A 53,502-nucleotide genomic window follows, 5' to 3' on the forward strand; every position below is an offset into this window, starting at 1 on the left:
GTTGCCCTCGTGGCTTGCATGCGCAAGCTGCTGACCGTGCTCAATGCCATTGCAAGGCACCGCTCCAGCTGGGACTTGACTCTTCATCACGCTTGACTGCCAAGACGGTTGCTCAGTCCAGCGGCGGCAGGCGGATCCCGGCCAGCTTCCATTCCAGCCCGCTGCGGCGGAACTCGAACACGACCGGCTTGCCCTCCGCGCTCGGCACGGTCGCGGTGAACAGCGAGGGTGATTCCCAGCGTGTGCGCGCGTCGCGCAGCGGATCGAACGGGGCTTTGCGCGTGCCGCCGTCGGTCGGCGCCGCGCCTGCGTCCGCGCGCGGGCGCAGGGCGCTGCCGCGTAGGAGCATGGCGATCCCGGCCGGGGAGGCGAAGGCCTCCACCGCGGGGGCCGCGATCACCGCGGTCACTCCGCCGATCATCTGGGCATCCGCGCGCTCGCCCAGCCGCTGCGCCAGCCCGTCCACGATCCGCGCCTGCAGCTGCGGCTGCAGGCTCTCGCGCAGGCGCGCGAAGTCCACGTAGCGCCACAACTGGTCGTACTCGCCGGCCGCGACCACCCGGCGCAGGCCGTTGAGCGCTAGGTACGGGCCGGCGGCGAGGTAGCCGAACAGCGCCAGGACCAGCGCGGCGAGCGCGGCCAGCAGCCAGCGGCGGGCGGATCGGGACATGCGGGGCCTCCGGTGGGCGACGCCGCGATCCTGCGCCACGCCGGCCGCGGCGGCAAGCTCAGCCGAGGCCGGCGCGCAGCGCCTCGCCCCAGGCCTGCAACTCGTCCAGCAGCGCCAGCCGCGCCGGGTCGCCGGCATGTTCGGCGCGCAGGCGCGCGATCTCGGCCTGGTAGCCGACGTAGTCCAGTTCCGACAGGCCCGAATCCTGCAGCAGCCGGCGCCGGCGGTAGGCGTCCCAGTGCGCGCGCTCGCCGGCGGACAGCGTGTGCGGCCAGTTGCGCGCGCGGTAGCGCAGCAGCAGTTCCGGCAGGCGCGCGTCGCGGAACGGGAAGTGCGTCTGCCCGAGGCGCTCGGGCGGGGTGGCGCGCACCTGCGCCAGCAGGCGGCGGTCGCCGTCGCCGAGGAAACCGCGGTACAGGGCCTGGTCCACGTCGATCTCGCCGCTGTCGTCCTCGCGGCCGGCATACACCCGGCGCACCTTCTCGGCGACCTCGGCGGCGTGCGCGCGCAGCCGGTCGGCATGCCGCAGCGTCCGTTCCGGGTCGATGCCCAGGCGCGCGAAGTCCGGTGCGCGCAGCGCCGTCCACGGCACCAGCGCCGGCGACTTGTTCAGGTGCACGCATTTGAGCGGGATGCGCGCCACCCCGTCGGCCAGGTCGTCGCGGCGGGTGAACACCCGCGCCGCGATCGCCTCCGCCGGCAGCTCCAGCAGCGGCGTCGGGTCGGCGGCGAGGTCGCACACGATCACCTGCTGCTTCTCGTAGCGCGGATGGCGCGCCAGCGGCAGCACCGCCGCGGCGTAGTGGTGCTCGGGCCGGAAGCGCGAGGACACGTGCAGCACCGGCTGCGCCGCGGCCGGCTCCAGCAGCCGTCCGGCATAGGCCTTGTCGCGCAGGCGCAGGGCGTAGTCCCACAGCTTCGGCTGCGCCGCGCGGAAGCGCCGGGCCAGGCCGAGCAGCGCGCGCACGTCGCTGAGCGCCTCGTGCGCCATGCCCTCGCGCAGGCCGTTGTCCGCGGCCAGGTGCTCGAGCCGGAAGCTGGTGCCGGGCGCCTCCGGTTCGCGGCTGCGCCAGATCAGCCCGTCCGGGCGCAGCGCATGCATCAGGCGCAGGGCATCCAGCAGGTCCCAGCGCGAATTGCCGTTGCGCCATTCGCGCTCGTAGGGGTCGTGGAAGTTGCGGTACAGGCCGTAGCGGATGAACTCGTCGTCGAAGCGCAGCGAGTTGTAGCCGACGCTGCAGGTGCCCGGCTGGCCCATTTCCTCCGCGATCCGCGCGAACGCCTCGGCCTCGCCCACGCCCTCGCGCAGCGCGCGCTGCGGGCCGAGCAGGGTGGTCATCGCCGCCGCCGGGCTCGGCAGCAGGTCGTCCGCCGGGCGCACCAAGAAGTCGATCGGCGGCCCGATCGGCTGCAGCTCGAGATCGGTGCGGATCGCGGCGAACTGCGCGATCCGGCTGCGCCCGGGGTCGGTGCCGAAGGTCTCCAGGTCGTAGAACAGGAAGCTCGCGCTCATCCGCGCACCTCGGCCTCGGTCAGCGGCGGCAGGCGCGCCGCGATCTGCGCATCCAGCCACGCCCAGTCCACCTCGGCGAGGGTCGCGATGCCGCGGGTGGCCTGCTGCAGCAGGCCGCGCTGCAGCTCGCTGCGCGCCAGCGCCTGCGCGTACGGGATGCGCATGAAGCTGACCATCGCATAGTGCGGCGCGAAGCGCCCGGGATGGCGCTTCTGCAGCGCCAGCTCGAGCTGGCGCTGCAGCAGGTAGTCGGCGTCGTCCACCCGGTCGCGCATCTCGATGTAGTTCTCCAGCGCCATCTGCTGGATCGCCGCCGCGTTCGGCTTGCGCTCGGCCTCGAACGCGGCGAACGCCGCGGCGCAGTCGCCGGCGGCCGCGTGCATGTGCGCGGCCAGCGCCACGCAGTCCTCAAACGCGCAGTTCATGCCCTGGCCGTGGAACGGCACCATCGCGTGCGCGGCATCGCCCAGCAGCACCGCGCGCCCGTCCAGGTGCCAGCGCTCGAGGGTGAGGGTGCCCAGGCGCCCGACCGGATGCGCGTCGTAGTCCGCGCGCAGGCGCGGGATCAGCGGCAGCGCATCCGGGAACTGGGCGGCGAACAGCGCCTCGGCCGCGGCGCCGTCGGGCACGCTGGCGAACGAGGGCCAGGGGCCGGCGTGCGGCAGGAATAGGGTCACGGTGAAGGTGCGCTCGTCGTTGGGCAGGGCGATGCACATGTACTGCCCGCGCGGCCAGATGTGCAGCGCGTGCGGCTCGATCCGAAAGCCGCCGTCGGCGGCCGGCGGGATCTCCAGCTCCTTGTAGCCGTGGTCCAGCCAGTCGGTGTGCTCGCCCAGCGGCTGCACCCGGGCCATCTCGGCGCGCAGGGTGGAGCCGGCGCCATCGGCGCCGAGCAGGGCGTGGAACGGACGCGCCTGCGACCCGCTCCCGGTGCGGAAATGTGCGATCCGCGCCTCGAAGTCCACCCGTTCCAGCGCATGCCCGAAGTGCAGGCGCGCGCCGTGCGACTCGGCGAGGTCGAGCAGCGCGATGTTCAATTCGCCGCGGTTGATCGACCAGATCACCTCAGTGTCGTCGCGCCCGTAGCGCTGCAGGCCGGGCGTGCCGTGCAGCGGATGCACGAAGCGCCCGCGCATCATCACCGCCTGCTTCAGTACCGCGGCGTCCGCGCCGGCCAGGCGCAGCGCGTGCAGCCCGCGCTCGGCCAGCGCGAGGTTGATCGAGCGGCCGCCGGCGTAGCCGTGCACGCGCGGATCCGGGCGCTGCTCGTACACCTCCACCGCCCAGCCGCGGCGGGCGAGCAGGATCGCCAGCAGCGCGCCGGCCAGGCCGCCGCCGATCACCGTCGCCGCACGCGCTTCAGCTGGCATGCGCCCACTCCCTCACCGCGCGCGCGAAGCGCAGCACGTCGGCGAAGGTGTTGTACAGCGGCACCGGCGCGATCCGGATCACGTCCGGCTCGCGCCAGTCGCCGAGTACGCCGCGCGCGGCGAGGTGCTCGAACAGGGCGCGGCCGCGTGCACGCCCGCCGCGCACCCGCAACGACAGCTGGCAGCCGCGCTGCGCGGGGTCGCGCGGGGTCAGCACCTGCAGCGCGGGCCCGAGGTGGGCGTCGATCAGCGCCTGCAGGTAGCCGGTCAGGCGTTCGGACTTGGCGCGCAGGGCGTGCATGCCGGCGCGCTCGAACAGCGCCAGCGAGGCGCGCAGCGGCGCCAGCGCGAGGATCGGCGGATTCGACAGCTGCCAGCCGTCGGCGCCGGGCGTGGGCAGGAACTGCGGGCCCATCGCGAACCGGGTCGCAGGATCGTGCCCCCACCAGCCGGCGAAGCGCGGGCGGTTGGTGTGGGCGTGGCGTGCGTGCACGAACGCACCGGCCACTGCGCCGGGACCGGCGTTCATGTACTTGTAGTGGCACCACACCGCAAAGTCGGCGTCGGCATCGTGTAGTTGCAGCGGCAGGTTGCCCACCGCATGCGCGAGGTCGAAGCCGACCACCGCGCCCGCCGCATGCCCCAGCCGTGCGATTTCCTTGAGGTCGAACGCCTGCCCGGTGCGGTACTGCACGCCCGGCCACAGCACCAGCGCCAGGCGCGGGCCGTGGAGGGAGATGGCGCGCTCGATCGCCGCCAGCGAGACGGTGCCGTCCTCGGCGTCGGGCTCCACTTCGATCAGGTCGGTGGCCGGGTCGAAGCCGTGGAAGCGCACCTGCGATTCCAGCGCATAGCGGTCGGAGGGGAAGCTCCCGGCTTCCAGCAGGATCGCCGGGCGCTCGCGGGTGGGGCGGTAGAAACTCACCAGCAGCAGGTGCAGGTTCACGGTCAGCGAATTCATCGCCACCACTTCCGACGGCTGCGCGCCGACCACCCGCGCCAGGCCGTCGCGCACCAGCGCGTGGTAGTCCATCCACTGCGCCTCTCCGGTGAAGTGGCCTTCCACCGCTTCGGTGGCCCACTTCTCCAGCACCTGCTCGACGTGCGCGCGCGCGCCCTTCGGCTGCAGGCCGAGCGAATTGCCGACGAAATAGGCCAGCGGCATGCCGGCCTGTAGCGGCAGGTGGAATTCGTCGCGGAAGCCGCGCAGGGGATCGGCCGCGTCGAGGGCAGCGGCGTGGGCGTCGGAGAGCAGCTCGGTCATCGGATGCTCGCTTGCGTCATGCGAAGCGCGCGGCGGGCAGGCCCAGCCATTCCAGCGCGGTGCCGTGGTACAGGCGGGCGCGCGCATCCGCGTCCAGCGCGAGCGTGTCGATCAGCTCGCCCGGGTGCGGCTCCCCGAGCGGGAACGGGTAGTCGGTGCCGAGCATGACCTGGGTCGGCCCGCAGGTCTCCAGCAGGTAGCGCAGCGCGGCCGCGTCCGCCACCCAGGAATCGAAGTACAGGCGCGGCAGGTACTCGCGCGGGTTGCGGAAGTTGTCGGTGGCCACCAGGTCCGGACGCATGCGGAAGCCGTGCTCGATTCGCCCGAGCGTGTACGGGAAGCTGCCGCCGCCGTGCGCCAGGGCGATGCGCAGCTTCGGCAGGCGCTCCAGCACGCCGCCGAAGATCAGGCAGCAGGCGGCGCGCGCCTGCTCGGCCGGCATCCCCACCAGCCACGGCAGCCAGTACTTGGGCATCGACTCGCTGCCCATCATGTCCCACGGATGCACCAGGATCGCCGCGCCCAGGTCGCTGGCGGCCTGGAAGAATTCGAACAGCTCCGGCGCGTCGAGGTTCCAGTCGCCCACGTGCGAGCCGATCTGCACGCCCTGCAGGCCGAGCTCGTCCATGCAGCGCTCCAGCTCGCGCACCGCCAGCGGCGGCGACTGCAGCGGCACCGTGCCGATCCCGGCGTAGTGGCGCGGATGGGCGCGGCAGGTCGCGGCCAGGTGGTCGTTCAGCGCGCGGTGCAGCTCCAGCGCCTGGTGTCCGCGCGCCCAGTAGCTGAACATCACCGGCACCGTGGACAGCACCTGCACCTGCACCCCGAACGCGGCGTACTCGGCGATCCGCAGCGCCGGATCCCAGGTGTTGGGGCCGATCTCGCGGAAGAACCTGCCGTCCTTGTAGATGCGGTGGCGGCCGTCCTCGCCGTGGTGGATTACCGGGAAGCGGGCATCGCCGTACTTGGCCGCCAGATCCGGCCAGTCGCGCGGCAGGTAGTGGGCGTGGGTGTCGATCTTGAGCATGGTCAGGTGACCGCCCCTTCGCCGCCCTGCATCTCGTAGCGTTGCGGCCGCGGGTTGAGCGTGCCGCATTGCGTGCAGGTGCGCAGGGCGTCGTCGCGGTAGAAGCGCTCGAACACGCGGAAGAAATCCTGCTCGATGTCCACCAGATGGAAAAATTCCTCGTACAGCTTGTGGTTGCAGTTCACGCAGAACCACATCAGCGCGTCGTCCTCGTGCGGCAGGCGCTTGCGCTCGATCACCAGCCCGACCCCGCCTTGCATGCGCTGCGGGGAGTGCGGCACCCGCGGCGGCAGGTAGAACATCTGCCCGGCGCGGATCGGGATGTCGCGCAGCGTGCCGCGCTGGCCGTCGTAGTCCTCCTGCACCCGCAGCACCATCTCGCCCTCGAGCTGGTAGAACCACTCCGGGCCTTCCTCGTAGTGGTAGTCGGTGCGCGCATTGGGGCCGCCGACCACCATCACGATGTAGTCGCCGTCGACGATGCACTTGTTGCCCACCGGCGGCTTGAGCAGGTGGCGGTGGGCGTCGATCCAGGCCATCAGGTCGATCGGGCCGGGCAGGGGCATGGCCTCACTCCTTCAGCAGCGCGACGCACTTCAGTTCGATCGCGATCGGGGTGGGCAGGGCGCTGATCCCGACCGTGGTCCGGCAGGGGGCGCGCGCCGGGTCCGGGAAGTGCTCGGCCCACACCGCATTGTAGGCGGCGAAGTCGCGCGCCATGTCGGTCAGGTACACCGTCACGTCCACCAGGTCCTCCCAGCGCGCGCCGCTGGCCTGCAGCACCGCGCGCACGTTGGCGAACACGGCGCGGGTCTGCGCCTGGATGTCGTAGCCGACCAGGCACCCGGCGGCGTCGTAGCGGTTGCCGGGGACGGCGTCGGTCGCCGGGTCGCGCGGGCCGATCCCGGACAGGAACAGCAATCCGCCGGCGCGGCGCGCGTGCGGGTAGCGGCCGACCGCGCGCGGGGCGCCGGCGGCCTCGATCCCGTCGGGGGCGCTGCGGTCAGTGCTCATGCCTCGCCCCGCCGGTATTCGCGGCGGACCTGCGCGGTCCGGTCGGGGGTGGCATGTGGCAGCGATCCGGGACGGGGCATGTGCGGCTCACAGGTTCAGGCAGACATTGCGCGGCTCGGTGAAGAACCGCATGGCCTCCAGCCCGCCTTCGCGGCCAAGGCCGGAGGCACCGGTGCCGCCGAACGGCGTGCGCAGGTCGCGCAGCAGCCAGCCGTTGATCCACACGATGCCCACCTGCAGGTGGGCGCCGAAGCGGTGCGCGCGGGCCAGGTCGCGCGTCCACACGCTGGCGGACAGGCCGTAGTCGCAGGCGTTGGCCAGCGCCTGCGCCTCGTCGTCGCTGTCGAACGCCTGCAGCGTGGCCACCGGGCCGAAGATTTCCTCGCGGTTGCTGGCGCAGTCCGGCCCCAGGCCTTCGATCACGGTCGGCGCGATGAACCAGCCGGCGCGCGCCACCGCCGCGCCGCCGCACAGCACCCGGCCACCTTCGGCGCGCGCACGTTCGATCGCCGCCATCACTTTGTCGAAATGCGCCTGCGACACCATCGGCCCCAGCTGCGCGCCGTCCTCCAGCGGGCCGCCGATGCGCAGCGCACGGGCGCGGGCGACGAAGGCGTCGCGGAACTCGGGGTAGATCGCACGCTCGATGAGCAGCCGCGAGCCGCACAGGCAGATCTGCCCGCTGTTCTGGAACGCGCTGCGCACCAGGGTGTCGAGGTGGGCGCGCCAGTCGCTGTCGGCGAATACCAGCGTGGCGTTCTTGCCGCCCAGTTCCAGCGACACCTTCTTCAGCTGCGGCCCTGCAATGCCGGCGATGCGGCGGCCCACCGCGGTGCTGCCGGTGAACGACACCGCCTTCACCTGCGGGTGCGCCACCAGCGGTTCGCCGACGTCCGCGCCCAGGCCGTGCACGATGTTGAGCACGCCCGGCGGCAGGCCGGTCTCCAGCGCCAGCTCGCCGAGCAGGGTGGCGGTGGCGGGGGTGATTTCCGACGGCTTGGCGACCACCGCATTGCCGGCGGCCAGTGCCGGCGCGATCTTCCAGGTGAACAGGTACAGCGGCAGGTTCCACGGGCTGATGCAGCCCACCACGCCCAGCGGCAGGCGCAGGGTGTAGTTGAGGCCGGCCTCGCCGTGGTGGGACTCGCTGGCGAACTGGGTGGCGGCGTGCGCGAAGAAGCGCAGGTTGGCGATCGCGCGCGGGATCTCGACCTCGCGCGCCAGCGCCAGCGGTTTGCCGGCGTCGATCGCCTCGGCGCGGGCGAAGGCGTCCAGCCGTGCTTCCAGCGCGTCCGCCAGCCGTTCCAGATGGCGCGCGCGTTCGCTGTTGCGCAGTGCGGCCCAGCCGGGCGCGGCGGCGCAGGCGGCGGCCACCGCGGCCGCGACGCTGGCGGCGTCGCCGGCGGCCACATCCGCATACGGTCGTGCGGTGGCGGGATCGAACACCGGCATCCAGCGCGTGCTGGTCGCTTCGCCGCAGGCGGCGCCGATCACGTGTCCGAAGCGTGGCATCGCCCAAGCTTACCAGCGGGCAGGCTGGCAGCGCGGGCACAGGAACAGCGGCCGCGACTGGCTGGCGATGCGCGCGATCGGCGTGCCGCAGCGCTCGCAGGGCGCGCCTTCGCGCTGGAACACGCGGAAGCGGAAGGCCTCGCCTTCGCGCGCGAGGTAGTCGGCGCGCATGCGGCGGGTGGGTGCGATGCCGCGGGTGGCGTAGCTGCGGCGCGGGATCGCCAGCAGGGCCTCGGCCAGCCGCGTGGTCTGCGCGTCGTCCAGATCGCGCGGGCGCAGGCCGGGATGCAGGCCCGCGTCGAACAGGACCTCCGCGCGCAGGTAGTTGCCCATGCCGGCGAGGAAGCCCTGGTCCAGCAGCAGCGCGCCCAGCGCGCGGCCGCGGAACGCGGGCGACCGCAGGCGCGCGGCCACGGTGGCGGCTTCCAGCGTCGCCTCCAGCACGTCCGGACCGAGCCGCTGCAGGAATGGGTGCGTTTCGATCGCGTCGCTGCGCCAGAGTTCGACGTTGGAGGCGGAGTAGAGCAGGATCGACGCGCGCCGGGTCTCCAGCGCGACGCGCAGGCTGCGCGACGTGGCGGGGCGTTCGTCCGGGCCGGCCACGTGCCACACGCCGTAGAGCTGGTTGTGTGTGTACAGCGTCCAGCCGTTGTCGAACGCGGTCAGCAGCGCCTTGCCGCGCGGCGTGATCGACAGGATCCGGCTACCGGGCAGCAGGCGCTCGAAGCGCTTGAGCGCCGGGAACGCGAACTGCGCGCGCAGCAGCGGTTGGCCGGCCACGGCGGCGGCCAGGCGGTCGGCGGCGCGGCGGATCTCGGGGCCTTCGGGCATGCGTTCAGATCGACTGCATGCGGCCGCCGTCCACCGCGATCGACTGGCCGTTGATGTACGCGGCGGCAGGGCTGCACAGGAAGGCGATCAGGCCGGCCGGCTCGTGCGCTTCGGCGAAGCGGCCGGCGGGGACGCTGGCCAGCATCGCCTGCGCCACGTCGTCCTCGCGCTTGCCGGTGGCGGCGCTGCGCTCGGCCAGGATCTGCTCCAGCCGGCGGGTGCGGGTATAGCCCGGCAGCACGTTGTTCACGGTGATGCCGTCGCCGCCGAGCTCGCGCGAAAGCGTCTTGGCCCAGCCCGCCATCGCCCCGCGCACGGTATTGGACACCCCGAGGTTGGGGATCGGCTCGTAGACCGAGGTCGAGACCACGTTGACGATGCGGCCCCAGCGCGCCGCGCGCATGCCCGGCAGCAGCGCCTGCACCAGCGTCTGCGCGGCGATGAGGTGCTGCTGGAAGGCCGCGAGGTAGGCCGCGGCCGGCGCGGCGTGCGCCGGGCCGCCCGGCGGGCCGCCGCTGTTGTTGACCAGGATGTGCACCGGCGCGCGCGCGGCCAGCGCGTCCACCGCGGCGCGCAGGGCCTCGGCATCGGCCAGGTCGGCGGCCAGCAGGGCGTGCGCCTGCGCCGGCGTGCGCGGCAGGCTGGCGACGACCTCGCGCAGCGCCGCCTCGCGCCGGGCCAGCACGGTGACGCTGGCGCCGAGGGCGGCCAGTTCCAGCGCGGCGGCGCGGCCGATGCCTTCCGAGGCGCCGCAGACCAGCGCGTGGCGGCCGTGCAGCGCCAGGTCCATCAGCCGCGCTCCCGGCCGAAGGTCTGCACCATCGCCGCGCGCAGGGCCGCGTCGTCCGCGCCCTGCGGCGGCACCAGTTCCGCCAGCAGGAAGCCGCGCGCCTGCGCGTCCTCCGCGTCCAGCCCGTCGAACTCGACGAACTCGGCGTCCAGCAGCGCCGCGCGCGCGCTGTCCACGCTGTCGTAGGCCAGGGTGTTGCCGTCGCAGTCGAACACCTCGGCGGTGCCGGCCTCGCACTCGCGCAGGCGCGCCCATACCACGGTGCGGCCGAGGGTGGCCAGCCACCACTGCGCGTGCCCGGGTGCGCTCATGACAGGGCCTGCCCGAGGATCCACAGCACGCCGCCCAGCGCCAGCCCGCCGAGGATCACCAGCAGCGAGATCCGCGCCGGGGCGGCCAGCCCGGCGAGGCCGGGATCCGGGGTGGCGCGGTACTGCGCGCGCAGCAGCCAGGCCAGCGCCTTCGGCTTGAGGAAGGCACCATGCCCGAGCACCGCGGTGATCTGCGGATGACGGTCGCGGATGTGCACCAGCGCGAGCGGCCAGAAGATCACGAACGCGGTGGCCCCGGCGATCGCCACCGCGAACGCGGTCAGGGCCAGGAACAGGACCAGGTCGGCGTCCATGTGTTTTTCAGAACTCCGCATGCCCGGGCGCGCGCGGGTAGGCGATCGCGTCGCGGATGTTGGCCAGCCCGCACACGTACACCACCAGCCGCTCGAAGCCGAGGCCGAAGCCGGCGTGCGGCACCGTGCCGTAGCGGCGCAGGTCGCGGTACCAGCCGTAGTGCTCCGGGTCCAGCCCGAACTGGGCCATGCGCGCATCCAGCATGTCCAGGCGCTCCTCGCGCTGGCTGCCGCCGATGATCTCGCCGATCCCCGGCGCCAGCACGTCCATCGCCGCCACGGTCCTGCCGTCGTCGTTCAGGCGCATGTAGAACGCCTTGATCTGCTCGGGGTAGTTCATCACCACCACCGGGCGGCCGACGTGCTCCTCGGTCAGCCAGCGCTCGTGCTCGGTCTGCAGGTCCAGGCCCCATTCGACCGGGAACTCGAACTTCCTGCCCGACTTCTGCAGCAGGGCGATGGCATCGGTGTAGTCGATCCGCTCGAACGGCGCGTTGATGAAGGCCTCCAGCCGCCCGATCGCATCCTTCTGCACGCGCTCGGCGATGAAGGCCATGTCGTCGCCGCGCTCCTCCAGCACCGCGCGGAACAGGTACTTCAGGAACTCTTCGGCCAGGTTGGCGTCGTCGTCGAGGTCGGCGAACGCGATCTCCGGCTCGATCATCCAGAACTCGGCCAGGTGGCGGGTGGTGTTGCTGTTCTCGGCGCGGAAGGTCGGGCCGAAGGTGTAGACCTTGCTCAGCGCCAGGCAGAACGCTTCCACGTTGAGCTGGCCGGACACGGTCAGGAAGGTCTCCTTGCCGAAGAAGTCGCGCGAGAAATCCACCGCGCCGTCCTTGCCGCGCGGCAGGTTGGCCAGGTCCAGGGTGGAGACGCGGAACATCTGGCCGGCGCCCTCGGCGTCGCTGGTCGTGATGATCGGGGTGGAGATCCAGTAGAAGCCGCGCGCGTGGAAGAAGCGGTGCACCGCCTGCGCCAGGCAGTGGCGGATGCGGGTGACCGCGCCGAACAGGTTGGTGCGCGGGCGCAGGTGGGCGAACTCGCGCAGGTATTCCAGCGAGTGCGCCTTGGGTTGCATCGGGTAGGTCAGCGGGTCCTCGACCCAGCCGACGACCTCGATGCCCGAGGCCTGCACCTCGAACGCCTGGCCCTGGCCCTGCGACTTCACCAGGGTGCCAGTGCACACCACCGCGCAGCCGGTGGTCAGGTGCTTCACCTCGGATTCGTAGTTGGCCAGGCTGGCCGGCGCCACCACCTGGATCGGGGCGAAGCAGGAGCCGTCGCTGACGTTGACGAAGCTCAGCCCGGCCTTGGAGTCGCGGCGGGTGCGCACCCAGCCGCGCAGGGTGACCTGCCCGCCCTCGGGCACGTGTCCGGCCAGTGCCTGCGCCACCGACATCGTCGTCATCTTGAAATCCCGCCCATGCATGCCGAAATAGGCCGGCAAGTGTAACGGAGCTACAATCCGCGCATGGCCATCACCCTCACCGACGCCGCCCGCGAGCGCATCCGCGGTTACCTGCAGGCCGAGCCGGGCAGCGTCGGCCTGCGCTTCGGGGTCAGCCGTACCGGCTGCTCCGGCTGGGGCTACCGGATCGAGATGGCGCAGGCGCAGGCCCCGGACGACGTGGTGTTCGAGGACGGCGGGGTGCGGATCCTGGTCGATCCGGCCAGCCTGCCGCTGGTGGACGGCACCCGCATCGACTTCGTGCGCCAGGGCCTGAATGCGCATTTCGCCTTCCACAACCCGAACGCGGCCGCGGAGTGCGGCTGCGGCGAGAGCTTCACCACCGCCGCCGACCCGGTTTGACCCGGCCGGGGACGATTTGCATCGGCCCGGTCGGTTCTGCGAGAATGACTAGCTCCCATTCCGGGAGCCCCTTGCCCGAACGCGCCGCGCCCGCGGTGGCCGAGGGCTGACCGGCCGGCATCCCGCCGCCCGGCATCCACGAGGACAATCCCATGCGTCACTACGAAATCGTGTTCCTGGTCCATCCGGACCAGAGCGAGCAGGTCCCGGCCATGATCGAGCGCTACAAGGGCGCGATCGAGAACGGCGGCGGCAAGGTCCACCGCCTGGAGGACTGGGGCCGCCGCCAGCTGGCCTACCCGATCCAGAACCTGGTCAAGGCCCACTACGTGCTCATGAACATCGAGGCCCCGCAGGCGGTGCTCGACGAGCTGGTGGATGGCTTCCGCTTCAACGACGCGGTCCTGCGTCACCTGGTGATCCGCCGCGACGAGGCGGTCACCGAGCAGTCGCTGATCATGAAGAACAAGGACGAGAAGGGCGACAAGCCCGAGCGCCGCCGCCGCGACGACGAGAGCGACACCGCCGTCGGCAGCGCCGATACCGACGCCGCCGAAGCCGCCTGAAGGAGCCTGCCATGTCCAAGTTCTTCCGCCGCCGCAAGTTCTGCAAGTTCACCGCCGAGGGCGTGACCGAGATCGACTACAAGGACCTGGCCACCCTGCGCCAGTACCTGACCGAGACCGGCAAGATCGTGCCGAGCCGGATCACCGGCACCAAGTCGCGCTACCAGCGCCAGCTGGCGACCGCGGTCAAGCGCGCGCGCTACCTGGCCCTGATCCCGTACACCGACAACCACAACGTGTGAGCCGCGCCGCGTCCGGCCCCGCCTGCGCGGGCGCCGGCGCCGCATGCGCCCGGCATCCGTCCGTTTCGGACAGCACCGGTTGCAGGCCACGCCTGCTAACGAACAACGGAGTCCCACCATGGAACTGATCCTCCTGCAGAAGGTCGTCAACCTGGGCAACCTCGGCGACAAGGTCACCGTCAAGCCCGGCTACGGCCGCAACTACCTGGTCCCGCAGGGCAAGGCGGTGCCGGCCACCGCCGCCAACCTGGCCGAGTTCGAGGCCCGCCGCGCCGAGTACGAGGCCAAGGCGCAGGCCGCGCTGGACGCCGCCAGCGCGCGCCAGGCCAAGCTGGTCGACGCCAGCGTCACCGTCAGCGCGAACGCCTCGACCGAAGGCAAGCTGTACGGTTCGGTCGGCCCGCGCGAGATCGCCGAGGCGATCGGCAAGCAGCTCGGGGTGGCCGTCAACAAGTCGGAGGTGGTGATGGGCGAGGGTCCGATCCGCCACACCGGCGAATTCGAGGTCACCGTGCACCTGCACGCCGACGTCGAGGCCAAGGTCAAGGTGGTGGTGGTCGCCGAGGCGGCCTGATCCCACCGCATTGGCCATCACCGACGGGCGCCTGCGGGCGCCCGTCGCGTTTTTGGCGCGTCGCGCGTGCGTCGCAGCCGCTGCGACGCGGCTGCGGCAGGCTGTCCGGGCGCGAAGGGAACCCAGTGCAGGCCAGCAGCACCGCGCAGCAGGGTGCGTCCCGTGCACCCCTCGGGCTTATCCACAGGATGTCCCACGGCTTGTCTGCAACACCCACGTGCCGATGCCGCCTACCATGTCCGCCCAACGAGAACGACGAGCGGCCCGCCACGACGGGCCCACCCGGGGAGCCGGTCACGGATGAACGTACGAGCAGGCCTGCGCGCGGAGGCAGGACACGCCGCCCGCGCCGAACAGCGGATCGACACCCTGCGCATCCCGCCGCAGTCGATCGAGGCCGAGCAGGCGGTGCTGGGCGGGCTGATGCTCGACCCGAACGCGTTCGACCGCGTGGCCGACCTGCTCGGCGAGCGCGACTTCTACCGCCGCGACCACCAGCTGATCTTCCGCGCGATCCGCGAGCTGGCGGAGAAGGGGCGCCCGTTCGATGCGGTGACTCTGGGCGAGTGGTTCGATTCGCAGGGTTTGGCGGAGCAGGTCGCCGGCGGCAGTTACCTGGTGATGCTGGCCAGCAGCACGCCGAGCGCTGCCAACATCCGCGCCTATGCCGAGATCGTGCGCGACAAGGCAGTGATGCGCGAGCTGATCGAGGTCGGCACCCAGATCGTGAACGACGGCTTCCAGCCGGAGGGGCGCGATTCCGGCGAGTTGCTGGCCAAGGCCGAGCAGGACGTGTTCGCGATCGCCGAGAGCCGCGCGCGCGGTCGCCAGGACTTCACCCCGGTGCGGCAGGCGCTGCGCGACGCGTTCGAAGTGCTGCAGACCCGCGCCGAGGCGGGCGGCGGGGTGACCGGGCTGCCGACCGGCTATGCCGAGTTCGACCAGATGACCGCCGGCCTGCAGCCGACCGACCTCATCATCCTGGCCGCGCGCCCGTCGATGGGCAAGACCACCTTCGCCCTCAACATCGCCGAGTACGCCGCGCTCAAGTCGCGCAAGGCGGTGGCGGTGTTCTCGATGGAGATGTCCGCCGGCCAGCTCGCGCTGCGCCTGATCTCCTCGGTCGGGCGGATCAACGCCGCGCGCCTGCGCACCGGCCAGCTCGAGGACGAGGACTGGAGCCGGGTCAACAGCGCGATCGCGCTGATGCGCGACGCCAAGGTGTTCATCGACGACACCCCGGCGCTCTCGCCCGAGGTGCTGCGCGCCAAGGCGCGCCGGCTCAAGCGCGAGCACGACCTCGGCCTGATCGTGATCGACTACCTGCAGCTGATGCAGGTGCCCGGCAACAGCGAGAACCGCGCCACCGAGATCTCCGAGATCAGCCGCTCGCTGAAGGCGCTGGCCAAGGAGCTGAACGTGCCGGTGATCGCGCTGTCGCAGCTCAACCGCTCGCTGGAGACGCGCACCGACAAGCGCCCGGTGATGGCCGACCTGCGCGAGTCCGGCGCGATCGAGCAGGACGCGGACATGATCGTGTTCATCTACCGCGACGAGTACTACCACAAGGAGAACTCGCCGGACAAAGGCCTGGCCGAGATCATCATCGGCAAGCAGCGCAACGGCCCGACCGGCAGCTTCAAGCTCAAGTTCTTCGGCGAGTACACCCGCTTCGACAACCTCGCCCACGACGCCGTGGGCCGCTTCGAGTGAGCCGGGCCGGGCGCGCGCGCGGCGGGCAGGGGGCAGGGCGGCATGAGCGACCCGCTGATCGAGCGCCCGAGCCGGATCGTGGTCGACCTGGACGCGATCGCCGGCAACCTGCAGGCGATCCGCGCGCGCGTGCAGCGCCCGGTGATGGCGATCGTCAAGGCCAATGCCTATGGCCACGGGCTGGTTCCGGTCGCGCGCCAGCTGCAGGCGCACGGGGTGGAGCGGCTCGGGGTGGCGTTCGTGGAGGAGGGCATCGCCCTGCGCCGCGCCGGGATCACGCTACCGATCCTGGTGCTGGGCGGGATCTACGCACCGCAGGTCGGGCAGTACCTGCGCCACGACCTCGAGATCACGGTGTCCTCGCTGGACAAGCTGCGCCAGGTCGAGGCGGCGGCCGAGGCGCTCGGGCGCCGCGCGCGCATCCACCTCAAGATCGACACCGGGATGGAGCGGATCGGCGTGCACAGCTATTCGTGCGGCCCCTTCATCGAGGCCGCGCTGGCCTCCCCCTGGTGCGAGATCGTCGGCATCTACTCGCACCTGGCCTGCGCCGACGACCCGGCGGCGGGCATGACCGCGCTGCAGCTGGAGCGGTTCGCGGAGGCGTGCGCACACTTCCCACGGCTGGGCGCGCCGATGCCGCTGCGGCACCTGGCCAACTCCGGCGGCGTGCTGCACTTCCCGCAGACCTGGCTGGACCTGGTGCGCCCGGGACTGATCCTGTACGGCGTGTCCCCGGATCCGGCGGCGCGCATGGATCCGGCGCTGCGCCCGGCGCTGTCATTGCGCTCGCGCGTGGTCTATTTCAAGGTCGTGCGCGCCGGCCGCAGTGTGAGCTACGGTGCGACCTGGACCGCGCCGACCGACACCCGGGTGATCACGGTCCCGCTCGGCTACGGCGACGGCTATCCGCGCGCGCTGTCCAATCGCGGCCAGGTGCTGGTGCGCGGGGTGCGCCGGCCGGTCGTGGGGCGCATCTGCATGGACCAGTTCATGGTCGACCTCGGGCCGGACGGCACCGCCTACAACGAGGACGAAGTGGTGCTGATCGGCCGCCAGGGCACGCAGGCGATCACGGTGGAGGAACTGGCCGCGCAGGCCGGCACCATCCCCTACGAAATCCTGACCGGCCTCAACGAGCGCATCCCGCGCAGCTACCTCGGCGCGGGCTGAGCGCGGGCCGCGGCCGCGTTGACCGCCGCGCGCGCCGCATGCTTCACTCGCGGCGTACCCGGGGAGGACGCGATGGCTACCCAGCAGCCGCGCCGCAAGCGAGCCAGGCCGGCGCCCGCCGGCGCCCGGCGCGAGCCGATGTCGCGGGTGGATACCGCCTGGCTGCGGATGGAGCGGCCGACCAACCCGATGATGATCACCGGCGTGCTGATGTTCGCCGAGCCGATGTCGCTGGCGCGGCTCAAGCGGGTGGTGCGCCAGCGCTTCCTGGCCTACCGCCGGTTCCGGCAGAAGCCGGTGGAGGGCGCGACCGGCGCGCAGTGGGTGGACGATCCCACATTCGACCTCGACTGGCACGTGCGCCTGTCCGGGCTGCCCGGGCGCGCCACCCCGGCCGCGGAGAAGAAAGCGCTGGAGCGCTTCGTCAGCCAGCTCGCCTCGACCCCGCTGGATCCGGGCAAGCCGCTGTGGCAATTCCACCTGGTCGAGCGCTACCGCGGCGGCTCCGCGCTGGTGGCGCGCATCCACCACTGCTATGCCGACGGCATCGCGCTGGTGCAGGTGCTGCTGTCGCTGACCGACACCAGCCGCGCGGCCTCGGCCGCCAGCCGCCTCGACCGCGCCTGGCTCAAGCAGGAAGCCGCGCCGGTGGCGCGCCGGGTCGGCGCGGTCGATCGCTACCTGCGCCTGGGCGGGCGCATGCTCGGGCAGGGCATGGCGATGGTGCAGGACCCGGGCCTGGCCGCGCTGCTGGCGCGCGAGGGCGGCGAGATCGCGCGCGAGTTGGTGCATGCGCTGGCGCTGCCGGATGATCCGCCGACCCTGCTGCGCGGGCCGCTCGGGGTCAGCAAGCGAGTGGCCTGGGCCGAGCCGCTGCGGCTGGAGGAGGTCAAGGCGGTCGGGCGCGCCTGCGACTGCACCGTCAACGACGTGCTGATGGCGGCCGCGGCCGGCGCCCTGCGCGGCTACCTGCGCGAGCGCGGCGAGGCGGTGGACGGCCTCACCCTGCGCGCCACGGTGCCGGTCAACCTGCGTCCGCTCGAACACGCCAGGAAGCTCGGCAACCATTTCGGGCTGGTGTTCCTCGACCTGCCGGTCGGCGAGCCCAACCCCCTGCAACGGCTGCAGCAGGTCGCCGCGTGCATGCGCGCGCTCAAGCAGTCGCGCCAGGCGATCGTCGCCTACGGCCTGCTGGCGGCGCTCGGGATGGCGCCGCCGCCGGTGCAGGAGCTGGCGCTGGAGCTGTTCAGCCGCAAGGCCAGCGCGGTCGCCACCAACGTGCCCGGCCCGCAGCAGCCGCTGTACCTGGCCGGCTGCGAACTGCGCGAGCTGATGTTCTGGGTGCCGCAGACCGGCGGCATCGGGCTGGGCCTGTCGATCCTCAGCTACCGCGGCCAGGTGCACTTCGGGCTGGTCGCGGACGCGCGCCTGGTGCCCGACCCGGACGCGGTGGCGCGCCGTTTCGCCGCCGAATTCGAGACCCTGCTGTACCTCGCGCTGATGGCCGACTGGCGGCAGCCGCTGGATGCCGCCGCGGCCGCCGCGCTGCTCCCCGTGCCTGCGCCGCCACCGGCGGAGGCTGCGGCTGCCGCCGCGTTCACGCCGGTGCCACCGGTCGCTGCCTAGAGTCCCACCACCGCCCGGGTGCCCGGGTCATCCCTCAGGAGTCGCTCCCATGCCGCCGATCAAGACCGCCGTGCTCGCCGCCGTGCTCGCCGCCTTCACTGCCGGCTGCGCCAGCTACACCGGGCAGACCAACGCCCCCGACGATCCCAACCGGACCGCGCGCGGTGCCCTGATCGGCGCCGGCATCGGCGCGGCGGTCGGCCTGCTCAGCGGCGACAGCGCGGTGCAGCGGCGCCAGCGTGCGATGGTCGGCGCCGGCATCGGCGCGCTCGCCGGCGGCGCGATCGGCGCCTACCAGGACCGCCAGGAGGCCGAACTGCGGCGCGAGACCGCCGGCACCGGGGTCGCGGTCAGCCGCGAGGGCGACGTGATCAAGCTCAACCTGCCGGACGGGGTGACCTTCGGCTTCAACCAGGCCAACCTGCAGCCGCAGTTCTACCCGGCGCTCAACAACATCGCCGGCACCCTGCGCCAGTACAACCAGACCATCATCGAGATCAGCGGCCACACCGACAGCATCGGTTCGGACGCGTACAACCAGACGCTGTCCGAGCGCCGCGCGCAGGCGGTGGCCGACTACCTGGCCGCGCAGGGCGTGCAGCGCGAGCGCATGGAGGTGGTCGGGATGGGCAAGCGTTACCCGATCGCCAGCAACGACACCGAGCAGGGGCGGGCGATGAACCGCCGGGTCGAGATCCGCATCCTGCCGCTGCGCGGCTGATACCGCGTGGCAGGCTCCGCGGCGGCGTGCGCGCCGCCGCGGCTTGCATGCGCACGCGGCCATCTGACGCTGGCACGAAGGGGGTGCCGTCGTGTCGACGAACGCCGGTGCGCCCCGTGACGCCGCTTGAACTTTCGGCGGCGCATGACAGGCGCCATCCGCACGTCGCCGCGCCGGCAACGGCGCGGCCTCGGAGCGCGGGGCGGGTTTTCGTCCGCCTGCTGAATAAGCGAGAATTATTCGCGCGATAAGCCATCATTTTTTGACTTATGGATGCAGGCCGGTACCCTGCCTGCAACTGCGTGCAACGCGGATCGGCCAGCGGGGATTCCGACACAATGGAGGCGGGACTGCTCTTGCTGTTGCCACTGCTGCCGGTGCTGGCGGCCTTGGCCGTGCAGTGCCTGGCGCCGGCGCGCGGCGCGCGCGCGGCGGTGGTCTCGATCGCGGTCGGCTGGATCGCGCTGGCGCTGACCCTGCTGCTGTTCGGCTGGACCCTGCGCGGCGGCCAGGCGGCCCTGGCGGGCTTGCGGCTGGATCCGCTGGCGGCGCTGATGGCGCTGCTGATCGCCGGCATCGGCCAGGTGGTGCGGCTGTACTCCCGCCGCTACATGGCCGAGGAGCCCGGCTACCGCCGCCACTACGTGCTGCTGGACGCGATGATCGCGGTCCTGCTCCTGGTGGTGCTGGCCGACCACCTGCTGCTGCTGGTGGTCGGCTGGTACCTGGTCGGCGTGCTGCTGTACTGGTTGCTCGGGCAGGACCTCGGCAGCCGCCCGGCGCACCGCTACGCGGGCTGGACCTTCCTCACCTACCGCCTCGGCGACGTGGCGCTGATCCTCGCCGCGGTGCTGCTGTGGCGCGCCTACGGCAGTTGGTCGCTGCACGCGGTGTTCGCGGCGCTGCAGGCCGGGCCGCCGCCGGCCGCGCGCGTGTTCGGCCTGCCGCTGCTGGACGCGGTGGCGGTCCTGGTGGCGGTGTCCGCGTTCGCGCGCTCGGCGCAGTTCCTGCTGCACACCTGGCTGCCGTACACGATGCACGGGCCGACCCCGGTCTCGGCGCTGATGCACGCCGGCATCGTCAATGCCGGCGGCTTCCTGTTCAACCGCTTCGCGCCGCTGCTGGTGCATACCGGTGAGGTGCTGCACTGGTCGTTCGTGGTCGGGCTGGTGACCGCGGTGGTCGGCTCGGTGCTGATGCTGACCCAGAACGACATCAAGAAATCGCTGGGCTATTCGACCATGGGCCAGATGGGGTTCATGGTGATGGAAGTCGGGGTCGGCGCGTTCGCGCTGGCGATCTACCATCTGGTCGCGCACGGGCTGTTCAAGGGCACCCTGTTCCTCGGCGCCGGTGGCGTGATCGGCGAGGCGCGCCGCCACGACGGGGTTCCGCCCAACCCGCTGTACGCATTCGCGGTCGAGCGCCGCCCCGGGCGCGGGATGGCGCCGTGGCTGCCGCTGGCGCTGGTCAGCCTGGTGCTGCCGCTGGCGATCCTGGCCGCCGCGCACTGGCTGGTGGCGCCGGGTTTCACCGAGGAGCAGGGCGCGGTCGTGCTGCTGATCTTCGCCTGGCTGGCCGGCGCGCAGTTGATGTTCGCAACCCACCAGCACCTTGGCGGCGAGTCGCCGTGGCGCAACATGGTGCTGGTGCTGGCCTCGTTCATCCTGATCGTGTTCGGCTACACCCTGGTCAGCCATCTGTTGGCGGTCTACCTGTACCCCGACCCGCAGTTCCGCGCGCGGATCTACGAGGCCGCCGGCATCGACCTGTTCTGGTTCGACCTGATGGTGGTGGTGATCGCGGTGGCGATCGTGGTCGGCTGGTTCCGCCTGTACCGCGCAGAGCGCGAGGCGTTCGAAGGCCGCAGGCGCGCTCCCGGTCCGCTGTGGCTGGCGTTCTATGCGCTCATCTCGCGCGAGTTCTACGTCGCCGACGTGCAGACCGCGCTGGCCCGCATGCTGCTGGCGCTGTCGCAGCGGCTCAACCTGTGGCTGCGCTGGGCATGAACGCGATCCTTGCCGCCGCGCTGTTCCTGCCGTTGTTCCCGCTGTCGATGGTATTCACCGTGCTGTACCGGCGCCTGCCGCACCCGCTGGCACGCAGCCTGCTGCTACTGGTCTGGCCGCAGGTGGGGCTCTCCGTGCTGCCGGCGCCGTCCGCGGCCGGCGGCTGGCTGGGTGGGTGGGCGCTGGCCAGCGCCGGGCTGTATGCGCTGCGCCTGCTGAGCGTGCGCGAACTCGGCATCTGGACCGCGCAGCTCGCAGTGACGCTGTGGGCGCTGCTGTGGCTGCTGCCGGCCGCCGAACCGGTGCAATTGCGGCTGCAGGCGCTGGCACTGAGCCTGCCGCTGGTACTGTTGGCGTGGGCCGCGCAGCATCTGGTGCGGCGCCATGGTGCCGCCCATGCGGATGTGCCTGGTGGGCTCGGCACCGGGGCCCCGCGGCTGGCCGGGGTACTGGCGCTCGTGGTGCTGTGCGCGGTCGCGGTGCCGCCGGCGGCACCGTTCGCGGTGCTGCTGGAAGTGGTGCGCCATGTCGCGCCGGGCATGGCGCTGGCGCTGTTGCTGATCGCCCTGCTGTGGAGCTGGGCCGGGCTGCGGCTGCTGCAGGGCCTGCTGGTCGGGCCGCCGCCGCGGGCGCCGCAACGCGACCTGGCGCGCCCGGCGGTGCTGGTGTATGCACTCTTGGTCGTCGCCTGCGCGCTGCTGGGGGTGTACCTGCTGGGAGGGGCCGGCTGATGCTGGCGCTGGCCGAGGCCCTGCGCATCCGCGCCCAGGTCTACGTGGCGGGCCTGAAGATTCCGCTGTTCTGGCCGATGCGCGCCTTTATCTCGCGCAACCCGCTGCATGGCTTCGACCACCTGCCGTTCGCGCAAGCGGTGGCGGCCGGCGAGGCGCTGTTCGGCGGGCGCGGCTTTCCTTCCCGCGAGGACGGCCAGCGCGCGCTCAGCGCGGGCCGGCTGGACGCCGCGCTGCTGCGCGCGCGCATCGCCCGCCAGGCCGCCGCCTGCGATCCGCAGTTGCCTGGGATCGACTGGCCGGCCTGGTGCTGGGCCCTGGCGAGCACCCGGCCGCAGCCGTTGACGGCGGGGGTGGAGCCGCCGGATGCGGAGGCGCTGGCCGCGGCGTTTGCGGGGCAACCCGTGCACGCGGCGGAGCCGCCGGACCCGACCACCCGGCTGCAGGCGGATCTGCTCGACGGGCGCGCGCCCTACGCGGTGCTGGATGCGCTCTATCCCGGCGCGATCGGCGAGGAGCTCGACGAACTGGTGGTCAAGAGCTGCCTCGATTTCTTCGACGAGGGCCAGTCGGTATGGGCGATGCCGGAGCGCGAGCACGGCCTGTTCCACGCTTGGCGCCAACTGGCGCGGCGCAACCTGCGCTTCCGCCTGCGCCGGATGCCGATCCGTGAGGTGCTGGAGTTGGCGCAGACGCCGGAGGCGCTGATCGTGCGCATCCTGCGCGATTGGGGGGTGCCGGAGGCACAGTGGCAGGCCTGCATCACCCATGAACTGGCGCGGCTGTACGGCTGGGCCGGCTTCATCCGCTGGCGCCAGGGCGCGCACCACTACCACTGGCAGCAACGCTATCCCGCCGACCTGGTCGAATACCTCGCGCTGCGCCTGGCGCTCGCTGCGGCGCTGGTGCAGGAGCGTGCGCGGCATGCGCGCCTGCCGGCCAGCCTGCCGGCGCTGGCGGCGGCGATCGCGGCACGCCCGCAGGAGATGGCCCTGCGCCAGATGCGGCAGTCCGGCCGCCTGCCGCCGGCGCTGCTGCATGCAGCCGACGACGCGTTGGCGCGCGGCGACCAGACGCGGATCGCGCGGCTGTACCGCGCGGCCTGGCTGGCCGCGCGCACCGATGCGGCGACCGAGGCCATCGCCGGCCTGCGTGCGCTGGCCCGGCAGGCGGGCGCGGCGCAGGCCCTGGAGGCGCTGGCGCCCGCGCAGCGGCACGCGCTGCTGCAGGCGATCGCGCGCTTCGAGCGCGACGAGCCGATGCTGTGGCTGCAGGCGCGCGAGGATGCGCGCATCCATGAACTGCTGGGCCACGTGCGCGCGCAGGTGCCGGCTCCGCGCAGCAAGCGCCCGTTCGCGCAGGCGATGTTCTGCATCGACGTGCGCTCCGAGCGCATCCGCCGCCACCTCGAGCGGGTCGGCGACTACCAGACCTTCGGCATCGCCGGCTTCTTCGGGGTGCCGGTGAGCTACATGCCGCTGGGCAAGGGCAGCGAGCAGCACCTGTGCCCGGTCCTGCTCACGCCCAAGAACCTGGTGCCGGAGCTGTCGCTGGCGGACGCGACCGAGGAGGCCGCGCTGAGCACCCTCAGCAAGGCGCTGCACGAACTGAAGGAATCGGTGTTCTCCCCGTTCGTGACGGTGGAGGCGGTCGGCATGCTGTTCGGCCTGGACCTGGTCGGCAAGACCCTGGCCCCGGTGCGCTACCTGCGCTGGCGGCGGCGCCTGGAACAGGCCGACCCGGCCCCGACCCGCCTGCTGCTGGATCGCCTGAGCGAGGAGCAGGCCGACTCGATCGTGCGCGCCCTGCAGCGCGCAGTGATCGCCAAGGCTGTGCGCCTGGAACTGGGGCTGTCGGTGGCGGACGTGACCGACGCGGCGATCCGCGAGCTGCGCGAGGCCGCCCTGGGCCACCAGGCGGAACTGCCGGTGCTGCGCGCGCGCACGCAGCTGCCGCCGGAGCGGATCGAGGCCTTCGTGCACGCGCTGCGCACCCGCCACGGCATCAGCCGCGAGGCGGCGGCGCGCCACCGCGAGCACCTGGCGCGGATCGGCTTCACCCTCGAGCAGCAGGCCGGCTACGTCGCCCAGGCCCTGCGCTCGATCGGCCTGGTCGAGGGCTTCTCGCGCTTCGTGCTGGTGGTCGGGCACGGCAGCAGCTCGCAGAACAACCCCTACGAATCTGCGCTCGACTGCGGCGCCTGCGGCGGCAGCCACGGGCTGGTGAGCGCGCGCGTGCTGGCGCAGATGGCCAATCGCCCGGACGTGCGCGCGCGCCTGCGCGCGCAGGGCATCGCGATCCCGGACGACACCTGGTTCATGCCGGCCCTGCACGACACCACCACCGACGAGATCCACCTGCACGACCTCGAACTGCTGCCCGCCTCGCACCTGCTCTACCTGGACCGCCTGCGCGAGGGCCTGGCCGCGGCCTCCGGACTGTGCGCGGCCGAGCGGCTGCCGGCGCTCGGCGTGGCGGCCGCGCCGGGTCCGGCGGCCGCCGCGCGCCAGGCGCAGCGGCAGGCCGCCGACTGGTCGCAGGTGCGCCCGGAGTGGGGCCTGGCCGGGAACGCCTGGTTCGTGATCGCGCGGCGCGACGCCACCGCCGCGGCCAGCCTGCACGGGCGCGCCTTCCTGCACTCCTACGATTGGCGGCTGGACCCCAAGCGCCGGTTGCTGGAGACGATCCTGTCCGGGCCGCTGATCGTCGGCCATTGGATCAACATGGAGTACTACTTCTCGAGCGTGGACAACGCCCGCTGGGGCAGCGGCAGCAAGGTCTACCACAACGTCGCCGGGCGCTTCGCGGTGATGACCGGCAACCTGTCCGACCTGCGCACCGGGCTGCCCGCGCAGACCGTGCTGCAGGGCGGCCGCGCCTACCACGAACCGGTGCGCTTGATCGCCGTGATCGAGGCGCCGCTGGCGCATGCGCGGGCGGCGATCGATGCGGTGGTCGCGGTCAAGCGCCTGGTCCACAACGGCTGGATCCGCATGCTGGTGCTGGATCCGCAGACCGCCACCCACCACCTGTACGAGGACGGCGATTGGCGCGAGCTGCCGGCGCCGCCTCCCGCATCCGCCCAGGAGAACAGCGCGGCATGACCACCCAAAAGATGCGTTCGCTGAAGAAGCTCGAGATCATCCTCGACGGCGCCCATCTCGGCTTTGCCACCGACCTGATCGAGCGCGCCGGGGTCAAGGGCTACACCATCCTGCACAACCTGTCCGGCAAGGGCAGCACCGGCTTCCACGCCGGGCAGCTGATGTTCAACGAGGACGACGTGCTGGTGATGGTGCTCGCCGCGGTGCCCGAGGACTTGGTGGATCCGCTGCTGGAGGGCTTCGCGGCGTTCTTCGCCGAGCATTCCGGGGTGGTGTTCGTGTCCGACATCCAGGTGATGCGGCCGGAGAAGTTCGGGCGCTGAGCGGCGGCGTGCCGAGCAGGCCGCGCGCTTCCTCCAGCACGAAGCGCAGGAAGGCGTCGGCCACGGTCGAGAAGCGCTTGCCGGTGCGGTGCGCCACGTACCACTGGCGGCGGATCGGGAAGCCCTGGACGTCGAGCACCACCAGCCGGCCGAGCGCCAGCTCCAGCTCAAGGGTGTGCGCCGAGATCACCCCGAACCCGAGCCCGGCCTCGACCGCCTGCTTGATCGCCTCGTTGCTGCTCATCTGCATGTCCACGGTCAGGCACAGCCCGGCCGCCTCGAAGAAGCGCTCGGCCGCCATGCGGGTGCCGGAGCCGGGTTCGCGGCTGATGAACGCCTCCTGCGCCAGCCGCTCCAGCCCGATCGCGGTCTGGCCCGCGAGCGGATGGCTGGGTGCGGCGATCACCACCAGCGGGTTGTCGAGGAACGGGTGCGCGACCAGATCCGCGCTGGCCGGCGGCTGGCCCATGATCGCCAGGTCCTTGTCGCTGGTCTCCAGCAGTTCGAGGATGCGCTCGCGGTTGGAGACGTCGAGGTCGATCCGGATGTCCGGGTAGCGCCGCCGGAATGCGGCCAGCAGACGCGGTGCGAAGTAGTTGGCGGTGCTGGCGATGGTGATGTTGAGCTGGCCGCGGCGCAGCCCGCGCAGATCCTCCAGCTCGCCCTCGGCCTCGCGCACCCGCGCCAGCACGCCCTGCGCGTGGCGGTACAGCGCGTGGCCGGCGTCGGTCAGGTGCATCTTCTTGCCGACCCGGTCGATCAGCGGCACGCCCGCCTGCTCTTCGAGCAGGCGAATGTGCATCGACACCGCCGGCTGGGTCATGTGCAGCACCTCCGCGGCGCGGGTGTAGCCGCCAAGGCGGACAGTGGCTTCGAACACCTGGAGCTGGCGCAGGGTGAGGTGCATATGCCTCCCGGGCGGGGCATTGGATAACCCAGGGTTATCCTGACCATCAGGAATCACAATTGTCAATTATGAAAAACGCGGCGTAGGGTCTCGCCACGGCCCCGAACGCGCAGACCGCCATGCCGCCACTGGAGGGTGCCGGCGCAGGCCGGCAGGGGCAGGGGAGCGGCGATCGGGCGGGCCGGTCGCGGAGAACAACAGCACGCCGAGGAGCGAACCGTATGGCAGTCAAGACCTACCAGGCCGGGGTCAAGGAATACCGCCAGACCTACTGGATGCCGGACTACACTCCGCTGGACAGCGATCTGCTGGCCTGCTTCAAGATCACCCCGCAGCCGGGTGTGGATCGCGAGGAAGCCGCCGCGGCCGTGGCCGCCGAGTCCTCCACCGGCACCTGGACCACGGTGTGGACCGACCTGTTGACCGACCTCGATTACTACAAGGGCCGCGCCTATCGCATCGAGGACGTGCCCGGCGACGACACCTGCTTCTACGCCTTCATCGCCTACCCGATCGACCTGTTCGAGGAAGGCTCGGTGGTCAACGTGTTCACCTCGCTGGTGGGCAACGTGTTCGGCTTCAAGGCCATCCGCGCGCTGCGCCTGGAGGACGTGCGCTTCCCGCTGGCCTACGTGAAGACCTGCGGCGGCCCGCCGCAGGGCATCCAGGTCGAGCGCGACATCCTCAACAAGTACGGCCGCCCGCTGCTGGGCTGCACGATCAAGCCCAAGCTCGGGCTGTCGGCCAAGAACTATGGGCGCGCGGTGTACGAGTGCCTGCGCGGCGGCCTGGACTTCACCAAGGACGATGAGAACGTCAACAGCCAGCCGTTCATGCGCTGGCGCGCGCGCTTCGACTTCGTGATGGAGGCGATCCAGAAGGCCGAGGCCGAGACCGGCGAACGCAAGGGCCACTACCTCAACGTGACCGCGCCGACCCCGGAGGAGATGTACAAGCGCGCCGAATATGCCAAGGAGATCGGCGCGCCGATCATCATGCACGACTACATCACCGGCGGGTTCTGCGCCAACACCGGGCTGGCCAACTGGTGCCGCGACAACGGCATGCTGCTGCACATCCACCGGGCGATGCACGCGGTGCTCGACCGCAACCCCCACCACGGCATCCACTTCCGGGTGCTGACCAAGATCCTGCGCCTGTCCGGCGGCGACCATCTGCACACCGGCACCGTGGTGGGCAAGCTCGAGGGCGACCGCGCCGCCACCCTCGGCTGGATCGACCTGCTGCGCGAGAGCTACGTCCCCGAGGACCGCAGCCGCGGCATCTTCTTCGACCAGGACTGGGGCTCGATGCCCGGCGCCTTCGCCGTCGCGTCCGGCGGCATCCACGTGTGGCACATGCCCGCGCTCGTCACCATCTTCGGCGACGACTCGGTGCTGCAGTTCGGTGGCGGCACGCTCGGCCACCCGTGGGGCAACGCCGCCGGCGCGCACGCCAACCGCGTCGCGCTGGAAGCCTGCGTGCAGGCGCGCAACGAGGGCCGCCAGTTGGAGAAGGAGGGCAAGGAGATCCTCACCGCCGCGGCCGCGCATTCGCCCGAACTGAAGATCGCCATGGAGACGTGGAAGGAGATCAAGTTCGAGTTCGACACCGTGGACAAGCTCGACATCGCCCACCGCTGACCCCGCCACGCCGACATCCGGGAGCCGCCGCCATGGCCGTGCAAGCCTACAAGCAGACCCTCCGTTACGAGACTTTCTCCTACCTGCCGCAGATGACGCCCGAGCAGGTGCGCCGGCAGATCGCCTATGCCATCGCCCAGGGCTGGAACCCGGCGGTGGAGCACACCGAGCGCGGCACGCCGGCGAAGGTGAGCTTCTGGTACATGTGGAAGCTGCCGATGTTCGGCGAGCAGTCGGTGGACGCCGTGCTCGCCGAGTTGGAGGCCTGTCGGCGTGAGTTCCCCGAGCATCTGGTGCGCTTCGTCGCCTACGACAACTACGCGCAGAGCCAGGGGACCGCCTTCGTCGTCTATCGCTGATGCGCCCGCGTCGCGACGCCTGCGCCTGATCGCCCCGCGAGGATCGCCATGACCCCGTCCGTCGAAACCGCCACCCACGTGACCCTGTCCGGGCGTGACCTGGCCCTGCAGCGCCGCCAGGCGCTGGCCCGCCACGGTCGCGGCGGCAGCGCCGTGCGCACCGCGTCGACTGCGACCTCGCCGCGCGTTCCCGCGCCGCCGGTCGCCGCGGCCGAGGGCAAGGCCGACTGCGGTTGCGGCGGCCGCGACCCCGGCTGCGCCGCATCCACCCCGCGCGCCGCGCATGGGCTGGCCGGCAGCGCGCCGATGGCCGGGCGGGCACTGGCGCAGGCGCGCCGGCAGGCGCTCGCGCAGGCGGGCAAGGCCGCCCTCGCGGGACGCAGCAGCGGCGCGGCGACCACAGCGCCTGCGTCGGCACCAGTGCGACCGGACGCGGCACCTGCCGCAGTGGTGGCCGGCATGCCGCACCCGGCGGCCGCCGCCGGCCGCCAGTTGGCGATGCAGCGGCGGCGTGCGCTTGCCCTGGGTGGGCGCAGCGTAGTCGCCTCCGGCGCGAGCCGTCCGAGCGGGCGGCCACGTCCGCAGCCGGCGGCCGCGATCGCAGCTGCACCGGCATCGCGCACGACGCCCGCGGTGGCCACGGTCACTGCCGCATCCGTGCGGGCCGGCCTGCTGCCGACGCGTGCGTCGGGCGCGCCGGCCGCGCGCCTGACCGGCCTGCGCCTGGGCGAGGCCGGCAAAGTGACCGGTGGCGAGGCCGGCGCGGATCGTGCGGTCACCGGCACCCGCTATGCCGATCCCGGTCAGGATCGTGCGCCCGACAAGGTCGCGCGCAGCCATACCGCCGCCGGCCAGACGGTCACCGGCAGCGTGCTCGGACGCAGCGAGCGCGTCACCGGCGATGAACCGGGCGCGTGCCGCGCGGTGACCGGCGCGCAGTACCTGGCGGCAGAGCAGTTCGCGCAGTGCGGCAGCGCACCGCCGGCGACGCCGCGCAAGGTCAGCGTGATGTCCGCGCGCGGCGGTGGTCGCATCACCGGCATCGCGCTGGGGCCGGATGCGGAGGTGACCGGCGGCGAAGCCGGTGCCTGCCGTGCGATCACCGGCAGCCAGTATTTGGATCCAATCGAGGCCGGGGCCTGTCCGGTGCGCGCCGCGCCGGCCAAGGTCGCAACGCTGGCGACCCATGGCGGGCAGCGCGTCACCGGTGGCGAGCCCGGCGGCGGCGCACGGGTCACCGGCACCCTGGCGCGCACCCAGCGCGCGCCCAGTGGCATCGACCTCGGTGGTCCGGCGGCGACGGCGCCCGCCGCCAAGGTCGCGGTGGACGCCACCCTGCGCGGGCCGGTGGTGACCGGCCAGATGCCAGGACGGGCGCCGCAGGTCACCGGGGATGTGCGCGGGAGTTGCGCCACGGTCACCGGCACCCCGTATGCCGGGCGCCGCCAGTACGAGGCGTTCTGCCCGGCGCCGGCGCTGGAGGCGCAGGCCGCGCGCGTGCCGGTGCGCACCACGATCACGGCCAGCGTGGTCAGCGGCGACCGTCCCGGGGCGGGCGGCAACGCGGTGACCGGCGACGATCGCGGCGCCTGCGTCACCGTCTCCGGCACGCCCTACATCGGGCGCGACAACGGCGCCGCCGCGTGCCCGCCGGATCGTGGTTTCCAGCCGCGCGCGCTGCGCGAGGCGCCGGCGGAACCCGTGCCCGCGCCGCCGCCGCGCGATTTCAGCATCGCTAGCCCGGCGCGGCGCGCCGGCGAGGCGCGCCAGGCCCAGGTCACCGGCAACTCGTTCGCGGTCGACCGCATCACCGGCCCGGTCAACAAGGCGGCCGAGCTCATCACCGGCACGCCCGAGTTCCGCCATCGCGCGCCAGTCACGGCGACGGCGCCCGTCGCCCCGCCGGCCGCGCGCCGGCTGACCGGCGCCGGGCGCGAGGATGCCCGCATCACCGGCGATGCCTGGCACGCGCTGCGCCCGGTCACCGGCACCGAGGGCACGTCCGCGCTGGCCCGCAATGCCACCCTGCGCGGCCAGCCGCGCGGCGCCGGCAGCGACGCGCGCCGCTTCCGCGAGGTCGAGCGGCTGCCGGTGCCGGACTCGCCGATCACCGGCTCGGCCGGCAATACCCGGCGCGGCGCCACCGTGACCCTGTCCGGCGGGGCCAGGGGCTGAAGCCATGAACACCCGCCAGCGCATGCTCGCCCTGCATCGCCGCGACCCCGCTCCGCCCCCGGTGGCGCGGCCACGGCTGCAGGCGGTCGCGCCGGCCAACCCGGCCTGCGTGGTCGGGGCCGGGCAGCGTTGCGAGCATGCGCTGGTCGACGCCGAGCTCAACCGCCGGCTGTACGAATACGAGCGCAGCCTGCGCGCCCGCTTCAGCGGCATCGTGGAAACCCTCAAGCAGATTTCGGCGCTGCAGCACGAGCCGGATTTCGCCGCGCGGGCGCAGCAGTTGGCGCAGCAACGCCTTGGCTACACCCTGCCGCAGACCCTGCTGGACGACGCCTGGGTGTCGGGCTTGGACATGAAGGCGCTGCACACCCACTGCATCTTTCAGAGCTTCAAGACCTGCATCGACAGCACCGACGCCGATCAGGCGCCGTGGCTCGACCGCATGGCGATCACGCCCGACTTTCTCGCCGCCTGCGGCTATCACACCGTCGACATCACCCCGTGCGCCGACGGTCGGCTGCAAGGCCTGGTGCCGTTCGTGTTCCGCATGGCGCCCAGCCGCAACGTTTACGTCAAGGCCTATGCGGGGGCGATGTTCGACGTCGAAGCCGACATGGTCGATTGGGCGCACCGCGAGCTCGAGCGGCTCACAGGGGGCATACCCGGCGGCGAGTCGCAGAACTACCTCAAGATCGCGGTCTATCACTTCAGCAGTTCGCGCTCGCACGACCAGGGCTGCGCCTTCCACGCCAGCATCGACGAGCAGGCGGTCGAGTCGGCCAAGCAGCGCCTTGGCGAATTGCGCGTGGCCATCGAGCGCACCTATGGTGCCGGCATGGCTCCCGCCGTCTTGCTGGTGGGGCTGGACACCGACCTGGATGCCCTGCGCATCCACTTGCCGGATGCCGACGGCGAGGTCGACCCCCACCGTTACATCGACACCGCGGAGCTGTACCGCGACACGGTGGGGTTGCCCGCGGTGCAGGCGCGCGAGCTGATCGCCGCGCGCGTGGAGGAGGTGCAGGCGATGCAGGGCCAGGGCCAGGGTCGCGGCCAGATGAGCGCGGGCATGCGTCGGCTGGTGCTGGCGCTGGCCGAAGCCAACCTGTCGCAGATCGAGTTCGTGATTCACCATCATCAAGGGCGCTACTCGATCCTGGGCCACGACGAAGAATTCATCTGCGCCGGCGAAGCTACGCACTACGTGCAGATGCGCAACAAGTATTACTTCGCCCACCTCGACACGGTCGAGGAAGGAGCGCCCGATCTCGACGTCGGCATCAGGATTTTCACCGGCCTGAACGTGCAGCACGGGCTGCCGGTTCCGGTCCTGGTGCATTTCTATTACTCCTCGCGCGTGCCCGGTTCGCGCGACCGTGCGCTCAAGCGCGCCCGACGGGTGAAAGCGGCGATCGAATCCCGGTATCCGGCGCTGGTGGCGCGGGGTCTGCTCGTCTGCCGCATGGCGCTGTCCGACCGTTTCGACACCGAACGCTGCGTGTTCGTCGACGATGCGACGCCGGATGCAAGGCATTGAGGGCTGAGCCATGCGCATCATGCGAGTGGAGAAAACCCTGGTCTCGACCAACCGCATCGAGCAGTTCGGGCATCGCCCGCTGCTGGTGGTGCAGGACCGTCCCGGCGGCCCGCGCGCGGTCGCGGTCGACGCGGTCGGCTGCATCCCCGGTGACTGGGTGATCTGCGTCGGCTCCTCGGCGGCGCGCGACGCCGCCGGCGCCAAGGATTTCCCGTCCGATCTCACCATCGTCGGGATCATTGATAACTGGGATCCGGAGGGGCAGGGCTGATGGACATCCTGCGTGTGCGCGAGGAACTGGTGTGCACCCGGCGCGTACCTGGGCTCAAACAGGCGTCGCTGCGGGTGCTCGAGGGCGAGCGCGGCACCTTGCTGGTGGCCACCGACCCGGTCGGCGTGCCGCCGGGTAAGTGGGTGTTCGCGACCGTCGGCACCGCCGCACGCCATGCGATGGGCGACTACGACGTGCACACCGATCTGACCATTTGCGGAATCATCGACCACTGGGAGCCCTGAACCAGGGGCGGGCGCCGGCCGCGGCCGGCACCTGCGGGCGCGGCAATCAACGAACACACGGCAGCGGAGGAGGTGCGACATGGCGGAGCGGACGGGCATTGCCCTGGGGATGATCGAGACGCGCGGGCTGGTGCCCGCGATCGAGGCGGCGGACGCGATGTGCAAGGCGGCGGAGGTGCGGCTGATCGGCCGCCAGTTCGTCGGCGGCGGCTACGTGACGGTACTGGTGCGCGGCGAGACCGGCGCGGTGAACGCGGCGGTGCGTGCGGGCGCGGATGCGTGCGAGCGGGTCGGCGACGGGCTGGTGGCGGCGCACATCATCGCGCGCGTGCACGGCGAGGTGGAAGGCATCCTGCCGACCGCGCCGCAGGCGTGAGCCGCGTGAATTCCAACCACAGGCGGGAGACGTGAGATGGCGAGCGTGACGGGCATTGCCCTGGGGATGATTGAGACGCGCGGGCTGGTGCCCGCGATCGAGGCGGCGGACGCGATGTGCAAGGCGGCGGAGGTGCGGCTGATCGGCCGCCAGTTCGTCGGCGGTGGCTACGTGACGGTGCTGGTGCGCGGCGAGACCGGCGCGGTGAACGCGGCGGTGCGTGCGGGCGCGGATGCGTGCGAGCGGGTCGGCGACGGGCTGGTGGCGGCGCACATCATCGCGCGCGTGCACGGCGAGGTGGAAGGCATCCTGCCGACCGCCCCGCAGGCGTGAGCCGCGTGAATTCCAACCACAGGCGGGAGACGTGAGATGGCGAGCGTGACGGGCATTGCCCTGGGGATGATCGAGACGCGCGGGCTGGTGCCCGCGATCGAGGCGGCGGACGCGATGTGCAAGGCGGCGGAGGTGCGGCTGATCGGCCGCCAGTTCGTCGGCGGCGGCTACGTGACGGTGCTGGTGCGCGGCGAGACCGGCGCGGTGAACGCGGCGGTGCGTGCGGGCGCGGATGCGTGCGAGCGGGTCGGCGACGGGCTGGTGGCGGCGCACATCATCGCGCGCGTGCACGGCGAGGTCGAAGGCATCCTGCCGACCGCGGCGGACGCGGGCGGCGGCGGCCGCGACGGCGAACTGGCGCCGGCGCGCAGCTGAGGCGGGCAGGCGGGAGGCAGCCATGGCCGAGAGCGACATTCCCGACGGCTGGCAGGCGCGCGGCACCCCGCCGACCCTGTTCCGGCGCTTCCCGTTCCCGGACTACCCGGCGACGCGGCGCTTCCTGGATGCTTTGGCCGACTTGTCGGCGCAGGCCGGCGTGCATCCGCAGAACATCAACTTCGGCAGCGGCTACGTCAACGTGACTCTGGACGCGACCGCGTCCGGCGCCGCCGATGCCGGGCTCGCGCGCCGGATCGACGCCCTGCTGGCGCAGGGGTGAAGCCATGGCCCGCGTGGTCGCGGTGGTCAACCAGAAGGGCGGCGCCGGCAAGACCACCCTGGCCATGCAGCTGGCCGGCGCGCTGGCGCGGCGGGCGCCGACCGCGCTGCTCGACCTCGATCCGCAGGCCTCCGCGCGGCAGTGGGCGCGCGCCGGCGGCGCCCCGTTTCCGGCCACGGTCGCGGCGCTGGACGGTGAGTGCACGCGCGCGCAGCTGCTGGCGCGCTTCCGTGGGCAGGCCTACCTGGTGCTGGACTGCCCGCCCGCGCTGGGGCCACCGGCATTGTCCGCGCTGCGCGCGGCCGACCTCGCGCTGGTGCCGGTGCTGCCCTCGCCGGTCGACCTGTGGTCGAGCCTGACCCTGCCGCAGGAGATCGCCGCTGCGCGCCGCGACAACCCGCGCCTGTGTGCGCACCTGGTGGTGAACCAGCTGGAGCCGGGCAGCGCGCTGTCGGCGGCGATGCACGGCGCGCTGGCCGAGTTCGGGCTGCCGGTGCTGGCCGCGGGCGTGCGCCGGCGCGCGGTCTACCGCACCGCGGCGCTGGAGGGCGTTGCGGTCCACCAACTCGGCGCGCGCGGCCGCGCCGCCGCCGCCGAGATCGATGCGATCCTCGAGGAGCTGCAGCTATGACCACCGTGCAGGACAAACTGGCCGCCAGCCTCCGCCGCGCCAAGGCGGACCCGGCCGCGGCGCCGGCGCCGCCACCGCCCGCGCCGGCACGCGGCGCGCGCACGAGCAAGCGCCGCGCGCCTGCCAGCGCCGAGCCCGCGCCGCGCGTGCATGCCGGCGGCATTCCCGATTCGTCCACCGCGCTGCATCCGGCGCGGGTGTGGCCGGACTGACCCGGCCGTGGAGGCCCGTATGTATCCCGATCCCTATTCGCGCACCTACTCGCCGCGGCAGGCGGCGCTGGCCCGGGCCGCCGCGCAGGCGGTCGCCGGCGACCCGCTGGAGGCCTACCGCGTGCACCAGGAGCCGTACTACCGCGCGGTCGCCGACGAGGTCGAGCTGTACGAGGCAGCCTACGCGGTGCGCATGCCGGTCATGCTCAAGGGCCCGACCGGGTGCGGCAAGACCCGGTTCGTCGAGTACATGGCCTGGCGCCTGCAGCGGCCGCTGGTCACGGTCGCCTGCAACGAGGACATGACCGCCTCCGACCTGGTCGGGCGCTTCCTGCTGGACGCGCAGGGCACCCGCTGGCAGGACGGGCCGCTGGCGCTGGCCGCGCGCCTGGGCGCGATCTGCTACCTCGACGAGGTGGTGGAGGCGCGCCAGGACACCACAGTGGTGATCCACCCGCTGACCGACGCCCGCCGCCAGTTGCCGCTGGAGAAGAAGGGCGAACTGGTGCACGCGCACCCGGATTTCCAGCTGGTGATCTCCTACAACCCGGGCTACCAGAGCCTGATGAAGGACCTCAAGCAGTCGACCAAGCAGCGCTTCGGCGCGCTCGACTTCGACTACCCGCCGCATGCGGTGGAGGCCGAGATCGTCGCGCACGAGGCCGGGGTCGATGCCGACACCGCCGCGCGCCTGGTCCACATCGGCGAGCGCGCGCGCAACCTCAAGGGCCATGGCCTGGACGAAGGACTCTCGACCCGCATGCTGGTGCACGCCGGGCGCTTGATCGCGCAGGGCGTGCCGGCGCTGGCCGCGTGCCGAATGGCGCTGGTGCGCCCGATCACCGACGATCCGGACATGCGCGACGCGCTGGATGCCGCGGTCACCACCTACTTCTGACCCGCGCGCGATGGCCATCCGCCTCGACGACCACGCCGAACTGCTGCAGGCGCTGCCGGGCGAGGCCCAGCAGCTGCTGCACGCGTCGTGGCAGGAGGCCGCGCGCGCGTTCTCCCCGCGCGGGCTGGACGGCTACCTGCGCGGCGCGCTCGCGCTGCACCAACTCGGCCGCGGCAGCGAGCTGGTCGCCTCCTACCTGGAGGCGATGCCGGCGCTGGCGCGCGCGATCGGCGAGGACGCGCTGCCGGCGCTGGTCAACGCCCTGCTGGCGATGGCCTCCAAGACCTCCGGCCAGGTGCTGGCGCTGGTCGCCGCCACCGCCCCGGTCGCGGCCGCCCGGCTCGGCGATCCGGGCCTGTTCCGCGACTACCTGGCGCTGCTGGACCATCTGCTGGCGCAGGCTCCGCGCGGGCTGCGCCCCTTGCTGGAGAACCTCGAGCGCCTCCTCGGCCAGCTCACCCTCGGCGGCCTCCGGCGCTGGGTGCAGTGGGGCGTGCAGGCCTACCGCAGCGACCTCGAGGGCCAGCAGCGCTACTTCTCGCTGCACAGCCCGGATGCGTTGGCGGTGCTGCAGCAGGAGCGGCGCGGCACCCTGTTCGTGGATGTGCAGCGCCGGCTGAACCTGTACCTGCGCGCGCTGTGGGGGCGCGACTTCTTCCTGCGCCCGACCTCGGGCGACTACGAGACCCGCGCCGGCCTGCGCCCGTACATCGAGCGCCACGTGATCCACCTGGCCGATGCCTACGACGACTGGCCGCCGGCGGACGCCGTGGGCGAGGCCGTGCCGGGCCTTGAGCTGTACCGCGCCGCCGCCAACCACTGCGCGGCGCACCTGGTCTTCACCGCCCGCCCGCTGTCGATGCAGATGCTCTCGCCGCTGCAGCTCGCGGTGATCGGCGTGTTCGAGGACGCCCGGGTCGAGACCTGCGCGATCCGGCGCTTCCCCAACCTGCGCGCGGCCTGGCTGCGCCTGCATCCGCCGGTGGCTTACGGCGCGCCGGCGCGGATCGGCGAATTGCTGGACCGCCTGGCGCGCGCCTTGCTGGAGGAGGCCCCGCAGGATCCGCACCCGTGGGTGCGCCAGGGAGTGGAGGCGTTCCGCGCCGCCTGCGAGCGCCCCGGTGCGCTCGACACCGCGCAGACGTCCTGGGAGCTCGGGGTCGCGCAGGTGCACGCGCTGCCGCCCGGCCTGCCAGAGTTCCACGTCCGCCACGACGAGCCGACCGCGCCCTACCGCGACGACAACCGCGCGTTGTGGCAGCAGGAAGCCTACGACGAGGCCGAGGCGCTGGCGGCGACCTGGGAGACCCGCCAGCAAGTGCGCCGCAAGGTCAACGCGGTGGAGATGGCCAACGAGGTCGACAACGAATTCGCCGGCGACGATGCACAGGAAGTGTGGGTGCTGCCGACCGAGTTCTGGCTCGACCAGGAGGGCACCACCCTCAATGCGTTGGAGGGCCGCCCGCCGCAGGCCGACCCGGTGCACTACCCGGAATGGGACTACGGCCTGCAGCTGGAGCGCCCGGGCTGGGCGACCGTGCTGGAGCGGCATCCGCCGGCCGGCGACCCGGCGGTGGTCGAGGCCATCCTGGCCGAGCACCGCGGAGCCAGCGCGCGCCTGAAGCACTTGATCGAGGCGCTGGTGCCGCAGGGCCTGCAGCGCGTCCGCCGGCTGCAGGACGGCGACGACCTCGACCTCGACGCCGCGCTGTGCGCCTGGCTCGACCTGCGCCTCGGCCGGCAGCCGGACACCCGCATCATGCTGCGCCGCCAGCGCCGCACCCGCGATCTCGCGGTGCTGGTCCTGCTCGACCTGTCCGAGTCCGCCAATGACAAGGTGCGCGGGCAGGACTACAGCGTGCTCGAGTTGACCCGCGCCGCCACCGTGCTGCTCGCGGAGGCGCTGGACCGGGTCGGGGATGCGTTCGCCCTGCACGGGTTCTGCTCGAACGGGCGCCACGACGTGCACTACTACCGCTTCAAGGATTTCGAGACGCCCTACGACGACCTGGTGCGCGCGCGCCTGGCCGCGATGCGCGCCGGCTACTCGACCCGGATGGGCGCGGCCCTGCGCCACGCCGGCGGGTTCCTGGCGCGGCGCGCGGCGGCGCGCCGGGTGTGCTTCGTGGTCACCGACGGCGCACCGGCCGACAACGACGTGCGCGACCCGCGCTACTGCCGCGAGGACGCCCGTCGCGCGGTCGAGGAACTGGCGCGGGGCGGGATCGCCACTTACGCGCTCTCGCTCGACCCGCAGGCCGACGAGTACGTGGCGCACATCTTCGGCGCGCGCCGCTACACCGTGCTCGACCACCCGGCGCGGCTGCCGGAGACCCTGCCGCGCCTGTACCTGGGGCTGACCCGGTGAGCGTGCCCGCATCCGAGGCCGGCAGCGTGCGCCCGCGCATCAGTCTGCGCACGTTCGTGTTCATCGATGCGTTGCAGCCGCAGCTGGCGTCCTACCTCGCCACCTCCTCGCAGGGCTTCCTGCCGGTCCCGGGCGATGCGTGCCTATGGGTCGAGGTCGCGCCCGGGATGGCGGTGCACCGCCTGTCCGACATCGCCCTGAAGGAGACCAACGTGCACCTGGGCGAGCAGGTGGTGGAGCGCGCGTTCGGCTCGATGGAGATCCACTACCGCAACCAGAGCGAGGTGCAGGAGGCCGGCGCGGTCATCCTGCGCCAGTTGCAGACCGCGGTGGACACCCGCCTGCCGTGCCAGGTTGCGTGGAACGAGATCATCCGCGGCATCACCCCCGACCACACCACCCTGATCAACCGCCAGCTGCGCAAGGGCTCGATGATCCTGCCCGGCAAGAGCATGTTCATCCTCGAGGTCGAGCCGGCCGGCTACATCGTGTACGCCGCCAACGAGGCCGAGAAAGCCGCCAACGTCACCCTGGTCGACGTCAAGCCGTTCGGCAGCTTCGGCCGGCTCACCATGATGGGCAGCGAGGCCGAGGCCGAGGCGGCGCAGGCGGCGGCGCTGCGCGCGCTGGCCCAGCTCAACCGGCAGGCGGGGCAGGGGGCATGAGGCCGGCACCGCCCGCCGCCGTGCGCCCGCGCCTGCGGGTCGATTCCACCGCCAAGCGGCTGCTGTTCGCGACCGTGCGGGTGGACACCGAATTGGAGGACGGCAGCCGCGGCTCGGGCACGGCGTTCGTGGTCCGCCACGCCTATCCCGGCGGCAGCGCCTGCTATGTGGTCAGCAACCGCCATCTGGTCGAGGGCGTGCGCCGCGGCGGGCTGGTGTTCACCCGCGCCGAGGATGGCGAGCCGCGGATCGGGGCGCGCGTCGAGCTGGCCATCGAGGACTTCGCCCAGGCCTGGTTCCTGCACCCGGATCCGGCGGTGGACCTGGCGCTGGTGCCGCTGCGCCCGCTCGAGCAGGCCGCGCAGGCGCAGGGCGTGCGTCTGTACTACAGCCCGATCGATACCCGGCTGGCGCTGGATGCGGCCACCGCCGCGCGCCTGGACGCGCTCGAGGACGTGCTGTTCGTGGGTTACCCCAGCGGGGTCTGGGACCAGACGAACCTGATGCCGATCCTGCGCCGCGGTACCACCGCCACCCCGCTGGCGCTGGACTTCGAGGGGCGCCCGGAGTTCCTGGTCGACGCCGCGGTGTTCCCCGGTTCCTCCGGCAGCCCGGTGTTCGTGCACCAGCCGGAGACCGCCCCGGCGATGCACGGCGTCGGCCGCCAGATCCACTTCGCCGGGGTGGTGGCGGCGGTGTTCTTCCGCGCGGACAGCGGGTTGCCGGTGCCGGCACCGGTGCCGGCGCAGCACGGCGGGCTGGCCGCGGCCACCGAGATGCTCGATCTTGGCCTGGTGATCAAGGCCGACGCGGTGCTCGGCCTGCTCGCGGCCTATCTGCGCCAGTACCCGCCATGAGCACGCCGCGACCGACCTATCCGGGGCTGCATGCCGACGGCCACGGGCTGACCGCGCTCGGCCGGGTGGTGCTGGATGCCTGGGTGTTCGGCCTGCTGCCCGAGCACGAGGACTGCGCCGGCTGGGACCTGGGACGGATGCAGTCGCTGATGCAACAGGTCGAGGCGCGCTGGGACATGCACGGCGGGCTGCCGAGCCGGCTGCCGCCGGACCTGCGCGAACGCCACGCGCGGATCTACGCCGAGGCCACCGCGCGCGCCGCCGCGCGCGGCTGGGACCCGGCGCTCGACGACGAGGCTTGAAGCGCGTCAGTCCTCGCCGCCGAGGCGGCCGACCGCGCAGCTGACGAACGACTTGGCGCTCGCGGCCATCGCCGCCAGGCCGTCCACCGTGCCCTGCTCGGGATAGCCCAGCGCGCGCAGGCGCTCGGCGATCTGCGCGCGCAGCGCGGGGTCGGCCTCGACCTCGAGGTGGCCGCTGGCGGGGTCGAGCGCGACCACCCGTGCCTGCGGCACGGCCTCGACCGCCTTGCGGATGCTGTTGGCGCAACCGCCGCACTTGACGTTGGCCAGTTCGAACTGGAGCAGGCTGGGCATGGCGGGACTCCCGGGGGAAAGGAACATCGACAGGCGAATTGTGCGCCCGCACGCGGGCACGCGCCTGAACCGCGGGCGCGCCGCGCTGCGGTATCGTTGGGGCATGCTACCAGTCGCCCCGACCGCCGCCGACCCCGCCCCGACCGGGCTGGTGCTGCAGGGGGGCGGCGCGCGCACCGCCTACCAGGCCGGCGTGCTGGCCGGGGTGCTGGAGGTGCTCCAGGCGCGCTGGCCGGCGGCCTCGGCCAACCCGTTCCCGATCGTGTGCGGCACCTCGGCCGGGGCGATCAATGCCGGCTACTTCGCCGCCCATTGCAGCGACTGGCGCGCGGCGATCGCAGCCATGCCCGGCGAGTGGGAGCGCCTGACCCCGGGCGACGTGTTCCATGTCGGCACCCTGCCGCTGGCGCGCGGCGGACTGGGCTGGCTGCGCCTGTTCGCGTTCGGCTGGCTATGGCGGCAGAACCCGCGCAGCCTGCTCGACAACCGCCCGCTGGAGCGCACGCTGGCGCGGCTGTTCCCGCCGGGGCGGCTGGCGGCGGCGCTCGAGGCCGGCGCGCTGGAGGCGCTGTCGGTGTCCGCCTCGGGCTATACCCTCGGCCGCCACGTCAGCTTCTTCCAGGCCGCGCGCGCGCATCCGGGCTGGCGCCAGCCCGGCGAATGGGCGGTGCCGGCGCAGATCGAGGTCGCGCACCTGCTCGCCTCCAGCGCGCTGCCCTTCATCTTCCCGGCGGTGCCGCTGGCATGCGGGGAGGGCACGGACTATTTCGGTGACGGCGCGATGCGCCAGCTCGCCCCGTTGGCGCCGGCCATCCATTTGGGCGCGCAGCGGATCCTGGCGATCGACGTAGCCGAGCCGCGCCCGCCGTGGCCGCCGCCGGCCGGCGCCGCGCCGGCCTATCCCAGCCTCGCCCAGATCGCCGGGCATGCGATGGCCTCGATCTTCCTCGATACCCTGCGCGCCGACGCGCACCAGGCCACCCGCATCAATGCGATGCTGGCGCAGGTGCCGCCGGCGCTGCGCGAGACCCTGCCGCTGCATCCGCTGCCGGTGCTGGCGATCTCGCCCTCGCAGTCGATCAGCGCGATCGCGGCGCGCTACTGGCGGAGCATGCCGGGTGCGGCGCGGCGCCTGCTGGAAGGCGTCGGCACCGGCCACGGCAGCGGCGCGATGCTGGCCAGCTACCTGCTGTTCACCGGCGACTACCTGCACGAGTTGGTGGAACTCGGCCGCGCGGACGCGCGCGCCCGGCGCGCCGAGCTGGAGGCCCTGCTGACTCCGCCCGGCCAGGCGCCGGCGGCGCGCCCGGAGGTGGCGTGAACCGGCGCGGCTTCCTCGCCGCCGCGGCGGCAGCGGCTATGCTGTCGGCCATGCCGACGCCGCCTGCCCATCCCGCCCCGGCCCGCCGCCCGCGGCTCGGCAGCCTGCTGCCGCATCCGCTGCGCGCGGGCGACACCGTGGCCCTGCTCAGCCCGTCCTCGCCGGTCGAGGACAGCCTCGCCCTGCAGCTGGCGCGCGAGGCGCTGGAGGCGCTGGGCCTGCGGGTGGCGCTCGGCGCGCATGCCGGCGCGCGCCGCGGCTACCTGGCCGGGGACGACGCCGCGCGCGCGGCCGACCTCAACGCCGCGTTCGCGGACCCGGCCATCCGCGGCATCGTCTGCGTGCGCGGCGGCTACGGCGCGATGCGGCTACTGCCGCGGCTCGACTATGCCGCGGTGCGGCGCGATCCCAAGCCGGTGCTCGGCTACTCGGACATCACCGCGCTGCTGTGCGGGCTGGCCGCGCAGACCGGGTTGGTCGGCTTCCACGGCCCGGTCGCCGCCGGCAGCTGGCCCGCCTTCAACGCCGCCCAGTTCCGGCAGCTGCTGCTGGAGCGCGCGCTGCCCGAGTACGCCAATCCGCAGGAGCGCGGGGACGACCTGGTGGTGCGCCAGAACCGCACCGTGACCATCACCGGCGGGCGCGCCCGTGGGCCCTTGGTCGGCGGCAACCTGGCGGTGCTGGCGGCGCTGGTCGGCACTCCGTACCTGCCGGAGTTCGACGGCGCCATCCTGTTCCTCGAGGACGTGGGCGAGGCGCCGTACCGGATCGACCGCATGTTCGCGACCCTGCGCCTGGCCGGGCTGCTCGACCGCGTGGCCGGGGTCGTGTTCGGGCAATGCACCGATTGCAAGCCCGGCGACGGCTACGGATCGCTCACGCTGGAGCAGATCCTCGACGACTACGTGCGCCCGCTGGGCATCCCGGCCTACCGCGGGGCGCAGATCGGGCACCTGCGCGAGCAGTTCATCGTGCCGGTCGGGGGGCAGGTCGAGCTGGATGCCGACGCCGGCCGCTTCCGCCTGCTGGATCCGGTGTTCCAGGGCTGACCGCCATGCCCACGCGCCTGCCGCCCGATCCTGGCCGCCTGCCGCCGTGGAAGCGGCGGCGTCCGCCCGGCCCGCGCACCCCGCTCAGCCCCGCCCAGCGCGCGGCCGCGCAGGCGCGCGCGGCGCAGGCCGGGCGCCGCTATCCGAACCTGGTCGACAACCTGTGGGCGGCCCGCCACGTGCCGCGCGGCGAGGTGCCCGCGGCGGGCGAGGAGGAATGAGCCTCAGCGTCCGAGGCGGTTGATCTCGGCGTTCTCCACCACCGCCGGCGGCGCCGGCATCCGCGCCAGCGCCAGCAGCGCGCGCCCGACCCGGGCGGTGTCGGTCAGCAGCGCCGGCGCGAGTTGGGCGCCGAGGCGCAGGCCGGGCCCGGCGAGCCGGTAGAACGGGCGCATCCACGGGTGCGGGCTGCGCTCGTCGTGGCGGGGGGCGATCCCGCCCGGGCGCAGCATCACGGTCACGATCGGCAGCGCGCGCAGGGCGCGTTCGGTCTCGCCCTTGACCCGCATCGGCATCAGCCGGCTGGCCGGGTCGGCACCCGCCCCGGAGATGTACAGGAAGCGCCCGGACGGATTGGCCGCCGCATAGGCGCGCGCCACGTGCAGGGTCAGGTCGAGGGTGACGTGGCGGTAGGTCGGCTCGGGCGTGCCCAGCGGCGGCGCGCCGGCGCAGTAGAAGCAGGCCTCCCAGCCGCGCAGGCGCTCGCCCAGCGCGTCCAGGGCGTCGTAGGCCGGGACCTGCAGCAGGGCGAGCCGGGGATCGCCCACCGCCGTCGGATGCCGCACCAGCAGCCCGACCGCGGTCACGCCCGGATCGGCCAGCACCTCGTGCAGCACGCCCTGGCCGACCAGGCCGGTGGCGCCGGCGATCAGGATGCGCATGGCGAGGCCTCCGTGCAGCGACTGCACCAGTGTACGCAGGCCGGCGCCGGCGGGATGCGCAGGCCTGCATCCGCGCGGCCGCCGGCTGCGTGCAGCGGCCAGGTTTCTTCGGAGTGATGGCATGTCCGTGCCCGCACCAGCACCCGTTCCGCCCGTGCACGGCCTGCAGGGGCCGGCCACGTGCCTGGTCACCGGCGCCGGCGGCGGCATCGGCCAGGCCGCGCTGGCGCAGCTGCTCGCGCATCCGCAGGTGGCGCAGGTGCATGCGGTCGTCCGCCGCGCGCCGGGCGCGGATCCTCTGGCGGCGCTGGCGCAGGCGCATCCCGGCCGCCTGCACCTGCATCTGGCCGACCTCACCGACGAAGCGGCGCTGCAGCGGCTGGCCGATGCGGTTGCCGCATCGACGCCCGCACTGCACCTCGTGCTGCATTGCGCCGGCCTGCTGCACGCGCCCGGCCTGCAGCCGGAGCGCGCGCTGGCGCAGGTGCGCCTGGCCGCACTGCAGCAGGTGTTCGCGATCGACGCCTTCGCGCCGATCCTGCTCGCGCGGGTGCTGGAGCCGCTGCTGCCGCGCGCGCAGCAGGCGGTGTACGCCTCGCTGTCGGCGCGGGTGGGCTCGATCGGCGACAACCGGCTCGGCGGCTGGTACGCCTACCGCGCGGCCAAGGCCGCGCAGAACCAGCTGCTGCATACGCTGGCGATCGAGTGGCGGCGCACGCGCCCGCAGGCCACCTGCCTGCTGCTGCACCCGGGGACGGTGGACACGCCGCTGTCGCGGCCATTCCAGGCGCGCCTGCCGCCCGGGCAACTGATCACGCCCGCGCAGGCGGCGGCGCGCCTGCTGGCGGTGATCGCGGCGGCCACGCCGGCGGACAGCGGGCGCTTCCTGGCCTGGGACGGCGCGCCGATCCCGTGGTGAGCGCACGCGCGACAATGACGGCAGGTTCCCGACGAGGCTGCCCATGCGCATCGTGCTCACCGACTTCGCCCGTGCCCGCCTGTTCCGCGACCCGCCGCGCCGCGATGGGCTGCAGGACCTGACCCCGGAGGCCTTCGAGCGCGCGCTCAACGAACGCATCCCGCTGCGCGACCTCCCCGGCTACGCGCCGTTCTGCCGCCTGCACGTGCACCGCAACTGGACCCGCACGCGCGCTTCGGCGATCCCGATCACCGCCGACAACCGCCATCTGCTGCGCAGCGATTACGAGGCGCGCACCGAGGCGGAGCTGCCGGTGCTAGTGCGCTGGTTCGAGGGGGTGGAGGCGCCGCGCGCGGAATACCTGATCCCGATCCTGTACGACCGCGCCCAGCTCGCGAAGGAAGGGCAGCCGATCGCGGGCGAGTGGGGCGTGGTCGGCTGCCTGTTCACCCTGGCGCCGGAGCCGACCCCGATGGCGCCGATCACGCTGCTGCGCAATGCGCTGGGGGTGGCCGAGGGCGGCTCGGGGGTGGCGCTGGACCGCGACGCCTATCGGCAGAGCGTGGCGTTCTGGCGCACCCATGCGAACTGGCGCGGCTGAGGCTGCATCCACCCCCGCGCATCGGGCGTACGGGTCAGGGCCGGCGGCGTGCCGGTTCCCCCGACATAAGGAGCGTCACCATGCACCGTCCCTCCGGATTCGTCCTGCTGCTTGCCTCCCTGCTGCCGGCCGCCGCCATGGCCCAGGAAGGCCCGACCTTCTCGGTGTTCGGCGGCCGCGACCTGTCGGTCAGCGGCGACGTGCACAAGGGGGCGACTGCCCCGATCGCCGACCTCGGCCCGCTCAACCCCGCGTTGGCCGGCGTGTCCGCGGAGCTGCGCATCCAGCCGCGCTCGTACGATGCGATCTACGGCAAGGCCAACAGCTTCGGGGTGGAGATGGGCTGGCCGATGGGCCCGGGCGAGTGGTTCGGGCAACTGGTCTCGACCCGCTCCGGCGCCGACCAGGTGCAGGTCGGCGGCGCGTTCGTGCCGGCGCTGAACACGACCCTGCCGGTGTATGGGCGCTTCGGCCGCTACAAGAGCCTGGCGCTGGAAGGCGGGTACCGCTACTACTTCAGCCAGGGCGAACTGCGGCCGTACGTGGCCGGGCGTCTGGGCACCTCCCGCGTGGACCGCATCAATGCCACCTTCACCATCCCCGACGCGAACATCGCCCTGAACAACGTGCCGTTCTTCGACAGCGGCTGGCGCTTCAGCACCGGCGCCGACGCCGGCTTGCTGTGGCAGATCAACCCGCAGGCCGCGGTCGGCCTCGAGGTCGGCGTGCGTTACCACGGCAAGCTCAAGGGCAACGACAGCGCGCTGGTCGGCTTGGGCCTGGCCAGCATCAACGACACCGGCGCGCGCACGTCGTGGCCGGTCAACCTGCGCCTGCAGTTCCGTTTCTGACCCGACCGGATGCGCGCGGGCGCCGCGCATCCTTTCCCTCCACGGGCCGCTGCGTGCGGCCCGCTTTTTTGCGCGGCTGCGGCGCGTCGCGATCAGCGCGCGGGTTTGCGCCGGCCGCTCGCGGGCGGGGTCGGGGGCTTGCGCTGCTCGGGACTGGAGCGGAACGGGGAGACCGCCTGGAACTGGCGCAGCGGCGTGTTGCCGAGCACCTCGATCTTGCCGCCGCGCTTGCGGAATTCGCGCAGGTCCGCGGCGATGCGTTCGTGGGTCAGGGGGGCGGTGTCGGCGGCGGCCGCCGAAGTCGGCTTGCGGGGCATTGCGCTCCCTTCGGGTCTTGCGAGTGTGCGATCTTAGCAAATCATTGATTTTTCTGCAACAAAGCCGCGTTTCCTCGCGTTTTTCGACGCATGGATGCAACGGTTGCGCCGCCTGCGCCGTTGCCAATCCGGGGAGTGGGCCGCAGCATGGCGGCATGCCGCGTCTCACCCAGCCCACGTTCCTGCACCTGCCCTGGCCGGTATGGGCGTTGGTGCCCGCCGCGCTGGCGGTGCCTGCGCTGCTGATGCGGTTCTGGCCGCAGTCCGGGGTGGAGTGGGAACTGTCGGATTTCGCCATGATGGCGGTGCTGCTAAGCACAGCGCTGCTGGCCTTGGCCGCGGGATGGCGCCGGATCGGGCGCGGGCGCGCACGCTGGTGGCTCGCGCTGGCGGTGCTGCTCGGCTTCGGCCAGGTCTGGGCCGATCTGGCGGTGGGTCTGTTCGGCGCGCCCGGGGGCGCCTGGAACCTCGCGCTGCTGGCGTTGCCGCTGCTCGTGCTGGTCGGCATCGGCGCCGGGCGCGCCCGCCTGCGGACGCTGGCGCGGGGATTGCCAGTGGTCGCGCTGCTGCAGGCCGGGCTGGCCGCGCTGGCCTGCGCCGGCGGCGCCGCGCAGGTGCGCGAGGCGCTGTTCCTGCTGGTGCCCGCTGCAGGCTGGGCACTGGCGGGCTGGCAGTTGCGGTCGGTGCTGCCGCGGATGCCTTGATCCGGCGCAGGACGCCTGCCGGCGATTCCGCGACAATCCCGGCCCGCTCCCCGGTGCCGTTCCGATGCCGCTGCTGCGCGCCGCCATCGTCTTCCTGCTGATCACGCTGAGCACCGTGCTGCACGTGCTGCCGCTGCTGCTGGTGGCGCTGCTGAAGCTGCTGGTGCCCTCCAAGCGGCTGCAAGTGGCCTGCAATCCGCTGCTGACCGGTATCGCGGAAAGCTGGATCGGGTTCAACAACCGGCTGTGGGACCTGTGCACCGACACCCGCCTGGTGGTCGCGGGGGAGACCGCGCTGCAGCGCGACGGCCACTACCTGGTGCTGGCCAACCACCAGAGCTGGGTGGACATCCTGGTGCTGCAGAAGTTGTTCAACCGGCGCATCCCGCTGCTGCGCTTCTTCCTCAAGCGCCAGCTGTTCTGGGTGCCGCTGCTGGGGCTGGCGTGGTGGGCGCTGGATTTCCCGTTCATGGGCCGCTACACGCCCAAGCAGATCGCGCGCAACCCGGCGCTGGCCGGGCGCGACATCGCCGCCACCCGGCGCGCCTGCGAGAAGTTCCGCGCGATCCCGGTGGCGATCATGAATTTCGTCGAGGGCACCCGCTTCAGCGCGGCCAAGCACGCGCGCCAGCAGTCGCCGTACCGGCACCTGCTCAAGCCGAAGTCGGGCGGGGTGGCGTTCGTGCTGGACGCGATGGGGCAGGGGCTGCACGCGATCCTGGATGTGACCATCGCCTATCCGGCCGGCGTGCCCTCGCTGCTGGACCTGATGGCCGGCCGCATCCCCGAGGTCCGCGTGCGCCTGCGCCAGCATCCGATCCCGGCCGAACTTGCGCAGGGCGACTACCAGCACGACCGCGCCTTCCGCGCGCGCTTCCAGCAGTGGATGAACGCGCTGTGGCAGCAGAAGGACGCCGACCTCGAGGCGCTGCTGGCGTCGCCGCCGCGGGCGCCGGCCTGACGCGCCGCGCATGCGCGCGGCGCTGCAGGCTGACAAATCCCGCCGGCATGCGCTAGCGTTGGCGCCGGACGAGGAGGATCCTGCGATGAACGCCGTGGCCGCCCGCTACACCCCGACCCAGCGCCACCTGCACTGGCTGATGGCGATCCTGGTGGTGCTCGCCTACCTGCTGGTGGAGCAGCGCGACCTGTTCCCGCGCGGCAGCAGCGGGCGCTTCGCGATGATGCAGGGGCACTTCTGGGCCGGGATCACGATCTTCCTGCTGGCGTTCTGGCGGATCGCCACCCGCCGCCGCCACGGCGCGCCGCCGATCACGCCGGCGCTGGACCGCTTCAGCGCGCTGGCCTCCAAGTCGATGCACATCGCGCTGTACGCGTTCTTCATCGTGATGCCGCTGCTGGGCATGGCCACCGCGTGGAGCGACGGCAAGGTCATCGAGATTCCGTTCACCGGGGCCGCGCTGCCGGCGCTGCTGCCGGAGAACAAGCCGCTGGCGCACACGCTGGAGGACATCCACGGCACCATCGGCGACATCTTCTACTGGGTGATCGGCCTGCACGTACTGGCCGCGCTGTACCACCACTGGGTGCGCCGCGACGACACCCTCAGGCGCATGCTGTGAGGCGGGCGCGGCGGTTTGCCGCGCTGCACGATTGACCCGGTCACGCGGATGGTCCCACCATGGCGCGCCCGCGGCGGGGAGCCGCGGTTCCTGCCACTGAAACTCGGGGCCTTCCATGTCCAAGCGCTTCGGCCGCACCCGCCGCGCCCTGCTGCCTGCCCTCCTGCTGGGCCTGGCCTCGGCCGGCTATGCCAACACCCTCAACCAGAACGTGTCGTGGACGATCGACCGCGCCGGCACCACCGCCAAGTACCGGATCGTGGCCTACGGCGACTCGATCTATGCCGGCTACAACGGTTCGGTGTTCAACGCCGCGCGCTACTCGGCGCCGACCGTGAGCGCGGAGTACCTCTCGGCGCTGTGGAACGCGGACGTGGAGAGCATCCGCCGCGCCAAGTCGGGGGCGGTGGCCTCCGACGTGTACGAGAACAAGATCGTGGCCGAGCGTTCCTACATGCAGGCCAGCAACACCCGTGTGGTGACCTTCGAGATGTGCGGCAACGACGGCCTGCAGGCGCGCACCGCCTTCAAGGACCAGACCGGCACCTGCAACTACAACGTGCTGGCCACCGCCGAGGCCAACTGCAAGACCTATGTGGCCAAGGCAATGGACTACATCAACGCCAACGCCTACCCGGGGGTGAAGGCGAAGATCATCGCCAACCTGTACTACCCCGGCTACAACGCCGACAACGTGCAGAGCAGTTGCACCGACGCCAACACCGGGCAGAAGGTCAACCTGCGCGACCGCTTCCTGCCGACCCTGGCGCGGATGAACTACTGGATGTGCGAATACGCGCGCCAGAAGGGCTTCTCCTGCGTCGACAACTTCGCCATGTACATGGGCGCGGACTACGACAGCAACGGCGACGGGCGGATCGACTCGGAGGCGCTGCGCTACATGCCGGGCGAGAGCGAGGCCAGCTACGTCAACCGCATCACGGTGACCCTGAAGTCCACCCTGCGCGACGCCAATACCCACTTCGTCTCGTCCAGCAGCAGCTACGACTACATCCAGTCCGACGACATCCACCCGACCTACGAGGGCGGCACCGTGAGCGCCGGCCTGTTCGGCGGTTCCAGCGGGACCGGCGCGCCGCGTTACACCAGCTTCCCCGGCGGCAAGAGCCCGATCTGGGCCAGCTACGGGCACGAACGCATGGGCTGGGGCGTCTCGGTGTTCGGCCCGCCGAGCCCGTTCTGATCGGCAGGGCTTGAGCCGGGCCGGGCATGCCGCATTCCCCGTCGTCCGACCGCTGGCGGCGCCTCGCCGCCGGCGCCGCGCTCCTCGCCGGGATCGTGCTGGCCGGCTGGCTGCTGTGGCCGCGGCCCGCGGCCACGCCGGTGGACGCCGGTGCCCCGCGGCCAGCACCCGCTCCGCCTGCGCCGTCCGCGGCGCCGATGGCCCCGCCGACAGCCGCCCCCGCCGCCGTGCCGGGGGATCCGGCGGTGGAAGGGCGGGATCTGGCCGACGTGCTGCGGCTGGCGCCGGGTGAGCCGGTGCCGAGCATGGGCCAGGTGATCGCACGCCTGCGCGCGGAGGGCATCCGCACCGGGCTGGCGGCGTTCAACCCGCCCGGCACCAGCCCGCCGCTGGTCGGGCTGGCGGTGCCGGAGGATTTCCCGCTGCCGGAAGGCTACGTGCGCCACCACCAGGTGACCGACGACGGCCAGCCGATCGAGCCGATCCTGATGTTCTCCCCGGATTACGTCTTCTACGACGCGCAGGGCCGGCCGCTGCCGATCCCGCCGGACCGGGTGGTGCCGCCGCAGTGGGCGCCGCCCGGGCTGCCGCTGCGCTGGATCACGATCCCGCCGCCGCGCGCGGCCACGCCGCCGCCGGGACGCTGACCCGCATGCGGGCATGGGGCAAGGTCGCCGCGGGCGCGGCCGCCAGCGCGCTGCTGCTGGCGCTGTATGCGCGCGGGCAGCCGTGGCTCGGGTTCGTGCTGCTGGTGCCGTGGCTGCTCGCGCTGCCGGCGGTGCCGCGCGCGCGCGATGCGCTGGCCGCGGGCGTGCTGATGGCAATGCTGTACCAGCTGGCGGCGCTGGGCTGGTTCGGGCTGGCGCTGGCCGCCTACCTCGGGCTGCCGGCCTGGCTGGGGCTGCTGCTGCCGGTGCTGGTCGCGCCGCTGCTGCAGCCGCAGCTGTGGGTGTTCGCCCTGGCCTGGCACTGGGCGCGCGCGCGCCTGCGCCCGTGGCCGGCGGCGCTGTTCGCGGCCGCGGCCTGGCTGGCCTGCGAATGGCTGTGGCCGAAGCTGCTCGGCGACACCCTCGGCCACGGCCTGCAGCCGGCGCCCTGGCTGCGCCAGGCCGCCGATCTCGGCGGCGCGCCGCTGCTGAGCGCGGTGCTGCTGCTGGTGAACCTCGCGCTGGTGCAGGCCTGGCAGGGCCGCGGGCGCGGCTGGCGCGGGGCGCGTCCGGGCCTGCTGGCGGCGGGCGCGCTGGTGCTCGCGCTGGCCGGCTACGGTGGCTGGCGGCTGCAGCAACTGCGCGCGCTGCCGTCCGAGCTGTCGCTGCGGGTCGCGCTGGTGCAGTCCGGCCTGACCGACTACGAGGGCCTGCGCCGCCGTCTCGGGACGTACGCGGCGATGGAACACATCCTGGCGCGCCACATCGGGCTGTCGCGGCAGGCGCTGGACGTGGGCGGCATCGATGCGCTGGTGTGGTCGGAGACCGCGTATCCGACCTCCTTCGGGCAGCCGCGCAGTGAGGCGGGGGCGGCGTTCGACCACCGCCTGCTGGCGTTCGTGCGCCGCAGCGGGGTGCCGCTGGTGTTCGGCACCTACGATCGCGACGCCGACGGCGAATACAACGCCGCCGCGTTCGTGGACCCGCGCGACGGCCTGCTCGGCTTCTACCGCAAGACCCATCCGTTCCCGCTCACCGAGCACGTACCGGGCTGGCTGGACGGCCCGCGCCTGCGGCGCTGGCTGCCGTGGGCCGGGACCTGGCTGGCCGGCGACGGCGCGCGCACGTTCCCGCTGCGCCTGCGCGACGGCCGCGAACTGCCGGTGGCCGCCAGCATCTGCCTGGACGACGTGCATCCGGCGCTGGCGCGCAAGGCGGCGCGCCAGGGCGCGCGCTTGCTGCTGGGGCTGTCCAACGATGCCTGGTTCGCCGCGCATCCGCAGGGCGCGCGCCTGCACCTGGCGGTGGCCGCGCTCAACAGCGTGCAGACGCGCCTGCCGCAGCTGCGGGTGACTCCGAGCGGCATCACCGCGGTGATCGCGGCCGACGGCAGCGTGCGCCAGCAGGCGCCGCGGGCGGTGCCGACGGTGCTGATCGGGGAGGTCGCGCTGGCGCCGCCGCCGCGCACGCTGGCGGTGCGGGCCGGGGACTGGGTCGGGCCGCTGGCGCTGGGCCTGCTCGCGGTGTTCGTGCTGGCATGGGCGTGGCCGCGGCGCGCGCCCGCCGCGCCGGCGCCGCTGCAGGCGATGGCGGCGGTCTGGTTGCCGCGCGGCTGGCTGGGCTGGCTGCGCCTGCTGCAGCTGGCGGTCGCGCTCGGATTGGGGCGGCTGGCCTGGGCCTGGTGGCAGCAGGCACCGCTGCTGAACCAGCCCCTGCAACAGCTGCGCTGGTTCGCCGCCACCGTCCTGATCCCGGCGGCGTTGGTCGCCGTGCTGCGGCGGCTGTTCGCGGCGCGCGTGGAGCCGCAGGCAGACGGCATGGGGCTGCAGGCGCGCGGCCGCGGGCGCCGGCTCGCCGCGGGCGCCGGGCAGGCGCGCCCATTGCGGCTGCCGTGGCCAGCACCGGGCCTGCGGCTGGACGATGGCAGCGTGCTGCTGCCAGCGGATCCGGTGGCGATGCACGCGGCGCTCGGCCTGCCGCCGGACGCGGCGGCGGTCGCGGCCTGGCGACAGGCATGGGCGGCGCGCCGGCGCTGGTGGATCGACCGCGCCTGGTGCAAGTTCGGCCTGTTCCCGCTGTTGCCGGCGCTGATCGCGTTCCGCCTGCACCAGGTGATCGCCTACGGCGGCAGCTTCGGCGAATGGCTGACCTACGGCGCGCGCGCCTGGCTGCTCGGCCTGCTGCTGTGGTGGGCCGGCTGGGTGGTCGGTCTGAGCGTATTCGCCGGCGTCCTGCGCGTGGGCGTCGAGGCGCTGATCGGGCTGGGCGCGCTGCTGCAGCCGGCGCAGGCGGTGGGGTTGCGGCGGCTGCTGGAGGCGCTGGCGCGTGCGCTGTACTTCCTCGGCGTGCCGCTGTGGCTGGCGTGGCGGGCGCTCGCCTAGCGCGGCGTCAGCGGCGCACGGCCAGCACGCCGTCGAGCGCGCGTTCGGCGCGGAAGCCGGCGCGTTCCAGCCGGCGCAGCACTTCCCCCGGCACGTCGCGGCCGCTGGTCAGCCGGTTCGGGCTGCCGACGTAGTGGAACAGCCGGCCGCCGCGGCGCAGCACGCGGGCGAGGCCACGGTAGAACTCCAGCGCATACAGCTCGCCGGCGATCCCGAACCGCGGCGGGTCGTGCAGCACGGCGTCGTAGCCGGCCTCGGGCAACCTGGGCAGCACGTCGCGCACGTCGGCCTGCTGCAGGTGCAGGCGGCCGCCGCTGGCCTGCGGGTCCGGCGACCACGGGTTGTGCGCGCGCAGCCACAGCACGTCCGCATCCTTCTCGCAGGAGTCGATCCGCGCGGCGCCGGCGGCGAGCGCGCAGGCGGCGAAGTAGCCGAGCCCGCCGCAGGTATCGAGCACGCGCGCGCCGGCCGGCTGCACCAGCGCGACTTTGCGCCGCGCGTCCTCCAGCGGCGAGACCCGTGCGCTCGGCAGCATCTTGATGCCGTCGATCTCGAACGTCGGCACGCCCCAGGCGGTCGGCACCAGCTTGATCAGCGCGCGCCCGTAGCGTGCCAGCGGCACGAACTCCGCGCCGTCCCAGGCGTACACCGTGCGCGGCCGCAGCGGGCCGGGGTAGGGATAGGCCTGCCCGCGCCAGTGCCATGCCTGCGCGTCGAGCCGAATCCGCTCGCGGTGGCGGCCGAGGTCGAGGGAGCCGTCCCAGGTGCCGGCGCCGGCATCGCGCGCGGCGCGCAGCGCGTCGGCTTCGGCCGCGGTCAGCAGGGGGCCGTTGGCATGCGCCATGGGGGATATCCGGGCGGCGGGCCAGCATGCCGGGCGCGACCCGGCGCGGCAAGGCACGGGCTACACTCGCGGCCCGCCCTGCGAGCCTGCGCCATGCATTCCTCCGCCACCTCCGACGTCGCCCACATTGGAACGCCCGGCCAGCCCTGGGGCGCGGCGGAAAAGGCCCGGTGGCGCGCGCTGCAGTCGAAGCAGCGCAGCTATGCCGACGAGGTGCTGGCGCGGATCCAGGCCCTGCGCGAAACGTTCGATGTCATCCAG

Annotated in this window: 59 protein-coding genes and 1 pseudogene (1 of these 60 only partly in view); 42 read left to right on the plus strand and 18 right to left on the minus strand. The window is 72.8% G+C overall.

What is annotated here, in order from left to right; translation table 11 throughout:
• Positions 1-112 precede the first annotated feature (112 nt).
• From ML340_RS10380 to asnS, 13 genes are all read right to left on the minus strand, one after another.
• Positions 113-670 (minus strand): DUF2939 domain-containing protein, encoded by a 558-nt coding sequence (locus ML340_RS10380; RefSeq protein ID WP_240099362.1) that lies wholly within the window; start codon positions 668-670, stop codon positions 113-115.
• 58 nt (positions 671-728) lie between these two features.
• Positions 729-2,183, minus strand: coding sequence for an exodeoxyribonuclease I (sbcB, locus tag ML340_RS10385; protein WP_240099364.1), 1,455 nt, complete (start codon positions 2,181-2,183; stop codon positions 729-731).
• Positions 2,180-3,553: an FAD-dependent oxidoreductase gene (locus tag ML340_RS10390; protein ID WP_240099366.1), complete on the minus strand. Its 1,374-nt coding sequence runs from the start codon at positions 3,551-3,553 to the stop codon at positions 2,180-2,182. Before ML340_RS10390 ends, sbcB begins: the two co-directional genes overlap by 4 nt.
• Positions 3,543-4,817 carry a kynureninase gene (kynU, locus tag ML340_RS10395; RefSeq protein WP_240099368.1) on the minus strand — a complete coding sequence of 425 codons (1,275 nt, stop codon included), beginning with the start codon at positions 4,815-4,817 and terminating at the stop codon, positions 3,543-3,545. Before kynU ends, ML340_RS10390 begins: the two co-directional genes overlap by 11 nt.
• A 16-nt stretch (positions 4,818-4,833) precedes the next feature.
• Positions 4,834-5,844 carry an amidohydrolase family protein gene (locus ML340_RS10400; RefSeq protein WP_240099370.1) on the minus strand — a complete coding sequence of 337 codons (1,011 nt, stop codon included), beginning with the start codon at positions 5,842-5,844 and terminating at the stop codon, positions 4,834-4,836.
• A 2-nt stretch (positions 5,845-5,846) separates the two neighbouring features.
• The gene (locus ML340_RS10405; RefSeq protein ID WP_240099372.1) at positions 5,847-6,410 is read right to left on the minus strand and encodes a 3-hydroxyanthranilate 3,4-dioxygenase; all 564 of its coding nucleotides are present in this window, start codon (positions 6,408-6,410) and stop codon (positions 5,847-5,849) included.
• Between the two features lie 4 nt (positions 6,411-6,414).
• Positions 6,415-6,858, minus strand: a complete 444-nt coding sequence (locus ML340_RS10410; protein ID WP_240099374.1) for a RidA family protein — start codon at positions 6,856-6,858, stop codon at positions 6,415-6,417.
• An 87-nt stretch (positions 6,859-6,945) separates the two neighbouring features.
• On the minus strand, positions 6,946-8,370 hold the full coding sequence (locus ML340_RS10415; RefSeq protein WP_240099376.1) for an aldehyde dehydrogenase: 1,425 nt from the start codon (positions 8,368-8,370) through the stop codon (positions 6,946-6,948).
• Between the two features lie 9 nt (positions 8,371-8,379).
• The gene (gene nei / locus ML340_RS10420; protein ID WP_240099378.1) at positions 8,380-9,201 is read right to left on the minus strand and encodes an endonuclease VIII; all 822 of its coding nucleotides are present in this window, start codon (positions 9,199-9,201) and stop codon (positions 8,380-8,382) included.
• Positions 9,202-9,205: 4 nt separating this feature from the next.
• A complete protein-coding gene (locus ML340_RS10425; protein WP_240099380.1) occupies positions 9,206-9,991 on the minus strand; it encodes an SDR family oxidoreductase in 786 nt (261 codons plus the stop codon).
• The gene (locus ML340_RS10430) at positions 9,991-10,302 is read right to left on the minus strand and encodes a hypothetical protein (protein ID WP_240099382.1); all 312 of its coding nucleotides are present in this window, start codon (positions 10,300-10,302) and stop codon (positions 9,991-9,993) included. The genes ML340_RS10425 and ML340_RS10430 overlap by 1 nt, the downstream gene beginning before the upstream one ends.
• On the minus strand, positions 10,299-10,604 hold the full coding sequence (locus tag ML340_RS10435) for a hypothetical protein (RefSeq protein ID WP_425608315.1): 306 nt from the start codon (positions 10,602-10,604) through the stop codon (positions 10,299-10,301). The genes ML340_RS10430 and ML340_RS10435 overlap by 4 nt, the downstream gene beginning before the upstream one ends.
• Positions 10,605-10,623: 19 nt before the next feature.
• Positions 10,624-12,024: an asparagine--tRNA ligase gene (gene asnS, locus ML340_RS10440; RefSeq protein WP_240099386.1), complete on the minus strand. Its 1,401-nt coding sequence runs from the start codon at positions 12,022-12,024 to the stop codon at positions 10,624-10,626.
• Positions 12,025-12,087: 63 nt separating this feature from the next.
• Between asnS and ML340_RS10445 the strand changes: the two genes are divergently transcribed.
• The 12 genes from ML340_RS10445 to ML340_RS12010 all read left to right on the plus strand — a co-directional run bounded on the left by ML340_RS10445 (position 12,088) and on the right by ML340_RS12010 (position 25,208).
• A complete protein-coding gene (locus ML340_RS10445) occupies positions 12,088-12,426 on the plus strand; it encodes a HesB/IscA family protein (protein ID WP_240099388.1) in 339 nt (112 codons plus the stop codon).
• A gap of 152 nt (positions 12,427-12,578) precedes the next feature.
• The gene (gene rpsF, locus ML340_RS10450) at positions 12,579-12,992 is read left to right on the plus strand and encodes a 30S ribosomal protein S6 (RefSeq protein ID WP_240099390.1); all 414 of its coding nucleotides are present in this window, start codon (positions 12,579-12,581) and stop codon (positions 12,990-12,992) included.
• An 11-nt stretch (positions 12,993-13,003) separates the two neighbouring features.
• Positions 13,004-13,234 carry a 30S ribosomal protein S18 gene (gene rpsR / locus ML340_RS10455; protein WP_240099392.1) on the plus strand — a complete coding sequence of 77 codons (231 nt, stop codon included), beginning with the start codon at positions 13,004-13,006 and terminating at the stop codon, positions 13,232-13,234.
• Between the two features lie 118 nt (positions 13,235-13,352).
• Positions 13,353-13,808, plus strand: coding sequence for a 50S ribosomal protein L9 (gene rplI, locus ML340_RS10460; protein ID WP_240099394.1), 456 nt, complete (start codon positions 13,353-13,355; stop codon positions 13,806-13,808).
• A 300-nt stretch (positions 13,809-14,108) separates the two neighbouring features.
• The gene (locus ML340_RS10465) at positions 14,109-15,521 is read left to right on the plus strand and encodes a replicative DNA helicase (RefSeq protein WP_240099395.1); all 1,413 of its coding nucleotides are present in this window, start codon (positions 14,109-14,111) and stop codon (positions 15,519-15,521) included.
• Positions 15,522-15,563: 42 nt separating this feature from the next.
• Positions 15,564-16,694, plus strand: coding sequence for an alanine racemase (gene alr, locus ML340_RS10470; RefSeq protein WP_240099396.1), 1,131 nt, complete (start codon positions 15,564-15,566; stop codon positions 16,692-16,694).
• Between the two features lie 72 nt (positions 16,695-16,766).
• The gene (locus tag ML340_RS10475) at positions 16,767-18,320 is read left to right on the plus strand and encodes a WS/DGAT/MGAT family O-acyltransferase (protein ID WP_240099397.1); all 1,554 of its coding nucleotides are present in this window, start codon (positions 16,767-16,769) and stop codon (positions 18,318-18,320) included.
• Positions 18,321-18,369: 49 nt separating this feature from the next.
• Positions 18,370-19,041 carry a YiaD family glycine zipper/OmpA-like lipoprotein gene (locus ML340_RS10480; RefSeq protein ID WP_240099399.1) on the plus strand — a complete coding sequence of 224 codons (672 nt, stop codon included), beginning with the start codon at positions 18,370-18,372 and terminating at the stop codon, positions 19,039-19,041.
• Between the two features lie 338 nt (positions 19,042-19,379).
• On the plus strand, positions 19,380-21,050 hold the full coding sequence (locus tag ML340_RS10485) for a proton-conducting transporter transmembrane domain-containing protein (RefSeq protein WP_240099401.1): 1,671 nt from the start codon (positions 19,380-19,382) through the stop codon (positions 21,048-21,050).
• Entirely contained in the window at positions 21,047-21,781 is a 735-nt protein-coding gene (locus ML340_RS10490) for a hypothetical protein (protein ID WP_240099403.1), read from the plus strand. Before ML340_RS10485 ends, ML340_RS10490 begins: the two co-directional genes overlap by 4 nt.
• Complete coding sequence (locus tag ML340_RS10495; protein ID WP_240099405.1) at positions 21,781-24,885, plus strand: DUF2309 domain-containing protein; 3,105 nt, start codon at positions 21,781-21,783, stop codon at positions 24,883-24,885. Before ML340_RS10490 ends, ML340_RS10495 begins: the two co-directional genes overlap by 1 nt.
• Entirely contained in the window at positions 24,882-25,208 is a 327-nt protein-coding gene (locus tag ML340_RS12010) for a P-II family nitrogen regulator (RefSeq protein ID WP_425608314.1), read from the plus strand. Before ML340_RS10495 ends, ML340_RS12010 begins: the two co-directional genes overlap by 4 nt.
• A gap of 37 nt (positions 25,209-25,245) precedes the next feature.
• Here the strand turns inward: ML340_RS12010 and ML340_RS10500 are convergent.
• Positions 25,246-26,115: pseudogene (locus ML340_RS10500) on the minus strand (LysR family transcriptional regulator); the annotation flags it as partial.
• A 221-nt stretch (positions 26,116-26,336) separates the two neighbouring features.
• On the opposite strand from ML340_RS10500, the gene ML340_RS10505 reads away from it, so the two are divergent.
• The 17 genes from ML340_RS10505 to ML340_RS10585 all read left to right on the plus strand — a co-directional run bounded on the left by ML340_RS10505 (position 26,337) and on the right by ML340_RS10585 (position 39,645).
• The gene (locus tag ML340_RS10505; protein WP_240099409.1) at positions 26,337-27,758 is read left to right on the plus strand and encodes a form I ribulose bisphosphate carboxylase large subunit; all 1,422 of its coding nucleotides are present in this window, start codon (positions 26,337-26,339) and stop codon (positions 27,756-27,758) included.
• Between the two features lie 32 nt (positions 27,759-27,790).
• A complete protein-coding gene (locus ML340_RS10510; RefSeq protein ID WP_240099410.1) occupies positions 27,791-28,117 on the plus strand; it encodes a ribulose bisphosphate carboxylase small subunit in 327 nt (108 codons plus the stop codon).
• 48 nt (positions 28,118-28,165) lie between these two features.
• Positions 28,166-30,292 (plus strand): CsoS2 family carboxysome shell protein, encoded by a 2,127-nt coding sequence (locus ML340_RS10515; RefSeq protein WP_240099412.1) that lies wholly within the window; start codon positions 28,166-28,168, stop codon positions 30,290-30,292.
• A gap of 4 nt (positions 30,293-30,296) precedes the next feature.
• Complete coding sequence (locus tag ML340_RS10520) at positions 30,297-31,829, plus strand: carboxysome shell carbonic anhydrase (RefSeq protein WP_240099414.1); 1,533 nt, start codon at positions 30,297-30,299, stop codon at positions 31,827-31,829.
• Positions 31,830-31,839: 10 nt separating this feature from the next.
• Positions 31,840-32,100 carry an alpha-carboxysome shell vertex protein CsoS4 gene (gene csoS4, locus ML340_RS10525; protein WP_240099416.1) on the plus strand — a complete coding sequence of 87 codons (261 nt, stop codon included), beginning with the start codon at positions 31,840-31,842 and terminating at the stop codon, positions 32,098-32,100.
• Positions 32,100-32,345, plus strand: coding sequence for a carboxysome peptide B (locus ML340_RS10530; protein WP_240099418.1), 246 nt, complete (start codon positions 32,100-32,102; stop codon positions 32,343-32,345). The genes csoS4 and ML340_RS10530 overlap by 1 nt, the downstream gene beginning before the upstream one ends.
• Before the next feature lie 79 nt (positions 32,346-32,424).
• A complete protein-coding gene (csoS1, locus tag ML340_RS10535) occupies positions 32,425-32,721 on the plus strand; it encodes an alpha-carboxysome major shell protein CsoS1 (protein ID WP_240099420.1) in 297 nt (98 codons plus the stop codon).
• Positions 32,722-32,757: 36 nt separating this feature from the next.
• Positions 32,758-33,054 (plus strand): alpha-carboxysome major shell protein CsoS1, encoded by a 297-nt coding sequence (gene csoS1, locus ML340_RS10540; protein ID WP_240099422.1) that lies wholly within the window; start codon positions 32,758-32,760, stop codon positions 33,052-33,054.
• Positions 33,055-33,090: 36 nt separating this feature from the next.
• Positions 33,091-33,429, plus strand: a complete 339-nt coding sequence (csoS1, locus tag ML340_RS10545) for an alpha-carboxysome major shell protein CsoS1 (protein ID WP_240099424.1) — start codon at positions 33,091-33,093, stop codon at positions 33,427-33,429.
• Positions 33,430-33,451: 22 nt separating this feature from the next.
• Positions 33,452-33,712: a 4a-hydroxytetrahydrobiopterin dehydratase gene (locus tag ML340_RS10550; protein WP_240099426.1), complete on the plus strand. Its 261-nt coding sequence runs from the start codon at positions 33,452-33,454 to the stop codon at positions 33,710-33,712.
• Positions 33,713-33,716: 4 nt separating this feature from the next.
• The gene (locus ML340_RS10555; protein WP_240099427.1) at positions 33,717-34,343 is read left to right on the plus strand and encodes an AAA family ATPase; all 627 of its coding nucleotides are present in this window, start codon (positions 33,717-33,719) and stop codon (positions 34,341-34,343) included.
• A complete protein-coding gene (locus ML340_RS10560; protein WP_240099429.1) occupies positions 34,340-34,555 on the plus strand; it encodes a hypothetical protein in 216 nt (71 codons plus the stop codon). Before ML340_RS10555 ends, ML340_RS10560 begins: the two co-directional genes overlap by 4 nt.
• Positions 34,556-34,574: 19 nt before the next feature.
• Complete coding sequence (locus tag ML340_RS10565) at positions 34,575-35,453, plus strand: CbbQ/NirQ/NorQ/GpvN family protein (RefSeq protein ID WP_240099431.1); 879 nt, start codon at positions 34,575-34,577, stop codon at positions 35,451-35,453.
• Positions 35,454-35,463: 10 nt separating this feature from the next.
• Positions 35,464-37,821, plus strand: coding sequence for a nitric oxide reductase activation protein NorD (locus ML340_RS10570; RefSeq protein WP_240099433.1), 2,358 nt, complete (start codon positions 35,464-35,466; stop codon positions 37,819-37,821).
• Positions 37,818-38,486 carry a BMC domain-containing protein gene (locus ML340_RS11980; protein ID WP_240099435.1) on the plus strand — a complete coding sequence of 223 codons (669 nt, stop codon included), beginning with the start codon at positions 37,818-37,820 and terminating at the stop codon, positions 38,484-38,486. Before ML340_RS10570 ends, ML340_RS11980 begins: the two co-directional genes overlap by 4 nt.
• Positions 38,483-39,343, plus strand: a complete 861-nt coding sequence (locus ML340_RS10580; protein WP_240099437.1) for a S1 family peptidase — start codon at positions 38,483-38,485, stop codon at positions 39,341-39,343. The genes ML340_RS11980 and ML340_RS10580 overlap by 4 nt, the downstream gene beginning before the upstream one ends.
• On the plus strand, positions 39,340-39,645 hold the full coding sequence (locus tag ML340_RS10585; RefSeq protein WP_240099438.1) for a hypothetical protein: 306 nt from the start codon (positions 39,340-39,342) through the stop codon (positions 39,643-39,645). The genes ML340_RS10580 and ML340_RS10585 overlap by 4 nt, the downstream gene beginning before the upstream one ends.
• Positions 39,646-39,651: 6 nt before the next feature.
• Here ML340_RS10585 and ML340_RS10590 read toward each other — a convergent pair whose 3' ends face one another.
• Positions 39,652-39,939: a heavy-metal-associated domain-containing protein gene (locus tag ML340_RS10590; protein ID WP_240099440.1), complete on the minus strand. Its 288-nt coding sequence runs from the start codon at positions 39,937-39,939 to the stop codon at positions 39,652-39,654.
• Positions 39,940-40,042: 103 nt separating this feature from the next.
• Between ML340_RS10590 and ML340_RS10595 the strand changes: the two genes are divergently transcribed.
• From ML340_RS10595 to ML340_RS10605, 3 genes are read left to right on the plus strand one after another with little or no spacing between them, the layout of a single operon-like run.
• A complete protein-coding gene (locus tag ML340_RS10595; RefSeq protein ID WP_240099442.1) occupies positions 40,043-41,260 on the plus strand; it encodes a patatin-like phospholipase family protein in 1,218 nt (405 codons plus the stop codon).
• Between the two features lie 50 nt (positions 41,261-41,310).
• Entirely contained in the window at positions 41,311-42,309 is a 999-nt protein-coding gene (locus tag ML340_RS10600; RefSeq protein WP_240099444.1) for a S66 peptidase family protein, read from the plus strand.
• Between the two features lie 5 nt (positions 42,310-42,314).
• A complete protein-coding gene (locus tag ML340_RS10605; protein WP_240099446.1) occupies positions 42,315-42,530 on the plus strand; it encodes a hypothetical protein in 216 nt (71 codons plus the stop codon).
• A 3-nt stretch (positions 42,531-42,533) separates the two neighbouring features.
• On the opposite strand, the gene ML340_RS10610 is transcribed toward ML340_RS10605, so the two are convergent.
• Positions 42,534-43,190 (minus strand): Rossmann-fold NAD(P)-binding domain-containing protein, encoded by a 657-nt coding sequence (locus tag ML340_RS10610; RefSeq protein WP_240099448.1) that lies wholly within the window; start codon positions 43,188-43,190, stop codon positions 42,534-42,536.
• A 121-nt stretch (positions 43,191-43,311) separates the two neighbouring features.
• On the opposite strand from ML340_RS10610, the gene ML340_RS10615 reads away from it, so the two are divergent.
• From ML340_RS10615 to ML340_RS10625, 3 genes are all read left to right on the plus strand, one after another.
• Positions 43,312-44,109: an SDR family NAD(P)-dependent oxidoreductase gene (locus tag ML340_RS10615; protein ID WP_240099450.1), complete on the plus strand. Its 798-nt coding sequence runs from the start codon at positions 43,312-43,314 to the stop codon at positions 44,107-44,109.
• A gap of 43 nt (positions 44,110-44,152) precedes the next feature.
• The gene (locus tag ML340_RS10620) at positions 44,153-44,710 is read left to right on the plus strand and encodes a DUF3228 family protein (protein ID WP_240099452.1); all 558 of its coding nucleotides are present in this window, start codon (positions 44,153-44,155) and stop codon (positions 44,708-44,710) included.
• 80 nt (positions 44,711-44,790) lie between these two features.
• Entirely contained in the window at positions 44,791-45,561 is a 771-nt protein-coding gene (locus ML340_RS10625) for a hypothetical protein (protein ID WP_240099454.1), read from the plus strand.
• Positions 45,562-45,653: 92 nt separating this feature from the next.
• Here the strand turns inward: ML340_RS10625 and ML340_RS10630 are convergent, their stop codons facing one another.
• The gene (locus ML340_RS10630) at positions 45,654-45,878 is read right to left on the minus strand and encodes a hypothetical protein (RefSeq protein ID WP_240099456.1); all 225 of its coding nucleotides are present in this window, start codon (positions 45,876-45,878) and stop codon (positions 45,654-45,656) included.
• Between the two features lie 155 nt (positions 45,879-46,033).
• Between ML340_RS10630 and ML340_RS10635 the strand changes: the two genes are divergently transcribed.
• The 6 genes from ML340_RS10635 (at position 46,034) to lnt (ending at position 52,397) form a co-directional block, all read left to right on the plus strand.
• Entirely contained in the window at positions 46,034-46,582 is a 549-nt protein-coding gene (locus tag ML340_RS10635; protein ID WP_240099457.1) for a hypothetical protein, read from the plus strand.
• A 64-nt stretch (positions 46,583-46,646) separates the two neighbouring features.
• Positions 46,647-47,543, plus strand: a complete 897-nt coding sequence (locus ML340_RS10640; RefSeq protein ID WP_240099459.1) for a 1-acylglycerol-3-phosphate O-acyltransferase, YihG family — start codon at positions 46,647-46,649, stop codon at positions 47,541-47,543.
• 85 nt (positions 47,544-47,628) lie between these two features.
• Entirely contained in the window at positions 47,629-48,165 is a 537-nt protein-coding gene (locus ML340_RS10645) for a cytochrome b (RefSeq protein WP_240099461.1), read from the plus strand.
• A gap of 115 nt (positions 48,166-48,280) precedes the next feature.
• Positions 48,281-49,369, plus strand: a complete 1,089-nt coding sequence (locus ML340_RS10650) for an SGNH/GDSL hydrolase family protein (protein ID WP_240099463.1) — start codon at positions 48,281-48,283, stop codon at positions 49,367-49,369.
• 26 nt (positions 49,370-49,395) lie between these two features.
• Positions 49,396-50,016 (plus strand): hypothetical protein, encoded by a 621-nt coding sequence (locus ML340_RS10655; RefSeq protein WP_240099465.1) that lies wholly within the window; start codon positions 49,396-49,398, stop codon positions 50,014-50,016.
• Positions 50,017-50,021: 5 nt separating this feature from the next.
• On the plus strand, positions 50,022-52,397 hold the full coding sequence (lnt, locus tag ML340_RS10660; protein ID WP_240099467.1) for an apolipoprotein N-acyltransferase: 2,376 nt from the start codon (positions 50,022-50,024) through the stop codon (positions 52,395-52,397).
• 7 nt (positions 52,398-52,404) lie between these two features.
• Here lnt and ML340_RS10665 read toward each other — a convergent pair whose 3' ends face one another.
• Positions 52,405-53,241, minus strand: coding sequence for a class I SAM-dependent methyltransferase (locus ML340_RS10665; protein ID WP_240099469.1), 837 nt, complete (start codon positions 53,239-53,241; stop codon positions 52,405-52,407).
• Positions 53,242-53,334: 93 nt separating this feature from the next.
• Between ML340_RS10665 and ML340_RS10670 the strand changes: the two genes are divergently transcribed.
• Positions 53,335-53,502: the 5' end (the start) of a M14 family metallopeptidase gene (locus ML340_RS10670; RefSeq protein WP_240099471.1), read on the plus strand. The gene runs 765 nt beyond the window's last position; only the first 168 of its 933 coding nucleotides appear in the window; the start codon lies at positions 53,335-53,337; the stop codon falls past the right edge of the window.

Origin of the sequence: Thermomonas flagellata (assembly GCF_022419185.1) — a bacterium.
GTDB classification, from domain to species: Bacteria; Pseudomonadota; Gammaproteobacteria; order Xanthomonadales; family Xanthomonadaceae; genus Thermomonas; species Thermomonas flagellata.

What these genes read in the sequence shown, in the direction of transcription:
- ML340_RS10430 (WP_240099382.1), bottom strand. Translation starts at nt 10,302, where the DNA reads ATGAGCGCACCCGGGCACGCGCAGTGGTGGCTGGCCACCCTCGGCCGC.
- ML340_RS10595 (WP_240099442.1), top strand. Translation starts at nt 40,043, where the DNA reads ATGCTACCAGTCGCCCCGACCGCCGCCGACCCCGCCCCGACCGGGCTG.
- ML340_RS10570 (WP_240099433.1), top strand. Translation starts at nt 35,464, where the DNA reads ATGGCCATCCGCCTCGACGACCACGCCGAACTGCTGCAGGCGCTGCCG.
- ML340_RS10585 (WP_240099438.1), top strand. Translation starts at nt 39,340, where the DNA reads ATGAGCACGCCGCGACCGACCTATCCGGGGCTGCATGCCGACGGCCAC.
- lnt (WP_240099467.1), top strand. Translation starts at nt 50,022, where the DNA reads ATGCGGGCATGGGGCAAGGTCGCCGCGGGCGCGGCCGCCAGCGCGCTG.
- rpsF (WP_240099390.1), top strand. Translation starts at nt 12,579, where the DNA reads ATGCGTCACTACGAAATCGTGTTCCTGGTCCATCCGGACCAGAGCGAG.
- ML340_RS10555 (WP_240099427.1), top strand. Translation starts at nt 33,717, where the DNA reads ATGGCCCGCGTGGTCGCGGTGGTCAACCAGAAGGGCGGCGCCGGCAAG.
- ML340_RS10620 (WP_240099452.1), top strand. Translation starts at nt 44,153, where the DNA reads ATGCGCATCGTGCTCACCGACTTCGCCCGTGCCCGCCTGTTCCGCGAC.
- csoS4 (WP_240099416.1), top strand. Translation starts at nt 31,840, where the DNA reads ATGCGCATCATGCGAGTGGAGAAAACCCTGGTCTCGACCAACCGCATC.
- ML340_RS10400 (WP_240099370.1), bottom strand. Translation starts at nt 5,844, where the DNA reads ATGCTCAAGATCGACACCCACGCCCACTACCTGCCGCGCGACTGGCCG.
- ML340_RS10630 (WP_240099456.1), bottom strand. Translation starts at nt 45,878, where the DNA reads ATGCCCCGCAAGCCGACTTCGGCGGCCGCCGCCGACACCGCCCCCCTG.
- ML340_RS10405 (WP_240099372.1), bottom strand. Translation starts at nt 6,410, where the DNA reads ATGCCCCTGCCCGGCCCGATCGACCTGATGGCCTGGATCGACGCCCAC.
- ML340_RS10480 (WP_240099399.1), top strand. Translation starts at nt 18,370, where the DNA reads ATGCCGCCGATCAAGACCGCCGTGCTCGCCGCCGTGCTCGCCGCCTTC.
- ML340_RS10605 (WP_240099446.1), top strand. Translation starts at nt 42,315, where the DNA reads ATGCCCACGCGCCTGCCGCCCGATCCTGGCCGCCTGCCGCCGTGGAAG.
- sbcB (WP_240099364.1), bottom strand. Translation starts at nt 2,183, where the DNA reads ATGAGCGCGAGCTTCCTGTTCTACGACCTGGAGACCTTCGGCACCGAC.
- asnS (WP_240099386.1), bottom strand. Translation starts at nt 12,024, where the DNA reads ATGACGACGATGTCGGTGGCGCAGGCACTGGCCGGACACGTGCCCGAG.
- ML340_RS10410 (WP_240099374.1), bottom strand. Translation starts at nt 6,858, where the DNA reads ATGAGCACTGACCGCAGCGCCCCCGACGGGATCGAGGCCGCCGGCGCC.
- rpsR (WP_240099392.1), top strand. Translation starts at nt 13,004, where the DNA reads ATGTCCAAGTTCTTCCGCCGCCGCAAGTTCTGCAAGTTCACCGCCGAG.
- ML340_RS10565 (WP_240099431.1), top strand. Translation starts at nt 34,575, where the DNA reads ATGTATCCCGATCCCTATTCGCGCACCTACTCGCCGCGGCAGGCGGCG.
- nei (WP_240099378.1), bottom strand. Translation starts at nt 9,201, where the DNA reads ATGCCCGAAGGCCCCGAGATCCGCCGCGCCGCCGACCGCCTGGCCGCC.
- ML340_RS12010 (WP_425608314.1), top strand. Translation starts at nt 24,882, where the DNA reads ATGACCACCCAAAAGATGCGTTCGCTGAAGAAGCTCGAGATCATCCTC.
- csoS1 (WP_240099424.1), top strand. Translation starts at nt 33,091, where the DNA reads ATGGCGAGCGTGACGGGCATTGCCCTGGGGATGATCGAGACGCGCGGG.
- ML340_RS10600 (WP_240099444.1), top strand. Translation starts at nt 41,311, where the DNA reads ATGCCGACGCCGCCTGCCCATCCCGCCCCGGCCCGCCGCCCGCGGCTC.
- ML340_RS10515 (WP_240099412.1), top strand. Translation starts at nt 28,166, where the DNA reads ATGACCCCGTCCGTCGAAACCGCCACCCACGTGACCCTGTCCGGGCGT.
- ML340_RS10495 (WP_240099405.1), top strand. Translation starts at nt 21,781, where the DNA reads ATGCTGGCGCTGGCCGAGGCCCTGCGCATCCGCGCCCAGGTCTACGTG.
- ML340_RS10465 (WP_240099395.1), top strand. Translation starts at nt 14,109, where the DNA reads ATGAACGTACGAGCAGGCCTGCGCGCGGAGGCAGGACACGCCGCCCGC.
- ML340_RS10650 (WP_240099463.1), top strand. Translation starts at nt 48,281, where the DNA reads ATGTCCAAGCGCTTCGGCCGCACCCGCCGCGCCCTGCTGCCTGCCCTC.
- ML340_RS10645 (WP_240099461.1), top strand. Translation starts at nt 47,629, where the DNA reads ATGAACGCCGTGGCCGCCCGCTACACCCCGACCCAGCGCCACCTGCAC.
- ML340_RS10560 (WP_240099429.1), top strand. Translation starts at nt 34,340, where the DNA reads ATGACCACCGTGCAGGACAAACTGGCCGCCAGCCTCCGCCGCGCCAAG.
- ML340_RS10590 (WP_240099440.1), bottom strand. Translation starts at nt 39,939, where the DNA reads ATGCCCAGCCTGCTCCAGTTCGAACTGGCCAACGTCAAGTGCGGCGGT.
- ML340_RS10445 (WP_240099388.1), top strand. Translation starts at nt 12,088, where the DNA reads ATGGCCATCACCCTCACCGACGCCGCCCGCGAGCGCATCCGCGGTTAC.
- ML340_RS10475 (WP_240099397.1), top strand. Translation starts at nt 16,767, where the DNA reads ATGGCTACCCAGCAGCCGCGCCGCAAGCGAGCCAGGCCGGCGCCCGCC.
- ML340_RS10610 (WP_240099448.1), bottom strand. Translation starts at nt 43,190, where the DNA reads ATGCGCATCCTGATCGCCGGCGCCACCGGCCTGGTCGGCCAGGGCGTG.
- ML340_RS10380 (WP_240099362.1), bottom strand. Translation starts at nt 670, where the DNA reads ATGTCCCGATCCGCCCGCCGCTGGCTGCTGGCCGCGCTCGCCGCGCTG.
- ML340_RS10550 (WP_240099426.1), top strand. Translation starts at nt 33,452, where the DNA reads ATGGCCGAGAGCGACATTCCCGACGGCTGGCAGGCGCGCGGCACCCCG.
- ML340_RS10485 (WP_240099401.1), top strand. Translation starts at nt 19,380, where the DNA reads ATGGAGGCGGGACTGCTCTTGCTGTTGCCACTGCTGCCGGTGCTGGCG.
- ML340_RS10635 (WP_240099457.1), top strand. Translation starts at nt 46,034, where the DNA reads ATGCCGCGTCTCACCCAGCCCACGTTCCTGCACCTGCCCTGGCCGGTA.
- alr (WP_240099396.1), top strand. Translation starts at nt 15,564, where the DNA reads ATGAGCGACCCGCTGATCGAGCGCCCGAGCCGGATCGTGGTCGACCTG.
- csoS1 (WP_240099420.1), top strand. Translation starts at nt 32,425, where the DNA reads ATGGCGGAGCGGACGGGCATTGCCCTGGGGATGATCGAGACGCGCGGG.
- rplI (WP_240099394.1), top strand. Translation starts at nt 13,353, where the DNA reads ATGGAACTGATCCTCCTGCAGAAGGTCGTCAACCTGGGCAACCTCGGC.
- ML340_RS10505 (WP_240099409.1), top strand. Translation starts at nt 26,337, where the DNA reads ATGGCAGTCAAGACCTACCAGGCCGGGGTCAAGGAATACCGCCAGACC.
- csoS1 (WP_240099422.1), top strand. Translation starts at nt 32,758, where the DNA reads ATGGCGAGCGTGACGGGCATTGCCCTGGGGATGATTGAGACGCGCGGG.
- kynU (WP_240099368.1), bottom strand. Translation starts at nt 4,817, where the DNA reads ATGACCGAGCTGCTCTCCGACGCCCACGCCGCTGCCCTCGACGCGGCC.
- ML340_RS10580 (WP_240099437.1), top strand. Translation starts at nt 38,483, where the DNA reads ATGAGGCCGGCACCGCCCGCCGCCGTGCGCCCGCGCCTGCGGGTCGAT.
- ML340_RS10615 (WP_240099450.1), top strand. Translation starts at nt 43,312, where the DNA reads ATGTCCGTGCCCGCACCAGCACCCGTTCCGCCCGTGCACGGCCTGCAG.
- ML340_RS10510 (WP_240099410.1), top strand. Translation starts at nt 27,791, where the DNA reads ATGGCCGTGCAAGCCTACAAGCAGACCCTCCGTTACGAGACTTTCTCC.
- ML340_RS10415 (WP_240099376.1), bottom strand. Translation starts at nt 8,370, where the DNA reads ATGCCACGCTTCGGACACGTGATCGGCGCCGCCTGCGGCGAAGCGACC.
- ML340_RS10490 (WP_240099403.1), top strand. Translation starts at nt 21,047, where the DNA reads ATGAACGCGATCCTTGCCGCCGCGCTGTTCCTGCCGTTGTTCCCGCTG.
- ML340_RS10425 (WP_240099380.1), bottom strand. Translation starts at nt 9,991, where the DNA reads ATGGACCTGGCGCTGCACGGCCGCCACGCGCTGGTCTGCGGCGCCTCG.
- ML340_RS10655 (WP_240099465.1), top strand. Translation starts at nt 49,396, where the DNA reads ATGCCGCATTCCCCGTCGTCCGACCGCTGGCGGCGCCTCGCCGCCGGC.
- ML340_RS10390 (WP_240099366.1), bottom strand. Translation starts at nt 3,553, where the DNA reads ATGCCAGCTGAAGCGCGTGCGGCGACGGTGATCGGCGGCGGCCTGGCC.
- ML340_RS10665 (WP_240099469.1), bottom strand. Translation starts at nt 53,241, where the DNA reads ATGGCGCATGCCAACGGCCCCCTGCTGACCGCGGCCGAAGCCGACGCG.
- ML340_RS10625 (WP_240099454.1), top strand. Translation starts at nt 44,791, where the DNA reads ATGCACCGTCCCTCCGGATTCGTCCTGCTGCTTGCCTCCCTGCTGCCG.
- ML340_RS10520 (WP_240099414.1), top strand. Translation starts at nt 30,297, where the DNA reads ATGAACACCCGCCAGCGCATGCTCGCCCTGCATCGCCGCGACCCCGCT.
- ML340_RS10640 (WP_240099459.1), top strand. Translation starts at nt 46,647, where the DNA reads ATGCCGCTGCTGCGCGCCGCCATCGTCTTCCTGCTGATCACGCTGAGC.
- ML340_RS10530 (WP_240099418.1), top strand. Translation starts at nt 32,100, where the DNA reads ATGGACATCCTGCGTGTGCGCGAGGAACTGGTGTGCACCCGGCGCGTA.